At 68.1% G+C, this 54,157-nt stretch carries 59 protein-coding genes and 1 pseudogene (2 of these 60 running past the window's edge); 30 read left to right on the top strand and 30 right to left on the bottom strand.

Going from position 1 to position 54,157, the window contains the following annotated elements:
• Positions 1-56, bottom strand: partial view of an SRPBCC family protein gene (locus ACKY0X_RS13470; RefSeq protein WP_409426432.1) — the start only. It extends 400 nt beyond the left edge of the window; 56 of the gene's 456 nt are visible here — the first part of the coding sequence; it begins with the start codon at positions 54-56; its stop codon lies off the left edge, out of view.
• Between the two features lie 80 nt (positions 57-136).
• Positions 137-1,480 carry a DUF349 domain-containing protein gene (locus ACKY0X_RS13465; RefSeq protein WP_409426431.1) on the bottom strand — a complete coding sequence of 448 codons (1,344 nt, stop codon included), beginning with the start codon at positions 1,478-1,480 and terminating at the stop codon, positions 137-139.
• A gap of 417 nt (positions 1,481-1,897) precedes the next feature.
• Here ACKY0X_RS13465 and ACKY0X_RS13460 point away from each other — a divergent pair, with 417 nt between their 5' ends.
• From ACKY0X_RS13460 to ACKY0X_RS13420, 9 genes are all read left to right on the top strand, one after another.
• Positions 1,898-2,845, top strand: coding sequence for a DMT family transporter (locus ACKY0X_RS13460; RefSeq protein ID WP_409426430.1), 948 nt, complete (start codon positions 1,898-1,900; stop codon positions 2,843-2,845).
• A 10-nt stretch (positions 2,846-2,855) separates the two neighbouring features.
• Positions 2,856-3,773 carry a DMT family transporter gene (locus tag ACKY0X_RS13455; protein ID WP_409426429.1) on the top strand — a complete coding sequence of 306 codons (918 nt, stop codon included), beginning with the start codon at positions 2,856-2,858 and terminating at the stop codon, positions 3,771-3,773.
• 10 nt (positions 3,774-3,783) lie between these two features.
• A complete protein-coding gene (locus tag ACKY0X_RS13450; protein WP_409426428.1) occupies positions 3,784-4,452 on the top strand; it encodes a hypothetical protein in 669 nt (222 codons plus the stop codon).
• A complete protein-coding gene (miaA, locus tag ACKY0X_RS13445; protein WP_409426427.1) occupies positions 4,449-5,354 on the top strand; it encodes a tRNA (adenosine(37)-N6)-dimethylallyltransferase MiaA in 906 nt (301 codons plus the stop codon). The genes ACKY0X_RS13450 and miaA overlap by 4 nt, the downstream gene beginning before the upstream one ends.
• Before the next feature lie 4 nt (positions 5,355-5,358).
• Complete coding sequence (dapF, locus tag ACKY0X_RS13440; protein ID WP_409426426.1) at positions 5,359-6,237, top strand: diaminopimelate epimerase; 879 nt, start codon at positions 5,359-5,361, stop codon at positions 6,235-6,237.
• The gene (hflX, locus tag ACKY0X_RS13435) at positions 6,234-7,667 is read left to right on the top strand and encodes a GTPase HflX (RefSeq protein ID WP_409426425.1); all 1,434 of its coding nucleotides are present in this window, start codon (positions 6,234-6,236) and stop codon (positions 7,665-7,667) included. The genes dapF and hflX overlap by 4 nt, the downstream gene beginning before the upstream one ends.
• A gap of 212 nt (positions 7,668-7,879) precedes the next feature.
• Positions 7,880-9,253 (top strand): DEAD/DEAH box helicase, encoded by a 1,374-nt coding sequence (locus ACKY0X_RS13430; RefSeq protein ID WP_409426424.1) that lies wholly within the window; start codon positions 7,880-7,882, stop codon positions 9,251-9,253.
• A gap of 81 nt (positions 9,254-9,334) precedes the next feature.
• The gene (locus ACKY0X_RS13425; protein WP_409426423.1) at positions 9,335-10,495 is read left to right on the top strand and encodes an acyl-CoA dehydrogenase family protein; all 1,161 of its coding nucleotides are present in this window, start codon (positions 9,335-9,337) and stop codon (positions 10,493-10,495) included.
• A 279-nt stretch (positions 10,496-10,774) separates the two neighbouring features.
• Positions 10,775-12,742, top strand: a complete 1,968-nt coding sequence (locus ACKY0X_RS13420) for an LGFP repeat-containing protein (protein ID WP_409429628.1) — start codon at positions 10,775-10,777, stop codon at positions 12,740-12,742.
• On the opposite strand, the gene ACKY0X_RS13415 is transcribed toward ACKY0X_RS13420, so the two are convergent.
• Both ACKY0X_RS13415 and lexA read right to left on the bottom strand, forming a co-directional pair.
• Positions 12,743-13,195 (bottom strand): nuclear transport factor 2 family protein, encoded by a 453-nt coding sequence (locus ACKY0X_RS13415; RefSeq protein WP_409426422.1) that lies wholly within the window; start codon positions 13,193-13,195, stop codon positions 12,743-12,745.
• Positions 13,196-13,197: 2 nt separating this feature from the next.
• A complete protein-coding gene (gene lexA / locus ACKY0X_RS13410) occupies positions 13,198-13,884 on the bottom strand; it encodes a transcriptional repressor LexA (protein WP_046285678.1) in 687 nt (228 codons plus the stop codon).
• Positions 13,885-14,097: 213 nt separating this feature from the next.
• Between lexA and ACKY0X_RS13405 the strand changes: the two genes are divergently transcribed.
• The 3 genes from ACKY0X_RS13405 to ACKY0X_RS13395 all read left to right on the top strand — a co-directional run bounded on the left by ACKY0X_RS13405 (position 14,098) and on the right by ACKY0X_RS13395 (position 15,729).
• Positions 14,098-14,598 (top strand): LysM peptidoglycan-binding domain-containing protein, encoded by a 501-nt coding sequence (locus tag ACKY0X_RS13405; protein WP_409426421.1) that lies wholly within the window; start codon positions 14,098-14,100, stop codon positions 14,596-14,598.
• A 145-nt stretch (positions 14,599-14,743) separates the two neighbouring features.
• Entirely contained in the window at positions 14,744-15,208 is a 465-nt protein-coding gene (gene nrdR / locus ACKY0X_RS13400; RefSeq protein WP_046285677.1) for a transcriptional regulator NrdR, read from the top strand.
• 35 nt (positions 15,209-15,243) lie between these two features.
• Positions 15,244-15,729 carry a peroxynitrite isomerase gene (locus ACKY0X_RS13395; protein WP_409426420.1) on the top strand — a complete coding sequence of 162 codons (486 nt, stop codon included), beginning with the start codon at positions 15,244-15,246 and terminating at the stop codon, positions 15,727-15,729.
• 8 nt (positions 15,730-15,737) lie between these two features.
• On the opposite strand, the gene ACKY0X_RS13390 is transcribed toward ACKY0X_RS13395, so the two are convergent.
• Both ACKY0X_RS13390 and sthA read right to left on the bottom strand, forming a co-directional pair.
• Complete coding sequence (locus tag ACKY0X_RS13390; RefSeq protein ID WP_409429627.1) at positions 15,738-16,715, bottom strand: proteasome assembly chaperone family protein; 978 nt, start codon at positions 16,713-16,715, stop codon at positions 15,738-15,740.
• A 175-nt stretch (positions 16,716-16,890) separates the two neighbouring features.
• A complete protein-coding gene (sthA, locus tag ACKY0X_RS13385) occupies positions 16,891-18,306 on the bottom strand; it encodes a Si-specific NAD(P)(+) transhydrogenase (protein WP_409426419.1) in 1,416 nt (471 codons plus the stop codon).
• Between the two features lie 141 nt (positions 18,307-18,447).
• Here sthA and ACKY0X_RS13380 point away from each other — a divergent pair, with 141 nt between their 5' ends.
• Positions 18,448-19,503, top strand: coding sequence for a DUF4192 domain-containing protein (locus tag ACKY0X_RS13380; RefSeq protein ID WP_409426418.1), 1,056 nt, complete (start codon positions 18,448-18,450; stop codon positions 19,501-19,503).
• A gap of 249 nt (positions 19,504-19,752) precedes the next feature.
• Here ACKY0X_RS13380 and ACKY0X_RS13375 read toward each other — a convergent pair whose 3' ends face one another.
• The 3 genes from ACKY0X_RS13375 to ACKY0X_RS13365 form a co-directional block, all read right to left on the bottom strand.
• Positions 19,753-20,445, bottom strand: a complete 693-nt coding sequence (locus ACKY0X_RS13375; protein ID WP_409426417.1) for a metal-dependent transcriptional regulator — start codon at positions 20,443-20,445, stop codon at positions 19,753-19,755.
• A gap of 149 nt (positions 20,446-20,594) precedes the next feature.
• Positions 20,595-21,560 carry a sigma-70 family RNA polymerase sigma factor gene (locus tag ACKY0X_RS13370; RefSeq protein WP_036458705.1) on the bottom strand — a complete coding sequence of 322 codons (966 nt, stop codon included), beginning with the start codon at positions 21,558-21,560 and terminating at the stop codon, positions 20,595-20,597.
• Positions 21,561-21,688: 128 nt separating this feature from the next.
• Complete coding sequence (locus ACKY0X_RS13365) at positions 21,689-22,114, bottom strand: DUF3099 domain-containing protein (RefSeq protein ID WP_409426416.1); 426 nt, start codon at positions 22,112-22,114, stop codon at positions 21,689-21,691.
• Positions 22,115-22,179: 65 nt separating this feature from the next.
• Between ACKY0X_RS13365 and ACKY0X_RS13360 the strand changes: the two genes are divergently transcribed.
• Positions 22,180-22,419, top strand: coding sequence for a DUF3039 domain-containing protein (locus tag ACKY0X_RS13360; protein ID WP_409429626.1), 240 nt, complete (start codon positions 22,180-22,182; stop codon positions 22,417-22,419).
• On the opposite strand, the gene ACKY0X_RS13355 is transcribed toward ACKY0X_RS13360, so the two are convergent.
• Positions 22,406-23,362: a YihY/virulence factor BrkB family protein gene (locus ACKY0X_RS13355; RefSeq protein WP_409426415.1), complete on the bottom strand. Its 957-nt coding sequence runs from the start codon at positions 23,360-23,362 to the stop codon at positions 22,406-22,408. The genes ACKY0X_RS13360 and ACKY0X_RS13355 overlap by 14 nt on opposite strands.
• A 74-nt stretch (positions 23,363-23,436) precedes the next feature.
• Positions 23,437-23,631 carry a hypothetical protein gene (locus ACKY0X_RS13350; protein ID WP_065041647.1) on the bottom strand — a complete coding sequence of 65 codons (195 nt, stop codon included), beginning with the start codon at positions 23,629-23,631 and terminating at the stop codon, positions 23,437-23,439.
• Positions 23,632-23,750: 119 nt separating this feature from the next.
• Between ACKY0X_RS13350 and ACKY0X_RS13345 the strand changes: the two genes are divergently transcribed.
• Positions 23,751-24,116 carry a DUF952 domain-containing protein gene (locus ACKY0X_RS13345; protein WP_409426414.1) on the top strand — a complete coding sequence of 122 codons (366 nt, stop codon included), beginning with the start codon at positions 23,751-23,753 and terminating at the stop codon, positions 24,114-24,116.
• Here ACKY0X_RS13345 and ACKY0X_RS13340 read toward each other — a convergent pair.
• The 5 genes from ACKY0X_RS13340 to cei form a co-directional block, all read right to left on the bottom strand.
• The gene (locus ACKY0X_RS13340) at positions 24,067-24,354 is read right to left on the bottom strand and encodes a hypothetical protein (protein ID WP_409426413.1); all 288 of its coding nucleotides are present in this window, start codon (positions 24,352-24,354) and stop codon (positions 24,067-24,069) included. The two genes, ACKY0X_RS13345 and ACKY0X_RS13340, sit on opposite strands and share 50 nt — an antisense overlap.
• A gap of 38 nt (positions 24,355-24,392) precedes the next feature.
• Positions 24,393-25,466 (bottom strand): methyltransferase, encoded by a 1,074-nt coding sequence (locus ACKY0X_RS13335; protein ID WP_409426412.1) that lies wholly within the window; start codon positions 25,464-25,466, stop codon positions 24,393-24,395.
• Positions 25,467-25,476: 10 nt separating this feature from the next.
• Positions 25,477-26,952, bottom strand: coding sequence for an RNA polymerase sigma factor (locus ACKY0X_RS13330; protein WP_409426411.1), 1,476 nt, complete (start codon positions 26,950-26,952; stop codon positions 25,477-25,479).
• Positions 26,953-27,138: 186 nt separating this feature from the next.
• A complete protein-coding gene (ppgK, locus tag ACKY0X_RS13325) occupies positions 27,139-27,951 on the bottom strand; it encodes a polyphosphate--glucose phosphotransferase (RefSeq protein WP_409426410.1) in 813 nt (270 codons plus the stop codon).
• A 26-nt stretch (positions 27,952-27,977) separates the two neighbouring features.
• Positions 27,978-28,628, bottom strand: a complete 651-nt coding sequence (gene cei / locus ACKY0X_RS13320) for an envelope integrity protein Cei (protein WP_046285832.1) — start codon at positions 28,626-28,628, stop codon at positions 27,978-27,980.
• A 170-nt stretch (positions 28,629-28,798) separates the two neighbouring features.
• Between cei and ACKY0X_RS13315 the strand changes: the two genes are divergently transcribed.
• Positions 28,799-29,101 (top strand): DUF4193 domain-containing protein, encoded by a 303-nt coding sequence (locus ACKY0X_RS13315; protein ID WP_013829371.1) that lies wholly within the window; start codon positions 28,799-28,801, stop codon positions 29,099-29,101.
• A 125-nt stretch (positions 29,102-29,226) separates the two neighbouring features.
• Here the strand turns inward: ACKY0X_RS13315 and ACKY0X_RS13310 are convergent, their stop codons facing one another.
• A complete protein-coding gene (locus tag ACKY0X_RS13310) occupies positions 29,227-29,712 on the bottom strand; it encodes a DUF3093 domain-containing protein (RefSeq protein WP_409426409.1) in 486 nt (161 codons plus the stop codon).
• A gap of 25 nt (positions 29,713-29,737) precedes the next feature.
• Here ACKY0X_RS13310 and dut point away from each other — a divergent pair, with 25 nt between their 5' ends.
• Complete coding sequence (dut, locus tag ACKY0X_RS13305) at positions 29,738-30,202, top strand: dUTP diphosphatase (protein WP_409426408.1); 465 nt, start codon at positions 29,738-29,740, stop codon at positions 30,200-30,202.
• Between the two features lie 39 nt (positions 30,203-30,241).
• Positions 30,242-31,054 carry a DUF3710 domain-containing protein gene (locus ACKY0X_RS13300; protein WP_065040825.1) on the top strand — a complete coding sequence of 271 codons (813 nt, stop codon included), beginning with the start codon at positions 30,242-30,244 and terminating at the stop codon, positions 31,052-31,054.
• A 53-nt stretch (positions 31,055-31,107) separates the two neighbouring features.
• On the opposite strand, the gene ACKY0X_RS13295 is transcribed toward ACKY0X_RS13300, so the two are convergent.
• Positions 31,108-31,809, bottom strand: a complete 702-nt coding sequence (locus tag ACKY0X_RS13295) for an alpha/beta hydrolase (RefSeq protein ID WP_409426407.1) — start codon at positions 31,807-31,809, stop codon at positions 31,108-31,110.
• A 110-nt stretch (positions 31,810-31,919) separates the two neighbouring features.
• Between ACKY0X_RS13295 and ACKY0X_RS13290 the strand changes: the two genes are divergently transcribed.
• Positions 31,920-32,291, top strand: a complete 372-nt coding sequence (locus ACKY0X_RS13290; RefSeq protein ID WP_409426406.1) for an OB-fold nucleic acid binding domain-containing protein — start codon at positions 31,920-31,922, stop codon at positions 32,289-32,291.
• A 28-nt stretch (positions 32,292-32,319) separates the two neighbouring features.
• Positions 32,320-32,994 (top strand): DUF3159 domain-containing protein, encoded by a 675-nt coding sequence (locus tag ACKY0X_RS13285; protein ID WP_409426405.1) that lies wholly within the window; start codon positions 32,320-32,322, stop codon positions 32,992-32,994.
• Here ACKY0X_RS13285 and ACKY0X_RS13280 read toward each other — a convergent pair.
• Both ACKY0X_RS13280 and ACKY0X_RS13275 read right to left on the bottom strand, forming a co-directional pair.
• On the bottom strand, positions 32,980-33,642 hold the full coding sequence (locus tag ACKY0X_RS13280) for a potassium channel family protein (protein WP_065040822.1): 663 nt from the start codon (positions 33,640-33,642) through the stop codon (positions 32,980-32,982). The two genes, ACKY0X_RS13285 and ACKY0X_RS13280, sit on opposite strands and share 15 nt — an antisense overlap.
• A 61-nt stretch (positions 33,643-33,703) precedes the next feature.
• Positions 33,704-34,375 (bottom strand): potassium channel family protein, encoded by a 672-nt coding sequence (locus tag ACKY0X_RS13275; protein ID WP_024441570.1) that lies wholly within the window; start codon positions 34,373-34,375, stop codon positions 33,704-33,706.
• A gap of 114 nt (positions 34,376-34,489) precedes the next feature.
• Here ACKY0X_RS13275 and ACKY0X_RS13270 point away from each other — a divergent pair, with 114 nt between their 5' ends.
• Positions 34,490-36,487, top strand: a complete 1,998-nt coding sequence (locus ACKY0X_RS13270; protein WP_409426404.1) for an APC family permease — start codon at positions 34,490-34,492, stop codon at positions 36,485-36,487.
• Positions 36,484-37,659, top strand: coding sequence for a class I SAM-dependent RNA methyltransferase (locus ACKY0X_RS13265; RefSeq protein ID WP_409426403.1), 1,176 nt, complete (start codon positions 36,484-36,486; stop codon positions 37,657-37,659). Before ACKY0X_RS13270 ends, ACKY0X_RS13265 begins: the two co-directional genes overlap by 4 nt.
• Here the strand turns inward: ACKY0X_RS13265 and ACKY0X_RS13260 are convergent.
• On the bottom strand, positions 37,648-38,034 hold the full coding sequence (locus tag ACKY0X_RS13260; RefSeq protein ID WP_409429625.1) for a GbsR/MarR family transcriptional regulator: 387 nt from the start codon (positions 38,032-38,034) through the stop codon (positions 37,648-37,650). The genes ACKY0X_RS13265 and ACKY0X_RS13260 overlap by 12 nt on opposite strands.
• 117 nt (positions 38,035-38,151) lie before the next feature.
• On the opposite strand from ACKY0X_RS13260, the gene ACKY0X_RS13255 reads away from it, so the two are divergent.
• The 3 genes from ACKY0X_RS13255 to ACKY0X_RS13245 are packed head-to-tail and all read left to right on the top strand — an operon-like array spanning position 38,152 to position 40,471.
• Complete coding sequence (locus ACKY0X_RS13255; protein ID WP_409426402.1) at positions 38,152-39,036, top strand: ABC transporter ATP-binding protein; 885 nt, start codon at positions 38,152-38,154, stop codon at positions 39,034-39,036.
• The gene (locus tag ACKY0X_RS13250; RefSeq protein WP_409426401.1) at positions 39,033-39,731 is read left to right on the top strand and encodes a fluoroquinolone transporter permease; all 699 of its coding nucleotides are present in this window, start codon (positions 39,033-39,035) and stop codon (positions 39,729-39,731) included. Before ACKY0X_RS13255 ends, ACKY0X_RS13250 begins: the two co-directional genes overlap by 4 nt.
• Positions 39,731-40,471, top strand: a complete 741-nt coding sequence (locus ACKY0X_RS13245; protein WP_409429624.1) for an ABC transporter permease — start codon at positions 39,731-39,733, stop codon at positions 40,469-40,471. Before ACKY0X_RS13250 ends, ACKY0X_RS13245 begins: the two co-directional genes overlap by 1 nt.
• A gap of 21 nt (positions 40,472-40,492) precedes the next feature.
• Here the strand turns inward: ACKY0X_RS13245 and ACKY0X_RS13240 are convergent, their stop codons facing one another.
• Both ACKY0X_RS13240 and ACKY0X_RS13235 read right to left on the bottom strand, forming a co-directional pair.
• Positions 40,493-41,782: an SLC13 family permease gene (locus tag ACKY0X_RS13240; protein ID WP_409426400.1), complete on the bottom strand. Its 1,290-nt coding sequence runs from the start codon at positions 41,780-41,782 to the stop codon at positions 40,493-40,495.
• 7 nt (positions 41,783-41,789) lie between these two features.
• A complete protein-coding gene (locus ACKY0X_RS13235) occupies positions 41,790-42,233 on the bottom strand; it encodes a CBS domain-containing protein (RefSeq protein ID WP_409426399.1) in 444 nt (147 codons plus the stop codon).
• A 47-nt stretch (positions 42,234-42,280) separates the two neighbouring features.
• On the opposite strand from ACKY0X_RS13235, the gene dxs reads away from it, so the two are divergent.
• A complete protein-coding gene (gene dxs, locus ACKY0X_RS13230) occupies positions 42,281-44,194 on the top strand; it encodes a 1-deoxy-D-xylulose-5-phosphate synthase (protein WP_409426398.1) in 1,914 nt (637 codons plus the stop codon).
• Here dxs and ACKY0X_RS13225 read toward each other — a convergent pair.
• The 3 genes and pseudogenes from ACKY0X_RS13225 to ACKY0X_RS13215 form a co-directional block, all read right to left on the bottom strand.
• Positions 44,191-44,607, bottom strand: a complete 417-nt coding sequence (locus ACKY0X_RS13225) for a PACE efflux transporter (RefSeq protein ID WP_409426397.1) — start codon at positions 44,605-44,607, stop codon at positions 44,191-44,193. The genes dxs and ACKY0X_RS13225 overlap by 4 nt on opposite strands.
• Positions 44,608-44,767: 160 nt before the next feature.
• Complete coding sequence (locus tag ACKY0X_RS13220) at positions 44,768-46,021, bottom strand: HRDC domain-containing protein (protein ID WP_409426396.1); 1,254 nt, start codon at positions 46,019-46,021, stop codon at positions 44,768-44,770.
• A 1-nt stretch (position 46,022) separates the two neighbouring features.
• Positions 46,023-46,657: pseudogene (locus tag ACKY0X_RS13215) on the bottom strand (DUF3000 domain-containing protein).
• A 157-nt stretch (positions 46,658-46,814) separates the two neighbouring features.
• Between ACKY0X_RS13215 and hemE the strand changes: the two are divergent.
• Genes hemE through hemQ form a run of 3 tightly spaced genes read left to right on the top strand, consistent with a single transcriptional unit; the run spans position 46,815 to position 49,959 of the window.
• Positions 46,815-47,864: a uroporphyrinogen decarboxylase gene (hemE, locus tag ACKY0X_RS13210; RefSeq protein ID WP_409426395.1), complete on the top strand. Its 1,050-nt coding sequence runs from the start codon at positions 46,815-46,817 to the stop codon at positions 47,862-47,864.
• Entirely contained in the window at positions 47,858-49,222 is a 1,365-nt protein-coding gene (locus tag ACKY0X_RS13205) for a protoporphyrinogen oxidase (RefSeq protein ID WP_409429623.1), read from the top strand. The genes hemE and ACKY0X_RS13205 overlap by 7 nt, the downstream gene beginning before the upstream one ends.
• A 35-nt stretch (positions 49,223-49,257) precedes the next feature.
• The gene (gene hemQ, locus ACKY0X_RS13200) at positions 49,258-49,959 is read left to right on the top strand and encodes a hydrogen peroxide-dependent heme synthase (protein ID WP_046283635.1); all 702 of its coding nucleotides are present in this window, start codon (positions 49,258-49,260) and stop codon (positions 49,957-49,959) included.
• Positions 49,960-49,966: 7 nt separating this feature from the next.
• Here the strand turns inward: hemQ and msrB are convergent, their stop codons facing one another.
• The 4 genes from msrB to ACKY0X_RS13180 form a co-directional block, all read right to left on the bottom strand.
• Positions 49,967-50,374, bottom strand: coding sequence for a peptide-methionine (R)-S-oxide reductase MsrB (msrB, locus tag ACKY0X_RS13195; protein WP_065040374.1), 408 nt, complete (start codon positions 50,372-50,374; stop codon positions 49,967-49,969).
• On the bottom strand, positions 50,371-51,645 hold the full coding sequence (aftC, locus tag ACKY0X_RS13190; RefSeq protein WP_409429622.1) for an arabinofuranan 3-O-arabinosyltransferase: 1,275 nt from the start codon (positions 51,643-51,645) through the stop codon (positions 50,371-50,373). Before aftC ends, msrB begins: the two co-directional genes overlap by 4 nt.
• A gap of 69 nt (positions 51,646-51,714) precedes the next feature.
• Positions 51,715-53,298: an alpha/beta hydrolase gene (locus ACKY0X_RS13185; RefSeq protein WP_409426394.1), complete on the bottom strand. Its 1,584-nt coding sequence runs from the start codon at positions 53,296-53,298 to the stop codon at positions 51,715-51,717.
• A gap of 10 nt (positions 53,299-53,308) precedes the next feature.
• Positions 53,309-54,091, bottom strand: a complete 783-nt coding sequence (locus ACKY0X_RS13180; protein ID WP_409426393.1) for a pyrimidine reductase family protein — start codon at positions 54,089-54,091, stop codon at positions 53,309-53,311.
• Between ACKY0X_RS13180 and zapE the strand changes: the two genes are divergently transcribed.
• Positions 54,090-54,157 carry the beginning of a cell division protein ZapE gene (gene zapE / locus ACKY0X_RS13175; protein ID WP_409426392.1) on the top strand. Its footprint extends 1,012 nt past the window's final position, so the window shows 68 of its 1,080 coding nt (coding positions 1-68); the start codon lies at positions 54,090-54,092; its stop codon lies beyond the right edge, outside the window. The two genes, ACKY0X_RS13180 and zapE, sit on opposite strands and share 2 nt — an antisense overlap.

Below are 54,157 nucleotides of genomic sequence, written 5' to 3'. Positions count from 1 at the left end.
TTGTAGACCATCCGGATCGGGCGCTTGACGTCGAGTGCCGCGGTGATATTGCTCATGTGTCACCTCCAGTGAGTTGGTTGTTGCCTCACGGGGGGTGGTAGCCCGGCGGTGCCGATGCTCAAACATCGGCCGGTCGTCAGCGCCGGTTGAGCGCCTGTTCGGCGGCCTGGGCCCATTGCCGCCACTGCTCGGCGTTGGCGGTGGCCTCGGCGGCCTCCTTGTCGCGGCCCGCGGCCTGGGCCTTGAGTGCCTGACGTTCGAACTGTTCGGCGCGAGTGCGGAATTGGGCTGCCCGGGCTTCAGCTTCGGGATCCACCACGGCCGCCTCGGCGGCGGCACCGGCGTCGCGCACCTTCTTCTCCACCGCCCGCAGTCGCCGTTCCAACTCCGCCGAACGCTCTCGGGGCGCCTTGCCCAGGGCATCCCACTTGTTGACGATCGAGCGCAGCGCGGCGCGCGCGGCGTTCTGGTTGGTCGGGTCGATCCGCTCCGCCTCGACCAGCAAGGCCTCCTTGGCGGTGGCATTGGCCTCCAGTTCGGCGTCGCGTTCGGCGTTCGCGGCATTCCGGGCGGAGAAGAACGTGTCCTGGGCGGCCTTGAACCGCTGCCACAACGCCTCATCGACATCCTTGGAGGCCCGCCCGGTCGTCTTCCAGGTGGCCAACAGCTGGCGGAACGCGGCACTGGTGGAGGCCCAGTCGGTGGACCCCGACAGCTCCTCGGCCCGCTTGCACAGCCGTTCCTTCTCCTCGCGCGCCCCGGCTCGCCCGCGGTCGAGGTCGGCGAAGTGCGAGCCGCGCCGCCGGTTGAAGCCGTCGCGGGCCGCGGCGTAGCGCTTCCACAACGCGTCGTCGACCTTGCGGTCCAGGCCGGTGATGGTGCGCCATTCGTCGAGAATGGCGCGCAGCCGGTCGCCGGTGGCCTTCCACTGCGTCGACGTCGCGGCCAACTCCTCGGCTTCGGCGGCCAGCGCCTCCTTGCGTGCGGTCGCGGCCGCCCGCTGCTCATCGCGCTGAGCACGGCCGGCTGCGGCGACGCTGTCGGCGTGCTCGGTGACCGCCGCGATCCTCGCTGCCAGCGCCTCGATGTCCCCGAGGACGCTGGCCGTCGGCAACTGCTCGGCCAGCGCCGCCGCGGATGCCTTGATTTTGCGGGCGTCGCCGCTGCCGGACGACAACCGCTCCTCGAGCAGGGTCACCTCGGTGCTCAGGTCGTCATAGCGGCGGCCGAAGTGGGCGAACGCGGCTTCGCGGTCACCGGCCTGCCAGGAGCCGATCTGTCGCTCGCCGGCCGGCGTGACCAGCCACACCGTGCCGTCGTCGTCGACCCGCCCGAATCGGTGCGGGTCACCGGTGGGCGGCCCGATAACGGCCGGGGCAGGCCGGGCACCCGGCTTGGGCCCCACGTGGGCACCAGGCCTGGGACCGGGACGGGGCCCCGGCCGTGGGGTGGGGGCGGACGAACCGCTGTCAGTGGTCATCGCTGTCGTCACCTAACCCTTCGCGGGATAACCCGCGCATCTGCCGCGCACCGCGGCGCCTTCGATCTGCCTAGAAGCATTCAAGAGTATTCAAGCAGTTACCCGCCACGCTGTGCCGTCAACTCGGCGGTTCAGCGAGGTTCGACGCAGGAGAGCCGAAGCTGGGACTGCCGCATAAGCCCGGCGGTTCAGCGAGGTTCGACGCAGGAGAGCCGAAGCTGGGACTGCCGCATAAGCCCGGCGGTTCAGCGAGGTTCGACGCAGGAGAGCCGAAGCTGGGACTGCCGCATAGGCACGGCGGTTCAGCGAGGTTCGACGCAGGAGAGCCGAAGCTGGGGCCGGTTCGAGACCCGGGCGGTAGCCTGTCCGATCGCCACCGGAGTTACCGCGGCACCGCAGACCTGTAGGAGGCCGGCATTGGCGAAAGAGACCATCGCCGTGCTGTTTGCGCTCGGTGCGGCGCTGTTCAGCGCGATCAGCGACGTGATTCAGCAGCGCAGTGCCCACCGGTTCGGTGACCAGGGGATCGGGGCCGCCGCACTGTTCGCCCGGCTGTTGACCGATCGGCAGTGGTGGGTGGGCACGGCGTCGGGCCTGGTGGCGCTGAGCCTGCAGGCCGTGGCTCTCGGCCTCGGGTCGGTGCTGCTGGTGGAGTCGTTACTGGTCACGTCACTGCTGTTCGCCTTGCCGCTGGGAGCCCGCCAATCCGGTCACCGCCTGCGGCGTTCGGTGTGGTTATGGTCGGCGTTGCTGGTCGCCGCCGAGACCATCATCATCACCGTCGGCCATCCCACCGCCGGGCAGGCGAGGGCCTCGCTGGAGGCCTGGGTCTGGGTGGTCGCGGTGCTGGCGCCGACGGTGTTGCTGTGCCTGATCGGGGCGCGGGCCTACGCGGGCCGGCCGGCGGCGGCCGTATTGCTGGCGGCGGTGTCCGCCATTTCGTGGGGCATTTTCGCGGTGTTGACCAAGGGCGTGGTCGATCTGATCGGCCACGGTCCGCGCGCAATGTTCACCGCACCGGAGCTGTATGCGTGGGCAGCGGTCGCGCTCACCGGCGCGGTGTATCAGCAGTCGTCATTTAGGGCCGGCGCCCTGACGGCCTCGCTGCCCACGATCACGGTGCTCGAACCCATCGTGGCCGCGACGCTGGGCATGGTCCTGCTCGGCGAGGTCCTCAACCCTGGCCGCGACGCGGCGTTCACCCTGGTGCTGGCGGTGGCGACGCTGGTCGCCGCGGTCGCGGCGCTCTCGCGGGATCAGGCGGCCACCGCAGGCGAGCGGGCCGCCGCCATCCAGCTCAGCAGCGGCGCCGATGGCCTCGCTCCCGGGCCGGAAGGTGAACAACGGGTATCGTTGCCCGATTGAGGAGGGGGCCATGTCGACAGGGAATTTCCTAGCGGCGTTGCTCGCGCTGTGCGCCGCACTGGCGTCCGCGATCGGCGACGTGATCCGACAGCGGTCGGCCCAGGAGATCACAGACCAGCAGGTAGGCCACCTGGAGCTGTTCTGGCTGTCGCTGCGCGACCCGCGGTGGTGGGGCGGCGGTGCAGCGGCGGTGGCCAACTACGCCTTGCAGGCGGTGGCGCTGGCGGTCGGCTCGGTGATGCTGGTGACCGGCTTGCAGGTGACCGCGCTGCTGTTCGCGCTGCCGATGTATGCCTGGCTGACGCACCGCCGGGTGAGCAACTGGGAGTGGATGTGGGCGATCCTGCTGGCCGCGGCGCTGGCGGTGGTGGTCGTGGTGGGGGATCCGACCGAAGGTAAACAACACGCGCCGGCGGCCACCTGGATCATCGTGTCGACGGTGCTGGCGGCGGTGCTGGTGGGCTGCGTGCTGGCCGCGCGGATCTACAAGGGTCGGCCCGCGGCCGCGGTACTGCTGGCGGTGGTGGCCGGTACCTCGCTGGCGGTGTTCGCCTTGCTGACGAAGGTTCTGGTCGAGGTGCTCAAAGCCGACGGCATCGGCGCGGTGCTGCGGGCACCCGCCCTGGTGCCGTGGCTGGTGGCGACGCTGGCCGGGATGATCTTTCAGCAGTCGGCGTTTCGCGCGGGTGCGCTGACTGCGTCCATGCCGACGATGACCGTGGCCAAACCGCTGGTGGCCAGTGCGCTGGGCGTACTGCTGCTCAACGAGACCATTCAGGCCGGCGGGACAGAGGATGTCGCGGTGATCATCGGGGTGGTGCTGATCGTGATCGCCACCGCGGCGCTGGCCCGCGGCGAGGCCGCCACCATCGTCGCCGATGCCGGCGCCGACCTGGCCGAGCCGGTGGCGGCGCCAACCACCAGCTAGCTTGGGTGCCGTGCTGGGACCGATAGCAATCATGCCGTCGGCGCCGGTGTTGGTGCCCGAGCTGGCCGGCACCGCCGCCGAAGCCGCCGAATTGCGGGCCGCCGTGCTGACCGCGACCCGGGCGCTGCCGGCGCGCTGGGTGGTCCTCGGGGCCGGGCCGAATGCGGTGTACGGGGCTGAGAGCACCGGCACTTTCGCCGGATTCGGCGCCGATGTCGCGGTGCGGCTGTCACCGGCGGCCCAGCAACCCGTCGATCTGCCGTTGACCGCGTTGGTCGCCGGCTGGGTGCGCGGTCAGGCCGCACCGGGTGCCGAGGTGGTGGTGCACTGCTGCGCCGACCCGGAAGCGGCGTTGGCCGCCGGCAGGCAGGTGCGCGCCGCGATCGACGAAGGCGGCGAGCTCACCGGGGTGTTGCTGGTTGCCGACGGCGCCAACACCTTGAGCCCGACCGCCCCGGGCGGACACCAGCCGGACGACGTCGAGTGCCAGCGCGCCCTCGACGATGCGCTGGCCGGCGGCGACGTCGCCGCACTGACCGGCCTGCCCCCGCAGGTCGTCGGCCGGGCGGGGTTCGCGGCCCTGGCCGGGCTAATCGGGACCGGACCGCGCGGCGTCACACAGCTCTACCGCGACGCCCCGTACGGAGTCGGTTACTTCGTGGGGGTCTGGCGGCCGTGAGGCCGATCGCGGTTGTCGGGCCCACCGGGACGGGCAAATCACAACTGGCGCTGGACCTGGCCGCGCGGTTGGGCGGCGAGATCGTGAACGCCGATGCCATGCAGCTCTACCGTGGCATGGACATCGGCACCGCCAAGCTGCCGCCGGGCGAGCGTGGCGGCATTCCGCATCACCAACTCGACGTGCTCGATGTCGTACAGACCGCGACGGTGGCGCGCTATCAGCAGGCCGCGGCGGCGGACGTCGAGGCGATCATGGGTCGCGGCGCGGTGCCGATCATCGTGGGCGGGTCGATGCTCTACCTGCAGGCGCTGCTCGACGACTGGGCGTTTCCGGCCACCGACCCGGTGGTGCGGGCCCGCTACGAACAGCGGTTGGCCGAGGTCGGGGTTGCCGCCATGCACGCCGAACTGGCCGGCGCCGACCCTGCTGCAGCCGCGGCGATCCTGCCCACCGACGGCAGGCGGATTGTGCGGGCCCTGGAAGTGGTGGAACTGACCGGGCAACCGTTCGCCGCCTCTGCGCCCACCATCGGAGCGCCGCGCTGGGATACCGTGATCCTCGGATTGGACTGCGACACAGCAATTCTCGATGAGCGACTGGCTGTCCGCACCAACACGATGTTTGCCCAGGGGCTGGTCGCCGAAGTTCAGGGACTGCTGCAATCGGGGTTGCGGGACGGGGTCACCGCCGCCCGAGCGCTGGGCTACGCCCAGGTGATCGCCGACCTCGATGCCGGAGGCGACGGTGCCGGCGCACAGGAACCGACGTTCATCGGCACCCGCCGCTACGTGCGCCGGCAGCGATCCTGGTTCCGCCGCGACCATCGCACCCAATGGCTCGATGCCGCCGGCGACGGTCTGCTCGACGCGGCACTGGCCGCGGTGCGGCACGTATCCTGAGCACATGCTTTTCGCCAAGGGGCACGGCACCCAGAACGACTTCGTGCTGCTGCCGGACCTGGACGCGGCACTGGAGCTGACCCCGGCCGCGGTAGCCGCGCTGTGCGACCGCCGCCGCGGCCTGGGCGCCGACGGTCTGTTGCGGGTGACCACCGCCGGGGCGGCGGCGAGCGCCGGGGTGCTCGAGCAGCTGCCCGAGGGAGTCGCGCCCGGCGACTGGTTCATGGACTACCGCAACGCCGACGGCTCGGTGGCCGAGATGTGCGGCAACGGAGTCCGGGTGTTCGCGCACTATCTGCGCGCCGCGGGCCTGGAATCGGCCGACGAGTTCGTCGTCGGCTCACTGGCCGGGCCGCGACCGGTGATCGTGCACCACGCCGACGACGTGCACGCCGAGGTCACCGTCGACATGGGCAAGCCGAACCTGCTCGGGAGCTCCGGACCGGGATTCGAGGCCCTGGTCGGGGGGCAGCGCTTCGCGGGCCTGGGCGTCGACGTCGGCAACCCGCACCTGGCCTGTGTGGATCCGGGATTGTCTGAGGCCGATCTGGCCGCCCTTGATGTCGGTGCGCCGGTGACGTTCGACACCGCCCAGTTCCCGAACGGGGTGAACGTGGAGATTCTGACCGCTCCGCGGGACGGGGCGGTAGCGATGCGGGTGCATGAGCGCGGTGTCGGCGAGACCCGCTCGTGCGGCACCGGCACGGTGGCCGCCGTCGTGGCGGCCTTGGCGCACACCGGCGCCTCGACCGGCACGCTGCGGGTCGACATCCCCGGCGGACAGGTCAGCGTCACCGTCACCGAGGCCGGCAGCTACTTGCGCGGCCCGTCGGAACTGGTGGCCCGTGGCGACATCGCACCCCGGTGGTGGGCGGCGCAGTGAGCTATCCCGACTCGAGGCCGCAGCCGAGCACCGGTGAGCTGAACCTCGATGACCGCGCAGCGCTGCGCCGTGTTGCCGGCCTGTCCACCGAACTCGCCGACATCTCCGAGGTCGAATACCGCCAACTGCGCCTGGAACGGGTGGTGCTGGTCGGGGTGTGGACCGAGGGCACTTCTGCCGAGGCCGACGCCAGCATGGTGGAGCTTGCGGCACTGGCCGAAACCGCCGGCTCGGAAGTGCTCGAGGGTCTGATCCAGCGTCGTGACCGGCCCGATCCGTCCACCTACATCGGTTCGGGCAAGGCCCAAGAGTTGCGGGAGATGGTGCTGGCGACCGGCGCCGACACCGTCATCTGCGATGGCGAGCTGTCCCCGGCGCAGTTGAACGCGCTGGAAAAAGCGGTCAAGGTCAAGGTGATTGACCGCACCGCGCTGATCCTCGACATCTTCGCCCAGCACGCCACCAGCGCCGAGGGCAAGGCGCAGGTGGCGCTCGCGCAGATGCAGTACATGCTGCCGCGGCTGCGCGGCTGGGGTGAGTCGATGTCACGGCAGGCCGGTGGGCGGGCCGGCGGCGCCGGCGGTGGGGTGGGAACCCGCGGTCCCGGTGAGACCAAGATCGAGACCGACCGGCGGCGGATCCGGGAACGGATGTCCAAGCTGCGCCGCGAAATCAAGGCGATGAAGCAGGTGCGCGACACCCAGCGCAGCCGCCGCCGGCACAGCGACGTCCCTTCGGTGGCGATCGTCGGCTACACCAACGCCGGCAAGTCCAGCCTGCTCAACGCCCTGACTGGCGCCGGGGTGTTGGTCCAGGATGCGTTGTTCGCCACGTTGGAACCCACCACGCGCCGTGGTGAGTTCGACCCTGGAACAAGAATGGCCCGACCCTTTGTGTTGACCGACACAGTCGGTTTCGTGCGGCATCTGCCCACCCAGTTGGTGGAGGCGTTCCGTTCTACGCTGGAGGAAGTCGCCGACGCCGATCTGCTGGTGCATGTGGTCGACGGCTCCGATCCGGCGCCACTGGCGCAGATCACCGCGGTGCGCGAGGTGATCTCGGAAGTCATTGCCGAACACGATTCCGGGCCGAGTGGTCAGCGCGCTCCGGAATTATTGGTGGTCAACAAGATTGACGCTGCCGGCGATCTCGCCTTGGCCCAGTTGCGACGCGCCTTACCTGAAGCGGTTTTCGTCTCGGCGCACACCGGAGAAGGCATTGACGCGTTGCGCCAACGGATGGCGCAGTTGGTGGCTCCGGTCGACACCGCAGTCGATGTCGTCATCCCTTATGGTCGTGGCGATTTGGTGGCACGAGTGCATGAGCACGGTCGGGTGCAGCAGGCCGAGCACGGCGAGGGCGGCACCCGCATCCGCGCGCGGGTTCCCGCGGCATTGGCAGCCAGTCTGCGGGAATTCGCCGCCTTTTAGGCATTGCCGCACCGGTGCTATAGGCTGGTGCTCACGCGTCGTGGAACGCTTACTCACCGCCGTCCGGCCCCTGATGCCGATTCAGCTGGCGTGTGAAGCTCTTCTCGCGGCGATCGCTATTGCCAACAGGCAATCTCGCCAACTCTGTGTTGCAGACAGATCGGTCCGCCTTGACGGCCGCTGCGGCACAGCCGATGCCGGAAAGGCATGTCATGACCACCAATTCATTCGCCGACCTCGGCGTGCCCGCCGTACTTGTCGGTGTGCTCGCCGATCGCGGTATTGCTGCTCCCTTCCCCATTCAGGTCGCGACCCTGCCGGACAGTCTGGCCGGCCGTGATGTGCTGGGCCGCGGCAAGACCGGCAGTGGCAAGACGCTGGCCTTCTCGCTGCCGCTGGTAGCTCGGTTGGCCGGTGAGAAGCGCCGCCCCGCCCGGCCGACCGGGCTGGTGCTGGCACCCACCCGGGAGCTGGCCACCCAGATCGCCGCGACGCTGGAACCGTTGGCGGCCGCCAGTGGGCTGAAGGTCACCACCATCTTCGGTGGTGTCTCGCAGAACCGTCAGGTGGCCGCGCTCAACGCGGGCGCCGACATCGTGGTGGCCTGCCCGGGCCGGCTCGAGGACCTGATGAAGCAGCGGCTGATCACGCTGGACGCCGTACGTGTCAGCGTGCTGGACGAAGCCGACCACATGGCCGACCTCGGCTTCCTGCCCGGAGTCACCCGCATTCTGACCGCGACCGCCGAAACCGGTCAGCGACTGCTGTTTTCGGCGACGCTGGACAACGGGGTCGACAAGTTGGTTCGGCGTTTCCTGCGGAACCCGGTGTCGCACTCCGTCGATGAACTCGACGCGCCTCCTCCGGCGATGACCCATCACGTGTTCCACGTGTCCGGCCTGCAGGACAAGAAGGACCTCGTCCAGCTGCTGGCGTCGGGCACCGGGCGGCGAATCCTGTTCCTGCGGACCAAGCATCAGGCCCGGAAACTGGCCCGCCAGCTCACCGAGTCCGGCGTGCCGTCGGTCGACCTGCACGGCAACCTGTCGCAACCGGCCCGCGAACGCAATCTCGCGGCGTTCGCCGATGGGGACGTTCGGGTTCTGGTGGCCACCGATATCGCCGCCCGCGGTGTGCACGTCGACGAGGTCGAATTGGTGGTCCATGTGGACCCGCCCGCCGAGCACAAGGCTTACCTGCACCGTTCCGGGCGCACGGCACGGGCCGGCAGCGCCGGCGACGTCGTCACCGTCGTTCTGCCCGAGCAGCGCAGAGAGACCCAGGTGCTGCTGCGCCGCGCGGGAATCAGCGTCGCCCCGCAGCAGGTGGCAGCCGATTCCGCTTCGGTGCTCGAGTTGGTGGGGGAGGTGGCGCCGTTGCGGGCGCCCGTTCCGGTGGCCCCCAAGGTCGCCCCGCCGGCACGCGCCAAGGCGTCGCCGGGCCAGACTTCGCCGGGCCAGTCCGGTCGCCCGCGGCGCCGTCGTGGCGGCAGCGGCGGCGCCGCGCAGCCGGCTGCGCAGGCCGACGGCCGGCGTCGGCAGCGCGGAGGCGCCGCATCGCGTCGGCAAGGTGGGGTAGCGCGCTAGCGCTGACACCCACCACCGCGTCGCCCAACCATCCGGTTGGTCTATTCTCGTCGGAAAGATCAGTCGACCGGAGGTCAGGCAATGAGTGCCGCAATCAAGTACCAGCGAACCCTGTTCGAGGCCGAACACGACCTGTTCCGGGAGTCGTTCCGCGCCTTCCTGGACCGCCACGCCGCGCCCTACCAGGAGGAGTGGGAGAAGGCCAAGATCGTCGACCGCTCGGTGTGGCTCGAGGCCGGCAAACAGGGTTTCTTGGGCATGGCAGTGCCCGAGGAGTACGGCGGCGGCGGCAACCCGGACTTCCGCTACAACACGATCATCACCGAGGAAGTCACCGCGGGCCGCTACAGCGGGTTGGGTTTCAGCCTGCACAACGACGTCTGCGCGCCGTATCTGCTGGAGCTGTGCAACGAGGAGCAGAAGCAGCGCTGGCTGCCGAAGTTCTGCACCGGTGAGCTGATCACCGCGATCGCCATGACCGAGCCGGGCACCGGCAGCGACCTGCAGGGCATCAAGACCCGCGCGGTCAAGCACGGTGACCACTATGTGCTCAACGGCTCCAAGACGTTCATCACCAACGGCATCCACTCCGACCTGGTGATCGTCGTCGCCCAGACCGACCCCGACAAGGGCGCGCAGGGCTTCTCGCTGCTGGTCGTGGAGCGCGGCATGGAGGGCTTCGAGCGCGGCCGCCACCTGGACAAGATCGGTTTGGATGCCCAGGACACCGCCGAGCTGTCCTTCACCGACGTGCACGTCCCGGTGGAGAACCTGCTCGGCGAGGAGGGCAAGGGCTTCATCTACCTGATGCAGAACCTGCCGCAGGAGCGGATCTCGATCGCGATCATGGCGGCCGGGGCGATGGAGGCGGTACTGGAGCAGACGATCCAGTACACCAAGGAGCGCAAGGCGTTCGGCAAGCCGATCGGCAGTTTCCAGAACAGCCGGTTCCTGCTGGCCGAGCTGGCCACCGAGGCCACCGTGGTGCGGATGATGGTCGACGAGTTCGTGAAGCTGCACCTGGACAAGAAGCTGACCGTCGAGCAGGCCGCGATGGCCAAGTGGTATTCGACCGAGAAGCAGGTGCACCTGATCGACCGCTGCCTGCAGCTGCACGGTGGATACGGCTACATGCGCGAATACCCGGTCGCGCGGGCTTATCTGGATGCCCGTGTTCAGACCATTTACGGCGGCACGACCGAGATCATGAAAGAGATCATCGGCCGCAGCCTCGGCGTCTAGCCGAGGCAATCGGGAACGAGTTGGCGCCCAACCGGGCGCTGCCAGGGGCGCTACCTGCATGTTTGGTAGCGCCCCTCGTTCCGTTCAGGGCAGCGGCTTTTGCATCGTTTCAGCATCGGCTGGGTATCTGTTTCCGCAATATCGATGACTTGGCTTCGAAACTCGGGCCGATTGCGGGAAAGTCTATGCCGGAAACATTTGCGTCGATAACGTCGATAAAGATGCCTGGGAGGGCTGGTGACTAGTCGGAAAGATCGGTTCGGCAAGACGGCGGTGCGCATGGCGCTCGGCCTGGCGGCGACGGTCACCGTGCTCTTGTCGGTGCAGACCGCTGCGGCGACGCCCGACAGCGATGCCCACGACGCCATCACGGCGGCATGGCAAGCGGCTGGTGGCGACGGGTCGCCGCTGGGTGCCCCCAAGGGGGACGTGCATCCGGCCGGTGTCGGATTCGCCCAGGACTTCGCCGGTGGCACCATCTTCTTCACCCCGGAGACCGGAGCCAAGGCGCTCTACGGCGCGATCCTGGACAAGTACGAGGCACTGGGCGGTGCGGCCGACAACGGCCTCGGCTTCCCCAGCAGCGATGAGGTGCCCGGCCTGGTTCCCGACAGCCGGGTGGCCATCCTGTCCGGCGCCGACAACCCGGTGATTTTCTGGACGCCCGAGCACGGCGCGCACGTGGTGCGCGGACCCATCAACGCCGGCTGGGACAAGCTGGGCAGCTCGACCGGGGCGCTCGGGGTCCCGGTCGAGGACGAGAGCTACGATGGCGCCGTCGTCACCCAGAAGTTCAGCGCCGGAACACTGTCCTTCGACAGCGCGACCAGGACGTTCACCACGGTTCCGCCGGAGCTGGCGGCGCAGCTGGCGGATGTGCAGGCCCAGGTCGACGCGACCGCGGCCATCGATCAGGCCTGGCGCAGCGCCGGCGGGCCCGCCGGCGCACTTGGGGCCAAGCAGGGCGATCAGTACCCCGTCGGTGACAACGGCGGCGTGGGTCAGGACTTCGCCCACGGCAAGGTCTATTTCAGCCCGGTCACCGGAGCCAATGCCGTCCTAGGCGACGTGCTGGCCAAGTACGAGTCGCTGGGCGGTCCGGCCGGTAGCGACCTGGGTTTCCCGATCACCGGCACGGTTGACGGAGCGATCTCGGGCAGCAAGTTCAATTCGTTCGCCGCCGACGACGAGCCGGTGATCTTCTTCAGCCCCGACAACGGCGCCTTCGTGGTGCGCGGCGCGATGAAGTCTGCCTGGGACAAGCTCGACGGAGCTTCCGGAAAGCTGGGCGCCCCGGTGGGGGACCAGACCGTCGAAGGTGACGTGGTGTCGCAGAAGTTCACCGGCGGATCGATCGCCTGGAACCAGGCGAACAACACCTACAGCAGCGAACCGGCCGAGCTGGCGCAAGCGCTGTCGGGCCTGCAGATTCCCGGGACGAACCTGCCCGACGGGAGCAAGTCGACAGCGACTGGCGCAGCCAAGGAAACGCACTGGAACTGGATGTGGGTGCTGATCCCGGTTGTAGTGCTGGCAGTGTTGGGCGCCCTCGCCGGGGCTGCGATGTGGTGGCAGCGGCGTCGGCCGGCCGCTGTGCTGCCGGGCTCGCCGGTTGCAGTGCCGGCCCCGGTCGCCGACGACTACGACGACGATGACGAGCAGTGGGCCCACCAAGACCGGCGCGACGACCACCGCGACGATCACCGCGAGCACGAGGGCACCGTCCGGCTTCCGAGTCGCTACGGCGCCTCCGCCGCGCCGTACGCGTCCGAGCCCGAACTGCCCGTCTCCTCGATTCCGGATGCGCCGTGGCTGCACTACGGCGAGCACGAAAGCGAGGCGGAGGTCGACGACGATGACGACACCGACACCGCCCCCACCCGGGTGGTGACCGAAGAAGATTTCGGCACCGGTCGGCATGCCGTGGGGCACGGCGGTGGCGGGGCGGACCCACGGGGGTTCGGCGCTGTCGCAGAGCCCCGTAGGTTCGGCGGTGGCACGGACACCCGCACCTTCGGCGGTGGTGGCGAACCGCGCAACTTCGGTATCGACGAATCGGTACACCCGGTGATGCACCTGCCGCTGGACGACCCGTATCAGCAGCCGAACGGCTACCCGATCAAGGCGAACATCGGCTCGGGGCTCTACTACACCCCGCAGAACGCGCTGTATGACGACACCCTCGCCGAGATCTGGTTCGCCACCGAGGATGCCGCGCGGCTCAACGGCTTCACCAGGGCCGGCTGATCACCGCAGCGGCAGCGGCAGGTCGCGTTCGCGCTGCGGGCGCGGGCCGAAGAGGCGCCGCTGCGCCGCGGTGATCGGGATGTCGTTGATGCTGGATTCGCGGCGGCTCATTCGGCCGTCGGCGGCGAACTCCCACAGCTCGTTGCCGTAGCTGCGCCACCACTGGCCGTCGGCGTCGCAGCATTCGTACTGATAGCGCACCGCGATCCGGTTGTCCTGGTAGCACCACAGCTCTTTGCGTAGTGCGTAGTCACGTTCGGCGGCCCACTTGCGCCGCAAAAATGCTTCGATCTCCGCGCGCCCGGTGAGGAACTCGTCCCGGTTGCGCCACACCGAGTCTTCTGTGTAGGCCAGCACCACACGTGCGGGATCCCGGGTGTTCCAGGCGTCCTCGGCGGCTTGGACCTTCTGTCGCGCCGACTCCGCATCGAACGGTGGGCACGGCGCGAACATGATCAGACCTTGCGGATGACGGTGACGACTTTGCCCAGCACCACCGCATCGTTGCCGGGTATGGGATCGAAAATGGGGTTGTGCGGCATCAGCCAGACCTGACCGCCGGTGCGTTTGAACGTCTTGACGGTTGCCTCGCCATCGATCATTGCGGCCACGATGTCGCCGTTGTCGGCGACGTTCTGCTGGCGCACCACAACCCAGTCGCCGTCGCAGATCGCGGCGTCCACCATCGATTCGCCGACCACCTTGAGCAAGAACAGCTCACCTTCACCGACCAGCTCGCGGGGGAGCGGGAAGACATCCTCGACGGCTTCCTCGGCCAGGATCGGCCCGCCGGCCGCGATCCGGCCCAGAACTGGAATGAAAGCGGGCTCGGGCAGCGCATCCGAACCGGCGAACTCGGTGCGTTGCGCGGCCTCGACGGCGCCGGTGATGTCGTCCTGGCCGCGGACGTCGACCGCGCGGGGCCGGTTGGGGTCACGGCGCAGATAGCCCTTGCGTTCGAGCGTGCGCAGCTGATGAGCAACCGAGGAGGTCGAGGTCAGCCCGACGGCATCGCCGATCTCGCGGATGCTCGGCGGGTAACCCCGCTCGTTCACCGAAGCGCGGATGACGTTCAGGATCGTGCGCTGCCGCGCGGTCAGCGCTGAGTCCGGGCCCGCCGGGTTACTGCTGCTGTCACTCATGGGGGCGAATCTAGTCGCATAGCTGCGATTAATCAAACATGTGTTCGAGGTGTGTCGCGCGGGCGTTCGAAAGCGTCGACGACTTGTCGGACCCCTTCGCTAATGTTTTCGACAACGATTCGATCACGTGTTCGGACATCGAACATACAATCGATTAGTATTCGAACAGTCGAGCGAACAGGGTCGCCGACGCCGAGTGAGGGAGAACCGCACATGATGCTCATCGAGACGATCGCCCCGACGTTCGAGCAGACCCGCAACGAGCGGGCCCAGCTGCATCGCGGTCCTCGGACCTCGGGCCGCGCATACCCGATCCGCACCCAGCCGGCGCGGCTGGTCCGGCCGCGGCCCGGCGGCGCCCCGCTACGGCACCGCGGTTCCGGGGTGCTGATGTCCCGTGCGCCGCACCGGCCGCAGCCCGTCAAGGCCATCACCCCGGCGACCACCGTCGTGCTGGCTCTGGTCGCCGCCGGTATCACTGTGTGGCTCGGGCTGATCGCCCAGTTCGGCGCGGCAGCAGCCGGCGGTGCCTCCGCGGTGCCCGACCAGCTCGGCGTGGTGCGCGTCCAGAGCGGCGAGAGCCTGGCGCACCTGGCGGCCCGCGTCGCACCGGACGCGCCGGCCGGACAGGTCATCGAGCGCATCCGCGAGCTCAACAGCCTGGAGTCGGTGGCCCTGGACGCCGGCCAGACGCTGATCGCTCCGCTGGGCTGAGGTCGCCGTGTCGCTTCGGTCGCCGCTCGCGGCGACTGCGCAGCGCCGCCGGGAACCCGCGCAGGTACGCTCGCAGTTGTCCCAATGGCCCACGGTGCCCCAGCTGTCTGAGGGTGCGGGTTCCCGGCACGGCGAAGGAGCGGCAATGCACTGCCCGTTTTGTCGCCATCCAGACTCCCGGGTGGTGGATTCCCGCGAAGCCGATGAAGGCCAGGCCATTCGGCGCCGTCGGTCCTGTCCGGAATGCGGTCGCCGATTCTCCACGGTGGAAACCGCGGTGTTGGCCGTGGTCAAACGCAGTGGCGTCACCGAGCCGTTCAGCCGGGAGAAGGTCATGCGCGGCGTGCGCCGGGCCTGCCAGGGCCGCCAGGTCGATGACGATGCGCTGAATCTGCTGGCTCAGCAGGTGGAAGACGCTGTGCGAGCGGCAGGTTCGCCGGAGATTCCCAGCCACGAGGTGGGCCTGGCAATCCTGGGTCCGCTGCGTGAACTCGACGAAGTCGCCTACCTGCGATTCGCCTCGGTGTACCGATCCTTTTCCTCGGCCGCCGACTTCGAGCGGGAGATCGAGGCCCTGCGCGAACACCGCGAGATGCCCAGCACCAGTTGAGCCGTGCGGGCGTCACCGCGCACTACGCTGGCGCCATGGCACCCGAGTTGCATCCGAACCTTGTGGAGTTGGCCCCGCTGTTGGGCACCTGGTCGGGCCAGGGATCCGGGGTGTATCCCACGATCGCGTCATTCGACTACCTCGAAGAGGTGGTGTTCTCACACGTCGGCAAGCCGTTCCTGGTGTACAGCCAGAAGACCAAGTCGCCCGCCGATGGCCTGCCCCTGCATGCCGAGACCGGCTACCTGCGGGTGCCGCAACCCGGTCAGATCGAGTGGGTGCTGGCGCATCCCAGCGGTATCACCGAGATCGAGGTAGGCAGCTACACGGTCACAGCCAACGGCGTGGACCTACAGATGTCCGCGCCGACGATCGGGCTGGCGCCGACGGCCAAAGAAGTGACCGTCCTGGGCCGCCACTATCGCCTCGACGGCGATGAGTTGTCGTACACGCTGGACATGGGCGCAGTCGGCCAGCCCGCGCAGAACCACCTCACCGCCACGCTTCGTCGGACCGAGTAGCCCGGACCTCAGTCGTCGCCGTCGAGGTTCTTCTTCGCCTCCTGCGCCAGGAAACGCTCGAACTCGGCACCGAGCTCGTCGGCGCTGGGCAGCTCTTCGTCGCGGGACAGCAACGAGCGATTCTCCTGGGCGGTGACGAATGCGTCGTACTGGCGTTCCAGGGCCGTGACCACTTGGGCCACTTCGGCGCTCGCTTCGACCTGCTGGTCGATCTTGGAACGGATCTCGGCCGCGGCGTCACGGAGGTCGCTCAGCGGCAGTTCCAGCGCGCCGGTCTGCGCGGCCTGCTTGAGCAGCGCCTCGGCTGCCTCGGGGTAGTCGGTCTGGGCCACGTAGTGCGGCACATGCACCGTGAAGCCGACGACCTCATGGCCGTGCTGAGCCATCCGGTACTCCAGCAGGTTGGATGCGCTGCCGGGAACCTGAACCTCGGTGATCCACGGGGTGAATTCGCTGATCAGGTCGCGATTGTTGGAATGTGCGGTCAGCGTCACCGGCCGTGTGTGGGGGACGGCCATCGGGATGGTGCCCAAGCCGATGGTCCGGCGCACCCCGAGCTGCTCGGCCAACAGTCGCACCGCGGTGATGAACCGCTCCCACTTCAGGTCGGGCTCCATGCCCGCCAACAGCAGAAACGGCGTGCCCGCACTGTCCCGCAGCGCGTGCAGGCTCAGCTCGGGTTCGGTGTAGTGGGTGAAGTGGTCGGCCTTGAACGTCATCAGCGGCCGCCGCGAGCGGTAGTCGAGCAGGTCATCGATCGCGAACGACGCCACCAACTCACTGTCCAGGTTGCTCTTGAGGTGCTTGGCGGCCAGCCGGATCGCGTGGCCGGCGTCGGAGAAGCCCTCGAGCGCGTGGATCAGGACCGGTCCCTCGCCGTCCGCCGACATCAGCTGCGGCGCCGGCACCTCCAGCTCGTACATGCCGCTCTGCTCGACCTGATAGTGCCGGTCCCGGTCGGGACCGTTGTCCGGGTAGTCGGCCATCGCCTTCGCCTCCTCGTTGTGCAGATCGCAATGGATCGCACCGTCCATTTTCCCCCACCGGGGGCCGCGCGCCGAAAACGGTGCGCGCGTCTGCTGCACAACGTACGGGGGCACCGTCGGAATTCCGCGGCGCCGTGGGCGTTCGCTGAGCGAGGAAAATGTTTCCGGCGGCGCCTCAGCTGCGGAATTGCTGTAGGGCCCGCATTTTATTCATCACGTCCAATGCGGCGTTCTTGTATGCCTCGGAGAACGTCGGGTAGTTGAACACCGCGTCCACTAGGTATTCCACCGTGCCGCCGCAGCCCATGACGGCCTGGCCGATGTGCACCATCTCGGTCGCGTTGGTGCCGAAGATGTGCACGCCGAGCAGCCTCAGGTCGGTGGTGGACACCAGCAGCTTCAGCATGCCGTAGGAGTCTCCGGCGATCTGGCCGCGGGCCAGCTCCCGATACCGGGCCACGCCTACCTCGTAGGGGATCGCGCTGCGGGTCAGTTCCAATTCAGTCGCCCCCACATAGGAGACCTCCGGGATCGAATAGATCCCGATCGGCTGCAGGTCGGTGATCCCATCGGTCGGCTCGCCGAACGCGTGGTAAGCGGCCAGTCGGCCCTGTTCCATCGACGTCGCCGCCAGCGCCGGGAAACCGATCACATCACCGACGGCGTAGATGTGCTCGACCGCGGTCTGGAACATATCGTCGACGACGATGCGGCCCCGCTCGTCGGTGGCCAGGCCGGCGTTGGCCAAGTCGAGGTGGGCGGTGTGGCCTTGGCGGCCGGCCGAGTACATCACCGTCTCGGCGGGAATCTGCTTGCCGCTGGCCAACGTGGTGACGGTGCCGCTGGAGCTGACGTCGACGGCGGTCACCTCTTCGCCGAACCGGAAGGTGACGGCCAGGTCGCGCAAGTGAAAACGCAGCGCTTCGACGACCTCCGGGTCGCAGAACTCGAGCATCGAATCTCGTTTCTCCACCACCGTTACCCGGGTGCCCAGCGCGGCGAACATCGAGGCGTATTCGATGCCGATCACACCGGCGCCGACGACCACCATCGAGGCCGGAATGAACTTCAGATCGAGGATCCCGTCGGAGTCGAGGACGCGCTTCTCATCGAATGTGACTCCCGGCGGCCGAACGGGTTCTGTCCCGGTGGCGATGACGACGTACTCGGCTGTGACGGTTGTCGTCTCGTTGCCGTTCTGTCCTTCGATGAGGATTGTGTGGGGATCGATGAAACGGCCGTGGCCGACCAACAGGTCGACTCGGTTGCGCATCAGTTGATTACGCACCACCTCCACTTCTCTGCCGATCACATGCTGGGTGCGTGCGAGCAGATCGGTGGGGGTGATCTTGTCCTTCACCCGGTAGCTGGCGCCGTACAGGTCGCGCTGATTCATCCCGGTCAGATAGATCACGGCCTCGCGCAGGGTCTTCGACGGAATGGTGCCGGTGTTGACACAGACCCCACCGATCATGCGACCGCGTTCGACCAGGGCAACAGATTTGCCGAGTTTGGCCGACGCAATGGCGGCCTTCTGTCCGCCTGGGCCCGAACCGATCACGATGACGTCGTATTCCCTCTTTGAATCCATGACACAGACACTTACGCGCTTTCGGCTCGTCCTGCATCTCGAAGGCGCATCGATGCACAGTTGCGGGTCTATCCACAAAGCGAGGGCCTGCGCGGAGCCGGTGCGCCCTCGATGACGGTGACGGTCGTCACCGTTGCTCCCATGACAACCAAGCAACCGGAATTCACGCTGAATCGGCCCGGAGCCCTCATCGCTGCGCTGCCGGCCATCCTCGGCTTCGTGCCCGAGAAATCCCTGATCCTGGTGGCGCTCGACGGGGGCGAACTGGGCTCGGTGCTGCGGGTCGATCTGTCCGACACACTCGTGGACACGGTGGGCCGGCTCGCCGACGTCGCCGCGGCCGCTGCCCCGGCCGCGGTCATCGCGGTGATCGTCGACGCTGCGGGAGCGCGCTGCCCGGTCTGCAACGACCAGCACCGCCGGCTGATCACCGTGTTGGACGAGGAGTTGTCGGGCCACCACATCGTGCTGCTCGGCGCGCACGTCGTGGACCAGGTGGCCCACGGTGGGCGGTGGCACTGCGTCGACGGGTGCGGCGTCGGAGGCCCGGTCGACGACCCGGAGGCGTCGCCGCTGGCAGCCGCCGCGGTGCTGGAGGGCAGGCGGCTGTACGCGCGGCGAGCAGATCTGCAGGCGGTCATCACCCCCGATGACGCAGGCCGCTGTGCCGAAGTGGCCGCGGCGATCGACGACTGTGCGGCGCAGTGGACGGCGGGGGAGGGCGATGCCCGGGATCGGGCCCGCCGCGACGTCGAACAGGTGCTGGGCGCCGTCGTCGCGCTGGCGGGCGGCCAAGAACCCACCGCTGCGGAGCTGGCCCGGCTCGGCTGCCCGCTCACCGACGTGCTTGTCCGGGACACCCTGTGCGCGTTGGCAATCGGCGAGCGCGCAGATGAAGCCGAGCGGCTCTGGTCGGCGTTGGCCCGGGCCTTGCCCGAGCCGTGGCGGGTCGAGGCATTGGTCCTGCTGGCGTTCAGCGCCTACGCACGTGGCGATGGCCCGCTGGCCGGGGTATCACTGGAAGCCGCCCTGCGTGGCAAGCCAGGGCATCGGATGGCGGGCCTGCTCGACACCGCTTTGCAGTCGGGGCTGCGGCCCGAACGCATCCGCGGATTGGCGGACACCGGTTATCGGCTGGCCCAGCAGATCGGGGTGCAGCTGCCGCAGCGGCAGGGGTTCGGTCAGCAAGCCGGCTGAGGCCGGCGGTTCTGCGAGGTTCGACGGGGGAGAGGCGAAGCTGGGACCGCCGCATGAGCCCGGCGGTTCAGCGAGGTTCGACGGGGGAGAGGCGAAGCTGGGACCGCCGCATGAGCCCGGCGGTTCAGCGAGGTTCGACGGAGGAGAGGCGAAGCTGGGACCGCCGCATGAGCCCGGCGGTTCTGCGAGGTTCGACGGAGGAGAGGCGAAGCTGGGACCGCCGTATGAGCCCAGCTGACTCGCGGGCGCTCAGACCTTCTGGACCTTCACGGCATGTGCCATCTCGTAAGGCAGGCCGACATCGGTGTGGCCGGGGATCACGATAGTCACGCCGTCGTCGCCATCGGCCTGCACGGTCACCCGTGCGTTGGGCACCACACCGGCCTCCTTGAGCCGGGTGATCAGGTCGATGTCGCCCTGGACGTGCTCGGTGAGCTGACGCACCACCACCGCCACCGGGGAACCGGCCGGCAACTCGGTCAGCCGCACCAGGTCGGAATCCCAACCGACGGAGTCCGCGCCGAAGCCGAGGTCCGGAAGGCCGGGGATGGGGTTGCCGAACGGCGACGTGGTCGGGTTGTCGAGTACCTGAACCAGGCGTCGCTCGACGTCCTCGCTCATCACGTGTTCCCAGCGGCAGGCCTCGGCGTGCACCTCTTCGAGCGGCAACCCGATGATGTCGACGAGCAGGCGTTCAGCCAGCCGGTGCTTGCGCATCACCGACACGGCCAGGGTGCGGCCTTTCTCGGTCAGTTCGAGGTGGCGGTCGCCGGCCACTCTGAGCAAGCCGTCGCGCTCCATCCGGGACACCGTCTGGCTGACGGTGGGACCACTTTGCTCCAGTCGCTCGGCTATCCGCGCACGCAGCGGGGTGACACCCTCTTCCTCAAGGTCGTAGATCGTCCTGAGGTACATCTCGGTGGTATCAACCAGGTCATTCATTCGGCACCTTCCGTCGCAGCCGAGTCTACTTCGGCAGCCAAGGAGACGGTTAGCGAGCGACGTCCGGCGCTTCGGTGACAAACCACGTCCGGCGGGCCACCGAGATCGGCGGCCCGCCGGAGCGGGGGACAGGCGGCCCGAGGCCGGTGTCAGCTGGCGTACGAGCGCAGGCGGTCGGCGCGCTCGCCGTGGCGCAGCTTGGCCATCACCTCGCGCTCGATCTGGCGGACCCGCTCGCGCGACAGCCCGAACAGCTTGCCGATCTGGTCCAGCGTGCGGGGCTGGCCGTCGTCGAGGCCGAACCGCAGCCGGATCACCTGGTGCTCGCGTTCGTCGAGGGTGGCCAGCACACTGCGGATGTCGGTGTGCAGCAGCTCGGAGATCACCGCGTTCTCCGCCGACATCGCCTCGGAGTCCTCGATGAAGTCGCCCAGTGGAGCCTCCTCGTCGGAGCCGACCGGCATGTCGAGGCTGACCGGGTCGCGGCTGTGCTCGAGTAGGTCGTTGATCTTCTCCGCTGGAATGCCCGACTCGGCGGCGAGCTCCTCATCGGTGGCCTCGCGGCCCAGCTGCTGGTGCATTTCCCGCTTGATCCGGGCCAGCTTGTTGACCTGCTCCACCAAGTGGACCGGCAGCCGGATGGTGCGGCTCTGATCCGCCATCCCGCGGGTGATGGCCTGGCGGATCCACCAGGTCGCGTAAGTGGAGAACTTGAAACCCTTTGCGTAGTCGAACTTCTCCATGGCGCGGATCAACCCCAGGTTGCCTTCCTGGATCAGGTCCAGAAGTGGCATGCCCCGGCCGGTGTAGCGCTTGGCCAGTGAGACCACCAGGCGCAGGTTGGCTTCCAGCAGGTGCCGGCGGGCGGCTTCGCCGTCTCGTACCACCGCGGCGAGCTCGCGCTTGCGCTTCTCGCCAAAACGCTTGCGGGTGTCGAGCAGGTGCTGGGCGTACAGTCCGGCCTCGATCCGTTTGGCGAGCTCGACCTCATCGGCGGCATTGAGCAATGCTGTCTTGCCGATCCCGTTGAGGTACACCCGCACCAGGTCTGCGGCTGGGCTCTGCGCGTCCAGATCGCCGTCGATCCGACTGGTGGTGGCATCTGCCTTTGCCATTGCGGCCTCCCGTTCATCGGCTTCTGCTGTCACACGTGTCAACGCCCGACACGCGTGCAGAGTTCCCGGCCGATCGCTTTTCCACACCACTTGACGTGCGGAAATACGGCAATGACTTTGAGAATGTGCTAAGAACCGGTACCGTACGGCGCTTCGCCGGCGGTGCTGCCGCCCGATTCCGGGCGCCTCGGCCGCTCCAGGGCCGGACGAGTGCCGGTGGGGAACAGCGGAGTGTGAGTGGGTGCCGCTTCATAGCGGCGCGGCTCCTCGGCGCTGCGGGGAGGCCGGTCGTTGGCAATGAGTACAGCCATCCACGGCAGCGGGATCGACGCCACCAGGATCAGCACGGAGATCAGGCCGTTGTGCCATATTCCGTAGGCGATCGCGGCCAGGATCAAGGCAGGCACCCGGAACGCCATCAAGGTCAGGTACTTGCGTACCCGTTCGCGGTGCTGCTGCTCGAAGGACGGGGCAGCCGCAGTGATCAGGACCGGCCGGCCGTCGTCGTCGAAACCCAGCTCGGGGCCGTGCTTCATTACTCCACTGTCCCACACGAGCGATTCGGTGGCACGAGGGGTTTTGGATCAACTCCAGTTCTGGGCACAATGGGGAGATGGGCATACAGACCGACACCCTCGAGCGCACCGATTCCGAGGAACGCGTCGATGACGGGACCGACGGCGACACCCCGAAGTACTTCCACTACGTCAAGAAGGACAAGATCGCCGAGAGCGCGGTCATGGGCACCCACGTGGTGGCGCTGTGCGGCGAGGTCTTTCCGGTGACCAAGTCGGCCAAGCCCGGCTCACCGGTCTGCCCGGACTGCAAGAAGATCTACGCCACCCTCAAGCAGGGTTAACCGGCTCGGTGTCATTGCGGGTCTGTGCCGGCTGGCCGGCCCGTGACACCACCCACCTACGCAGCTGGTGCAGGTGAGTGGCCTGCGCAGGCCACTCCTCTTGGACCGCGGCGTTCAGTTCCGCGCCCAGCATGATGGCGAAGCCGAGCAGGAACGCGAACAGCAGGAAGGCGATCGGCGTCGCCAACGCCCCATAGGTGTAGCCGGTGCTGGTGATGTAGCGCAGGTAGATCCGCAGCCCCATCGTCGCCACGACGAACACCGTGGTGGCCAGCAGTGCGCCGAACACCAGCCGATGTGAGGGCAGGGGCTTGGGCAGCGATACCCGGTAGAGCACGGTCACCGCCAGCAGTAGGCCCAACACCAAGGCCGGGTAGTAGCCGAACCGCAGCACGTCGGTCCACTGGGCCGGGAGGTGCTCGGCGACCGCGTGCGGCCCCAGTGCGGCCAACGGTGCGGTAGCCACGGCGATCACCAACATCGCGACGTAGAGACCCAACGCAAAGAAGCGTTGTCGCACCGGATGCCGCAGCGGAGTCTGATCGTGCGCCTCGACCACCGAGTCGACGAACGCCGAGATCGCCGAGGAGCCGGCCCACAACGAGATCACGAATCCCAGCGAGACCACCTCGCCGCGGGCATTGGCCACGATGTCCCGCACGGTCGGCTCGATGATCTCCACCACGACGTTCTTCGAGAAGAAGCTGCTGGCCATGCCGATCAGCCGGTCCTGGATGGTGGCCAGCGTGTCCGGTCCGAACAGCGGCGCCACATAGGACAGGCTTCCCAGCATTCCCAGCAGCAGCGGTGGCAGTGACAACACCGACCAGAAACCCGCCTGCGCCGATTCGGCGAAGATCGAATCGTCCCAGCTCTTGACCAAAGTGCGACGTGCAATACGGAGCAGGTGATGACGGGAAGGTTTGGCGATCTGGTCAGTCATGACCAGCCCAGCATTCCTGACGGGTGCTGCTATTGCACAATCGCGCAGACGGGCGTGTTGCGTGCCGGCTCCGGTTACGCCTCAGTCGTCGCGCTGACCTGAATCACGGCGGCCAGCTCGATCAGCTTGGCTTCGTGCTCGTTGGCGTGGTGCTGGCAGAAAAGAAGTTCGGCGCCGGAGGGCAGCGTGGCTCGTACCCGTGCGGCGGCTCCGCACCGGTCGCATCGATCAGCCCGAGTGAGTTCAGGACTGGTCAGAGTCGCGTTCATGGGCTCCTCCGTTCTCGCGGTTGTTCTCAAGTGTGTCAGACGCTTGCGCGTTCGGCGTTGTTCCCCCGTTCGGCTGTGTCGTGTCTCACCCCGGGAGACGGTGCGGCAGGATCGGTGCCATGACACGAATCGGGATCCCGTCCGACGCGCTGGTGCATCTGTGTAGTGCCGGAGACTGGGCGCGGGCGCAGGCGTCCGGGGCGCTGCGTCCGGCGTCGTTGGACAGCGTGGGATTCGTGCACATGTCAACCCCGCAACAGGTGCACCTGCCCGCGAACCGGCTGTATCGGGGCTGCACGAATCTGGTGTTGCTGCAGGTGGATCCGGCCAAAGTCGGCGCACCGGTGCGCTGGGAGCCGGGCGTACCGAGCGATCCGGCGGCCATGCTGTTCCCGCACCTGTACGGGCCGTTGCCCACCTCGGCGGTGATCGGTGTCAGTGATTATCGGCCCGGCCCGGACGGCGTGTTCGCTCCGGCCGGTTGAGGTTGAACGGGGTCGTCGGCTTGGCTGCCGACGCCCGGGTGAGTTCGCTACGAGCGAACGTGGTTTGCGCCTTGTTGATCAAAATCGCGGGCACTCGCGGCCAGGCGGCGGCGACCGCGTTGATCGCGTCGCACACAGCGGGATTCAGATCGGCCTCGGGTGGCACCCGATGGCCGTGGGTGGCGGCACGCTTCAACAACGCGGCGAAAGTCACCTGCGACGCGTCATCGGCCGGCATGGTGGGCGATCCTACGCCGCGGCGAAGGCGTCGGCGTCCTAGACCGCTCGGGCCTCGATGATCGCCAGGGGACTAGTGGTGGGAATCATGCGTTGCAACTCGAATCCCGCTTGGGACAGCAGCTCGCCGTACTCGCGTCGGGTGCGTTCCTGACCGCCCCCGGCAACCAGCATCTCCAGGTCGAGGACCAGCCCGAGGTGGGCGGGCGCCCCCTCGGGCAGCACCATCTCGAACAGCAGCACCTTGCCGTCGGGTGAGATCGCGGCCCGGACATTGCGCAGAATCGCCAACGACTGCTCGTCGTCCCAGTCGTGGATCACGGTCTTGAGCAGATAGGTGTCGCCGCCGGCGGGGACCGACTCAAAGAACGATCCACCCTGGATATCGCAGCGGGACGCCACTTCAGCGGTCGCGGGGCCTGCGCCGGCGACCACCTGCGGCAAGTCGAACAGCACACCGCGCGCATCCGGCGCCTGACGCAACACCGCGGCCAGCAGCGCGCCGTGGCCGCCACCCACATCCACGATCAGCTTGCTGGCGCTGAAATCGTATGCGGGAACCGCGCTTTCGATCGCGATGGCGGACGCGCCGGTCATGGCGTCGTTGAAGACCTGTGCCAGTTCGGGGTCGGTCTCGGTGTATTCGAAGAAGGACATTCCGCGAACCTTGCTGACGGCGGTTTCACCCGTGCGCACCGAGTGCTCGAGGTTCGACCAGTGTTCCCGGTGCTTCGGGTGGCCCATGAACGCGATCATCGGGCCCACACTGTTCGGATTGTCGGAGACCAGTGCCCGCCCGGTGCGGGTCAACGCGAACCGGCCATCGCGGCGCAGTTTGAGCAGCGACTGGCTGGCCAGCGCGCGCATCAGCCGGTAGGTGGCGCGGGGGTCGGTGCCGGCTCGCCGGGCGACCTCGTCGGCGGTCAGCGGACCATCGGCGAGCGCATCGGCGATCCCGAGCCGCACCGTGGCAACCAACGCCTGTGCCAGCCATGCGCCGAACCCGAGCTCCATGACGGCGACCGAGGCGGGGACGGTGGCCTGCCGCAGGCGCTGCAGGCCACCACGCAATGCGTTGAGGGCGCTGAGCAGTGGCGCGGGCGGTTTCGCCATCCGTGTGACGCTAGTCGAGATAGTCGCGCAGGACCTGGGATCGGCTGGGGTGCCGCAGTTTCGACATCGTCTTCGACTCGATCTGACGAATGCGCTCGCGGGTGACGCCGTAGACCTGGCCGATCTCGTCGAGGGTGCGCGGCTGGCCGTCGGTGAGGCCGAACCGCAGCCGCACCACGCCGGCCTCACGCTCGGAGAGCGTCTCGAGCACCGACTGCAGCTGGTCCTGGAGCAGCGTGAACGACACGGCATCGACGGCTACTACAGCCTCGGAGTCCTCGATGAAGTCACCGAGCTGCGAGTCGCCCTCGTCGCCGATGGTCTGGTCCAGCGAGATGGGCTCGCGGGCGTACTGCTGGATCTCCAGCACCTTCTCCGGGGTGATGTCCATCTCCCGGGCCAGTTCCTCGGGGGTGGGCTCGCGGCCCAGGTCCTGCAGCAGCTCACGCTGGATGCGGCCGAGCTTGTTGATCACCTCGACCATGTGCACCGGGATACGGATGGTGCGTGCCTGGTCGGCCATGGCACGGGTGATGGCCTGGCGGATCCACCAGGTGGCGTAGGTGGAGAACTTGTAGCCCTTGGTGTAGTCGAACTTCTCCACGGCGCGGATCAGACCGAGGTTGCCCTCCTGGATCAGGTCCAGGAACGCCATCCCGCGTCCGGTGTAACGCTTGGCCAGCGACACCACCAGTCGCAGGTTGGCCTCGAGCAGGTGGTTCTTGGCGCGGTCGCCGTCGCGACAGATCCACGCCATGTCACGCCGGTAGGCGACCGCGAGTTTCTCGCCCTTTTCGGTGTGCTCGGCCATCTTCTGGGTGGCGAACAAGCCGGCCTCGATCCGCTTGGCCAGCTCGACTTCCTCTTCGGCGTTGAGCAGCGCCACCTTGCCGATCTGCTTGAGGTAGGCGCGCACCGAGTCGGCCGAGGCGGTGAGCTCGGCGTCCTTGCGGGCCTGGCGCAGCGCCTCGGATTCCTCTTCGTCCCAGACGAAGTCGCCGGACGCCTTGTCCTTCTCGCTGGGCTCGGCGATCTCGTCGTCTTCTTCGTCGCCCGCACTACCGGCGGCCACGGCGGCCGGACCCGGTGCGGCGTCGTCGCCGTCGCCATCCTCGAGATCGTCGATGGCCACGTCGGCGTCGTCGATGTCCTCGTCACCGGGCTCGCCGTCCAGCTCTACATCGGTGTCGAGATCCTCGGGCGCCAAGTCGGCGTCGGTGTTCTTCGCGCCGGCCTTGGTGGCCTTGGCGGCCTTCTTCGCCGGGCCCCGGGTCGACCGGGTCGCGGGCTTGGCTGCGCCGTCAGCGGCGGCGCCACGCGCCGTGGACTTGGTGGCCTTCTTGGCGGGCGCCGCCTTGGTGGCCTTGGCCGCGGTCCGCTTGGCGGGAGCCTTCGCAGGCGACTTCACGGCGGCTTTGGCGGGTGCCTTGGCGGCACTGCCCTTCTTGGGCTCCTCAGTCGCCGGCTGTGCCTTGCTCGCTGCCACGTCCACCCCTTCGGTCGGACTGACTTTCGGGTTGCAGCGTCGTGCGCAACCGAAAGTGTCGGGTATGTCGAATGTCGGCTCTATTTCAGTTGGTGATCAACTGGGATAGTCGCCGCTATCGGTTAGGCGGCCGCCGTCGACCATTGTAACGACAGGGTGAGGCGGTAATCGCCGAGCGGGCGTTATTCAGCGGGTCACGTCGGCCGATGACGCCATCGCGGCCCCGACAATCCCCGCGGTGTTCTGCAGTGTCGCGGCGACCACCGGGGTCCGGTTGCCCAGCAGTGGTACCCACCGATCGGCTTTACGGCTGATACCGCCCCCGACGATGATCAGGTCCGGGCAGAGCGCGTCCTCGATCGCCATCAGCACCATGGTCACCTGCTTGGCCCATTTCTCCATGGACCAGTTCTTGCGCTCCTTGACCGACGCGGCGGCCCGGTGTTCGGCTTCTTTGCCGCCCACCTCGATATGCCCGAGTTCGGTGTTGGGCAGCAGCTTTCCGTTGTGGATCACCGCCGAGCCGATCCCGGTCCCGAAGGTGAGCAGCACGACCACGCCGCTGTTGTTCTTGCCTGCGCCGAACCGCTCCTCGGCCAGCCCGGCGGCGTCGGCGTCGTTGAGGATGACGATCTCCTGGCCGTCGAGCTCGGCGGCGATCGTCTCCTGCGCGTTCAGCCCGATCCAGGATTTGTCGACGTTGGCGGCGGTCTGCACGACACCGTTGACCACCACGCCCGGATAGGTGACCCCCAGTGGGCCGGTCCACCCGAAGTCCCGGACCACCGCGGCGACGGTCTGGGCGACCAAGACCGGTGTGGCGGGGCTGGGCGTGGGCAGCTTGAAGCGTTCACCGATCAGCGCGCCGGTGTCCAGATCGACGACGCCGCCCTTGATGCCGCTGCCGCCCACGTCGACGCCGAAGCCCCGTCGCTGCCGCCGTGCACCGGCGATCGGACGGTCCTCGATCGGGGAGGGGGCGGGGTCGGTGCCGGTCATCGGATCTCCTCTTCGGCGATCGGTCGTCAGCAGGTGCCGGAATGAATCTTGGTCAGCAGTGCAGGGTCGGGCAACCCGGTGGCGTCCGGACGCAGACCGGCCAGCGCGGCCTCGATGTCGTCGCTGTGGGACAGGCTGACGAAGTCGCTACCGACCGCCAGATCCACCGAATCGTCGGGGCGGTCGTCGCGGAACAGTTCCGTGCACGGCGCCACCAACCACAGTGCTGCCGCGGCGGCCTGGCCCGCCGGGCCGAAGCGGATCTGGCCCTGGCAGTCCAGCCGGTCCTCGGCGTAGATGGGGTCGTTGGCGGCCGTCGGCTGCGCGAAGCCGTCGTCGCGCAGCGCGTCGGCGACATCGGCGGCCTGTCCGGCGCGGCCGCTGGCGTTGAGGACGCGGGCTTTGATGTCGGCCAGTTTCGCCGGGGTGGTGCTGATCATCGCGGCGCGCGGCACCTGAGTGCCCAGCCGCGGCTGGTCGGGCTCGGTCGGCGCCGGCGGGGCATTGCACACCGCGACTTCATGGACGTCGGCCGGCCGGGTGAGTGCTACGCCCCATGCCACGGCGGTCAGCAACGCCAGAGCGGCCAAGGCGTAGGCGGCCGGTCGGTTGTTGCGTCGCCGGAACGGCCGACCGTGCTTGTCGAACTCGGAACCGGTAGTGATTTGCGCGACCACGTACGCACTCTAGAGGGCGCTCGCAAGGACGATCACCGTGGTCAGGAATGTAATGTGACGTAAATCACAGTTGATCTGGCCGCGTTACGGGCACGAATCATTTGGTGGATGCGTTCGACGCTGGTACAAAGCTCGCGCAGGGTTTCGAGGGGACTTGAGGGGAGAAGACCATGGCTACCGATTACGACGCCCCGCGGCGCACCGAGACCGACGACGTTTCCGAGGATTCGTTGGAGGAGCTCAAGGCGCGGCGTAACGAGGCGCAGTCCGCTGTGGTCGACGTCGACGAGTCCGAATCGGCCGAGTCGTTCGAACTGCCGGGCGCCGACCTGTCCGGTGAAGAGCTGTCGGTGCGTGTGGTGCCGAAGCAGGCCGACGAGTTCACCTGCTCGAGCTGTTTCCTGGTTCAGCACCGCAGCCGTCTGGCCAGCGAGAAGAACGGTGTGATGATCTGCACCGACTGCGCGGCCTGACCGGGCCCGTCCCGCTCAATCCTGCTTAGTCCGATGGTGACGACCCGTTCCCCGGGAATGGGTGGGCCCACACCGTAGGTAGGGGCCTGCCCCCAGCGCCCGACTCGGTCGCTGGGGGATCGTCGCTAGGCCTGCAGCGCCGCCAGCACCCGCTGCGGATTGCGGCAGCTGACCAGCCAGTACGGCGTCGGGTCGTCGGGATCGTCGAGCACGACCAAGACCATGGGCCCCACCCAGCCACGGTGGACGACGTATGCCGCCGGATCGAGCTGACGGCCCAGCGCCGCAGACTTAGCCGACCGCGGGACCTCGGCGCTGCGTGCGATCGCCGTTGCGGGCAGGTGCGCGTCACCGGCCCATAGCTGCGTTTCCCCGCCGCTTTCGACGACTCGCACCTTGATGCGTCCCAGCCACAGCAGGGCGCCGACAGTGATCGCGAAGAACACCGCGAACGGCAGCCAGCCGGGCAGAGTGCGCAGGCCCAAGCGGACTTCGTAGGCCATCAGGCCGTTACCCAAGAACCCCAGTGGCCACCACCACCACGGCACCCACAGCTGTTCGCTGTAGCGCACTGTTTGCGATGCCCGATGGTTCAGGCGCGATCCCGACATCCGGCTAAGAGTAGTCTTGCGCCTCGTGTCACCCAGTCTTGCGGTTGTTCGCCTGGATCCGGATCTTCCACTGCCGAGCCGTGCTCACGCCGGCGATGCCGGCGTCGACCTCTACAGCGCGGTCGATGTCGAGTTGGGCCCAGGTCAACGTGCCCTGGTGCCTACCGGGATCGCGGTGGCAATTCCCTTCGGCATGGTCGGTCTCATCCACCCCCGGTCGGGTTTGGCTGCGCGGGTAGGTCTTTCGATCGTCAACAGTCCCGGCACCGTCGACGCGGGCTATCGTGGTGAGATAAAGGTCTCGTTGATCAACCTGGATCCGGCGACGCCGATCGAGATCCACCGCGGCGACCGGATCGCCCAGCTGCTGGTGCAGCGGGTCGAGCTTCCGGAGCTGATCGAGGTGACCTCGTTCGACGAGGCCGGGCTGGAACCGACGACCCGTGGTTCCGGTGGACACGGGTCCTCCGGTGGGCACGCGAGCCTGTGATGGCTTGTGACGACGAAGCGATGAAGATGGGCGGCTGTGATGGCATTCGGTAGGGGTAAAGGCAAGGGCGAGGCGGACGAGCCGACGAGCGCCGGGCCGGAAGCCTCCGGAGCAGCGGACGAGTTCGTATCCGATGCGGAGGAGCTGGAGGGCCCCTTCGACATCGAAGATTTCGACGACCCCGCAGCGGCGACGACGGCCCGACTCGACCTGGGTTCGGTGTTGGTGCCGATGCCCGCCGGCGCTCAGGTCCAGGTCGAACTGAGCGAGGCCGGTGTCCCCAGTGCGGTATGGCTGGTGACGCCCAACGGCCGGTTCAACATCGCCGCCTATGCGGCGCCCAAGTCGCCGGGTCTGTGGCGCGAGGTGGCCGGTGAGCTGGCCGAGGCGCTGCGCAGGGACAACGCGATGGTCAGCATTGTCGATGGGCCGTGGGGCCGGGAGGTGCTGGGTTCGGCGACCGGCGCAGTCCGGTTCATCGGTGTCGACGGTTACCGCTGGATGGTGCGCTGCGTGATCAACGGCCGACCCGAGACCATGGACGTGCTCGCCCAGCAGGCGCGAGAGGCGCTGGCGGACACGGTAGTCCGGCGCGGCGACACTCCGCTGCCGGTGCGCACCCCGCTGCCGGTGCGGCTGCCCGAGCCGATGGCCGAGCAGTTGCGCGCCGCCGCGGCGCAGCAGGCCGCGGCGCAGCAGGCCGCGGCCGAGCAGGCCGCTGCCCAGCAGGCGGCCGCACTGCAGCAGGCCGCCATGTTCGGCGGAGGCGGCGATGTACCGCCCGCGCCGGCCGCACGCCGCAGCGTGGAGGGATCCGCGATGCAGCAGCTGCGCACTATCACCGGCGGTTAGCGAGCCTCGACGCAGGAGAGGTGAAGCTGGGCCGCCGAATCAGGCCCCGGCGACTAGCCCGCAGCGATCGTCAGCGCGTTCACGCAGGCGGTGCCCAAGGCGGTCGGGTCGGCGCCGATCTGGTCCAGCGTGACGGTGCACAACGTCGCGCGCGGGGCGGCGGCGGCCCATTCGGCGGCCGTCTGCAGCGGATGAACCGCGTCGTCGACGGCCGCCGTCACGCCCATCGGCACGGTCAGAGTCGCCAGCTCGGCGTCTGTCGGCGCGACATAGCCCGCAGCCTCTTCCAGAGCGTCGGGCAGCTGCGGCCACTGCGCGGTCCACGAGCGGGTCAGCTCGTCGCCGAGCCAGGTTGGGCTCGACGCCCGCATCTGGGCCACCACCGCTGCCAGCCCGTCGCTGCGCAACTGCCCGGCGCTGTAGCGCGCGGCCTGGGCTGCCGGCGCGTCATCGGGGGAGCCGGTCCAGGCGGGCAGCGCGGCCAGCACCCCGACCACCCGCTCGGGATGGTGCAGGGCCCACGCGGTGGCCACCGCCGCGCCGATCGAGACCCCGCCGGCGAGGATCGGGCCGGATCGGGCGGCGGCCGCATCCAGCGCCTCCAGATAGCCCTCGATGAGGCGCCCGGGCTGCGGGCGATGAGTGACCAATTCGGCACCCACCTGCTGCAACGGAGCGCAGAACGCCCGGCGAATGTAGTCGTCGTCGGATCCGGTCCCCGGCAGCAGGACGGCCGTCACGCCGGGCAGAAACATGCCACCTCTTGATCTTTTGGGTGTTGTCAGCCACCCCGTAGGCAGGTCATGTGGCATTAGGTATTCAACAGGTCTACCGTAGCGTGCGCATACGATTGAGGGAGAGGGCAATGGCTGCTCCGAAAGGGTACCTGCGCCGGCTGACTCGGCGATTGACGGAAGATCCCGAGCTGCGTGACGTCGAAGTGTTGTCCGATGAGGCGCTCAACACCGGCGCGCAGCGCGCGATCGACTGCCAACGCGGCCAAGAGGTCACCATGGTCGGGGTACTGCGCAGCGTCGAAGCCAACGCCAAGGGCTGCGTGGGCGGTGTCCGCGCCGAGCTCTTCGACGGCACCGACACGGTGACGCTGGTGTGGCTGGGGCAGCGACGCATCCCCGGCATCGACTCCGGACGCACCCTGCGGGTGCACGGCCGGCTGGGCAAACTCGAAAGTGGCTGCAAGGCCATCTACAACCCCCACTACGAAATCCAGCAGTGATCGCGCCTCCCTTCGGGCCGGTGCAGCGATGAGTGAGGAATACAGCGCCGAAGGCGCCCAGGGGCCGCAGCGGCTCCTGGAGCAGATCGGCGGGTTGGCCGGGGTGATCTACTCCTCGCTGCCGATCGTGGTGTTCGTGCCGGCGTCCAATCTCTTCGGACTGCGCGTCGCGGTCCTATCGGCGTTGGGCGTGGCCGCGGCGGTGCTGGTGTGGCGCCTGATCCGCAAGCAGTCCAGTCAACCGGCCATCTCCGGTTTCTTCGGGGTCGCCGTCTGTGCCTTGATCGCCTATCTGATGGGTGACTCCAAGGGCTATTTCCTGCTCGGAATCTGGACGTCGCTGATGTGGGCGGTGGTCTTCGCCGCATCGATAGTGATCCGCCGCCCGGTGGTCGGCTATGTCTGGTCCTGGGCCAGCGGCCAGCCCCAGACCTGGCGTGAGCTGCGGTCGGCGGTCTACGCCTACGATCTCGCCACGCTGACCTGGGCGCTGGTGTTCGGCTCCCGCTTCGTGGTCCAGCGACTGCTCTACAACGCCGATCAGACCGGATGGCTGGGAGTGACGCGCATTGCCATGGGCTGGCCGTTGACCGCGGTGGCGGCGGTGGTCACCTACTTGGCGGTCAAATACGTGCAGCGCGCGCTGGATGCGCGGCCCGCCGCGGACGAGGCCGAGCCCGAACCGCGCTCAGTGGGCCGGTAGCAGCAGCGCGCGCAGCTCGGTCTCGACGCCGCTGGATGCGACGAACAGCAGCTCGTCGCCGCCCTCGAGCGGTTCGTCGTCCTGCGGCACGATCACCCGTGTCCCGCGCAGGATCGTCACCAGCGCGGCGTCCCGGGGCAGTGCCAGCTTGCGCACCGGCTTGCCGCCCCAGGGGGTGTCGTCGGGCAGCGTGATCTCCAGCAGGTTGGCCTGACCCTTGCGGAACTCCATGAGCCGCACCAGGTCTCCGACCGCCACCGCCTCCTCGACCAGCGAGGCCAGCATGCGCGGCGTGGACACGGCGACGTCCACGCCCCAGGCGTCGGTGAACAGCCACTCGTTGCGGGGATCGTTGACCCGGGCCACCACCCGCGGTACCGCGAATTCGGTCTTGGCGAGCAAGGACAGCACCACGTTGGCTTTGTCGTCGCCGGTCGCGGCGATCACCACATCGAAGGACTCCAGGTGCACCGACTCCAGCAGACTCAGCTCGCAGGCGTCGCCGAGATGCCACTGCGCGTCGGCGATGTCCTCGGTGTCGACATGATCGGGGTTGCGCTCGATCAATGTCACCTGGTGATCGCTGTCGAGAAGCTCGCGCGCAATCGATCGTCCGACCGCGCCGGCGCCGGCTACCGCTACCTTCATTTGCGCCGCTCCTCAACCCTGGCTACGCAGGCTCCGCCAGCGCCTTCGTCGACGGCGCGCTTCATTTGTCCAGATCCTCGCTCGGCGGCAACGCGGCGATCGCGATCGCTTCGGCGACCCGGCCGGACACCGCCACGATGTACACCTGGTCGCTGGCCTGAATCACCGTCTTGGGCTCGGGCAGGATGCCGGTGCCGAATCGGATCAAGAACGCCACCCGGGCGTTGGTGGCGGCCTCCAGGTCGGTGACGGGGCGACCGATCCAGTCTTCGTGCAGGACGACCTCGGCGACGGCGACCGTGCCGGTGGGGTCACGCCACTTGGTGGTCTCGCTTTCCCGGGTCAGCGCGTCGAGCAGCCGATCGGTGGTCCACGGCACCGTGGCGATGGTCGGGATGCCCAGGCGCTCGTAGACCGCGGCCCGCTTGGCGTCATAGATACGGGCGACCACCCGCGAGACGCCGAAGGTCTCCCGGGCCAGCCGCGCCGCGATGATGTTGGAGTTGTCACCGGAGGACACCGCGGCGAACGCGGCGGCTTCCTCGATGCCCGCTCGCAGCAGTACATCGCGGTCGAAGCCCATACCGAGCACCCGCTCGCCGTTGAACTCCGGGCTGAGCCGGTTGAACGCGGTGCTGTCGCGGTCGATGATGGCGACCTCATGGCCGATCCGGGACAGCCCGTCGGCGAGCGAGGCCCCCACCCGGCCGCAACCCATCACAACTACCCGCACGTGCTGTGTCCTTTCAGGTCCCCTGGGCCGACTTTCGGCTGGTTATCGACCGCAATAGTGCCCGTATTCGGTGAACGCTACCGCCAGTGCCCGCCTGGCTTACCCTTGGCTCTCGTGTCGAAGATTTCCACCGCTGCGCGGCGCCTGGTTCTGGGTCAGCCCTTTCGCAGCGATCGGCTAAGCCACACGCTGCTGCCCAAGCGCATCGCCCTGCCGGTATTCGCCTCCGACGCGTTGTCCTCGGTGGCTTATGGACCGGAAGAAATCTTTCTGGTGTTGTCGGTGGCGGGTCTGGCCGCGTATCGGATGACGCCGTGGGTAGGCCTGGCCGTCGCATTCGTGTTCATCACCGTGGTCGCCTCGTACCGCCAGAACGTGCACGCCTACCCCTCCGGCGGCGGCGACTACGAGGTGGTCACCACCAACTTGGGTGCCACCGCGGGCCTGACCGTGGCCAGCGCGTTGATGGTGGATTACGTTCTGACGGTTGCGGTCTCGATCTCATCGGGGATTGCCAACATCGGCTCGGCGATACCGTTCATCGCCGAGCACAAGGTCGTGTTCGCGGTCGGGACCGTGATCGTGGTGGCGGCGGCCAATCTGCGGGGCATCCGAGAATCGGGCACCGCGTTCGCCATCCCGACATATGCGTTCATGATCGGGGTCTTCGCCATGCTGGGGTGGGGGATGTTCCAGATCTTCGTGATGGGCAACCCTTTGCAGGCCGAATCGGCCGAGTTCAAAATCCACTCCACCCAGGGCGAGATGGTAGGGGTGGCCCTGGTGTTCCTGGTGGCGAAATCGTTCTCATCGGGATGTGCCGCACTGACCGGGGTGGAGGCGATCAGCAACGGAGTGCCGGCCTTCCGCAAACCGAAGTCGCGCAACGCCGCCACCACGCTGCTGATGCTGGGTGTGATCGCGGTGACACTGATGATGGGCATCATCGTGTTGGCCCGCGAGACCGGGGTGAAGATCGCCGCTCGCCCGCACGAACAGCTAATCGGCGCGCCGGTGGACTACGAGCAGAAGACTCTGCTGGCTCAGCTGGCCGAGGCGGTGTTCCGGGGCTTTCCACCCGGTCTGTGGATCATCGCCGGCGTCACGGCGCTGATTCTGGCGCTCGCCGCCAACACCGCGTTCAACGGTTTCCCGGTGCTGGGTTCGATCTTGGCGCAAGACCGCTACCTGCCGCGCCAGCTGCACACCCGCGGCGACCGGCTGGCGTTCTCCAACGGCATCGTGTTCCTCGCCGTGGTGGCCATCGCCTTCATCGTGGCGTTCGGCGCGGAGGTGACCGCACTGATCCAGCTCTACATCGTCGGGGTGTTCGTCTCCTTCACGCTGAGTCAGATCGGGATGGTCCGGCACTGGAACCGGTTGCTGCGTAACGAAACCGACCGTGCGGCCCGGGTCAAGATGATGCGATCCCGAGTGGTCAACACCATCGGATTCGTGGCTACCGGGTTGGTGTTGATCGTGGTGATCGCCACCAAGTTCGTCGCCGGCGCGTGGATTGCGATCGTGGCGATGTCGGTGCTGTTCCTATTGATGAAAATGATCCGCCGGCATTACGACACCGTCAGCCAGGAGTTGGCCGAGCAGTCGGCCGCGCTGGACGACCAGGCGGTGCTGCCCAGCCGCAACCACGCCCTGGTGCTGGTGTCCAAGCTGCACCTGCCGACCCGCCGCGCGCTGGCTTACGCGCGGGCAACGCGCCCCGACGCGTTGGAGGCGATCACTGTCAACGTCGACGACACCGAAACCCGCGCCCTGGTGCGCGAGTGGGAGGATAGCGATATCACCGTCCCGCTCAAGGTGATTGCATCGCCGTACCGCGAGGTCACCCGACCGGTGCTCGATTACGTCAAACGCATCAGCAAGGAGTCGCCACGCACCGTGGTGACCGTTTACATCCCCGAATACGTGGTGGGCCACTGGTGGGAGCAGTTGCTCCACAACCAGAGCGCGCTGCGGCTCAAGACCCGGCTGTTGTTCATGCCGCAGGTCATGGTCACCTCGGTGCCCTGGCAGCTGAACTCCTCGGAGCGGCGCAAAGTCTTGGAGCCGCATCACGCGCCCGGCGACACCCGGAGAGGCTTCTTAGAGTGATCGACCAGGAATTGGTCTTGACGACCGGGGCGCCGGCGAACGGCGGCAGCTGCGTGGCGCGCCACGACGGCAGGGTCGTTTTCGTGCGCTATGCGCTGCCCGGGGAGCAGGTACGAGTGCGGATCACCGCCGAGCGGGGCTCGTATTGGCACGGTGAATGTGTGGAGGTGCTCGAACCCGCGGCGGGCCGGGTGCCATCGCTGTGTTCGATCGCCGGGGTCGACGGCGCCGGTTGCTGCGACCTGGCGTTCGCCGATCCGGCTGTGGCACGCGAGCTCAAGGGTGCGGTGGTGTCCAATCAGCTGGCGAGGCTCGGCGGCCACGAGTGGGAGGGTGCTGCCGAACCGGTTGGCGACGACGGACCGACCGGTTGGCGCACCCGGGTCCGCTTGGACGTCGGCGCCGACGGACGGGCGGGATTCCACCGATATCACAGTGATGAGCTGGTGACCGACCTGCAGTGCGGGCAGCTGCCGGCCGGAATGATCAAGGGACTGGCCGAACAGTCCTGGCGGCCAGGCGATCACCTGCACGTAGTGGCCGACGACGACGGTGTCCGACATGTGGTGAGCACCGGGCGCGACCACCGTCCGCAGGTCATGGAGGGCGACTATCACGCCACCCAGTGGGTGGGCCGCCGGCGTTGGCAGATTCCGGTGACGTCGTTCTGGCAGGCGCATCGCCGGGCCGCCGCGCTCTACAGCGCGTTGGTCGGCCAGTGGGCGCAGGCCGACACCGGGATGACCGCCTGGGATCTTTACGGCGGGGCCGGGATCTTCGCCGCGGCGCTGGCCGAGGCGGTGGGGGAGTCGGGCCGGGTGATCAGTGCCGACACGTCACGGGCCGCGACCGGGGCCGCGCGGGCCGCGCTGGCCGACCTGCCGCAGGTATCGGTGCGCACCGATTCGGTGCGCAGGGTGTTGAGCGATGCGCACTCCGGCGCCGACGTCGCGGTGCTGGACCCGCCGCGCGCCGGTGCCGGGCGGGAGGTGATCGAGGCGCTGGCCGCCGCGGGTGTACCGCGTATTGTGCACATCGGTTGCGAGGCAGCGTCTTTCGCTCGAGACATCGGTCTGTACCGTGCCCAGGGGTATGCCGTGGAGCAGATCCGCGTGTTCGACGCGTTCCCGCTGACCCACCACGTGGAGTGCGTCGCGCTGCTAACGCGCTGACTGCTCGCGCCAGCGGTCCAGCAGCGCAGGTATCTCGGCGAGCAGAAACGTGTAGAAGTCCCGCATCTGGGTGAGCCGATGGTGGGCCGGATGGTCGGCGCCGACGGCCGTGATCCCGGCTGCCGCGGCGTCTTGCATCGCTGAGATCGCCACGTTCTGGTTGGTGAACAGCACCGCCCACGCGTCGTCACGCAGCCGATAGTGCTCACGGCGGCTGGCCGGAACCGGAACGCGCTCGGCCAGCCCGACCGCGGTCAGCATCTTCATCGCCCCGGAGATCGCGCCCGCGCTGGCCTGCAGCTTCTCGGCCAGCTCGCCCATCGTCATCGTGGACTGTTCGGTGAACAGCAGGGTGGCCAGAACCCGGGCGGTCATGCGCTGCAGCCCGAGACCGGTCAACGTCAGCGCGAGTTGTTCGGCGATATCCGCGTCATCTGCCACCGGAAACTCCTAATGTTCACTAATTTCTGAAATATCAGTATATTCGAGCGGGTGTTGAACGACGGCGGGACCACCGACGTGATCCGGGTGCGCGGACTCACCTACAGCTACCCGAAAGCCCCGCAGCCGGCGGTTCGCGGCATGGACTTCTCGGTCGACCGCGGTGAGATTTTCGGCTTCCTGGGCCCCAGCGGTGCAGGCAAGTCCACGACGCAGAAACTGCTCATCGGCCTGTTGCGCGGCCACGGCGGCCAGGCCCAGGTCTGGGGCCGCGACCCGGTGGCATGGGGACCCGACTACTACCAGCGCATCGGGGTGTCCTTCGAACTGCCCAATCACTATCAAAAGCTCACCGGACGCGAGAATCTGCAGTTCTTCGCCTCGCTGTACGCCGGCGAGACCGCCGACCCGATGGCCCTGCTGGACGCCGTCGGCCTGACCGAATACGCCAACACCCGGGTGGGCGATTACTCCAAAGGCATGCAAATGCGCCTGACCTTCGTTCGGGCACTGATCCACCACCCCGAACTGATCTTTCTCGACGAACCCACGTCCGGTCTGGACCCGGTCAACGCCAACAAGGTCAAAGACATGGTGCGCGATCTCAAGGCACGCGGCCGGACGGTCTTCCTGACCACCCATGACATGGCCACCGCCGACGAACTGTGCGACCGGGCGGCATTCGTCGTCGACGGCAGGATCGTCGCCCTGGACGCGCCGGCCGAGTTGAAGATCGCCCGCAGTCAACGAATGGTGCGAGTGACCTACCGGTCCGAGCAGGGCGGCCTGGCGAACGCGGACTTCGCCATGGACACCCTGGCTGACGATCCGGCGTTTCACGCGGTGTTGCGCGAACGACAGATCGAGACGATCCACAGCCGCGAAGCCAGCCTCGATGACGTGTTCGTCGAGGTCACCGGCAGGCAGCTCACATGAGCCGGCTGGCTGCCGCGCTACGTCTGGAGCTGATGCTGCAGGTCCGGCAGAAGTTCCTGCACGCCGCGGTGTTCTCTGGTCTGATCTGGCTCGCGGTGCTGCTGCCGATGCCGGCGCGGCTGCGCACGGCCGCCGAACCGTATGTGCTGATGGGCGATACGGCCATCATCGGATTCTTCTTCATCGCCGGGACGGTGTTCTTCGACAAGCAGGATCGGACCCTGTCGGCGATCGTCGCCACACCGCTGCGATTCGGCGAGTACCTGACCGCGAAACTCACTCCGCTGGCCGGGATCTCACTGGCGGTGGCCGTGGTGGTGGCCGGCGTGGATCGCGTTGGCTACCACCCGATTCCACTGCTGACGGGGGTGCTGCTGGCGACCCTGGTAATGCTACTGGTCGGATTCACCACGTCACTGCCGTTCGCGTCGATCAGCGACTGGTTCCTGACGGCGACGATCCCACTGGCGGTGATGTCACTGCCGATGCTGCACTACTCGGGGGTGTGGCCGTCACCGCTCTGCTACCTGATTCCGAGTCAGGGGCCGTTGCTGCTGTTCGGCGCCGCCTTCGATCAGCTCGCCCTGGCGCCCTGGCAGATCGCGTACGCGCTGATCTATCCCACACTGTGTATCGGCGGGTTGTACTTGGCGGGCCGGAAACTGTTCGCCCACTACATCATCGAGCGATCGTGATGGCGGGCTGGCGCGCGGCGACCGCGTTCGGTCGCAATGATCTGCGGGGCACCTATCGTGACCCGCTATTGGTGATGATCGTGCTGGCGCCGGTGATCTGGACCACCGGGGTAGCGGTGCTGACGCCGCGGGTCACCACCATGCTCGCCGAGCGCTACGCGTTCGACCTGGTGCCCTACTACCCGTTGGTACTCACCGCATTTCTGTTGCTGACGTCGATCATCATCACCGGTGGCCTGGCCGCGTTCCTGGTGCTCGACGAAGTCGACGCCGGCACGCTGACCGCGCTGCGCGTCACTCCGGTTCGGCTGTCGGTGTTCTTCGGCTACCGGGTGGCCACCGTGATGGTGGTGACGACTGCCTACGTGATCACCACCCTGTCGTTCAGCGGGATACTTCAACCGGGCCTGCTGCCATCGCTGATTCCGATCGGTCTGCTGGCGGGCCTGTCCGCGGTGGTGACTCTGCTGTTGATCCTGGCCATGGCCAGCAACAAGATTCAGGGACTGGCCGCGTTGCGTGGCCTGGGCATGCTGATCGCCGGGCTGCCGTGCCTGCCGTGGTTCATCGACTCGGGCTGGAACCTGGCGTTCGGGGTGTTGCCGCCGTACTGGGCGGTCAAGGCATTCTGGGTGGCCGGCGACCACGGTGTGTGGTGGCCATATCTGGTCGGTGGGGTCGTCTACAACCTGGCGGTCGCGATACCGCTGTATCGCCGCTTCGTCGCCAAGAACACGTGAGGGCGCTGCGATGGTTGAACGTCAGCCAAACACGAAGTAGCGCAACCACAGATACACCGCCGTCAGCGCGACCGAGACGGCGGTGACCACAATGCCCTTGCGGGTGAACTCCCAGAATGAGATGGGATTGTCTGACCGGCGGGCGATTCCGAGCATCACCACGTTGGCGCTGGCTCCGACGGCGGTCAGGTTGCCGCCGAAGTCTGCGCCCAGTGCCAGCGCCCACCACAGCGCGTCGGGATGCACGTTGGTGGGCAGGGTGGTGCTCAGCTCGGCCACGATCGGCGTCATGGTTGCCACGTAGGGGATGTTGTCGATGATCCCGGACACCGGCGCCGACACCCCCAAGATGCCCATCGTGGTCAACAGTGCATTGCCGTCGGTAACCGCGGTGGCAGCTTTGGCGAGGGCGGCGATCACGCCGGTATCCACCAGGGCGCCAACCATTACGAACAGCCCGGCGAAGAACAACAGCGTCTCCCACTCGACCCCGGACAGATACTCCGAGCGCTCCAGACCGGAGGTCAGGATCAAGATCCCCGCACCGAGCAGGGCGACCACCGATTGCTCGAGGTGTAGCGCCGAATGCCCGATGAATGCGGCGAACACCGCGGCGAGCACCAGCCCGCACTTGATCAGCAGGCCGCGATCACGGATTGCTTCACCCTCCTCCAGTGCCATCACGTCGGCGACCCGCTCGGGGTCGACGGCGAACGACCCGGGAAACAGACGGGGCAACATGAGGATGAACGCGGCGATGACGATCGCGACGATAGGCGCCAGGTTCAGCAGGAAGGAATTGAACGACAATCCTCCTCGGCTGGCGATGATGATGTTGGGTGGATCACCGACCAGGGTTGCGGCGCCGCCGATGTTGGATGCGAACACCTCGGCCATCAGAAACGGTGCGGCGCTGATGTCCAGCCGGTCACAGACCAGCAGTGTGACCGGGGCGATAAGCAGCACGGTGGTGACGTTGTCCAGCAACGCTGAGGCCACCGCGGTCACCAGCACCAGCAGGATCATGATCCGCAGCGGGGAACCCTTGGCGCGCTTGGCGGCCCAGATGGCGATGTACTCGAAGACGCCGGTCTGGCGCAGCACGCTGACGATGATCATCATGCCCAGCAGCAGGAAGATGACGTCCCAGTCGATACCGGTCGCGCGGGAATAGAAGATGTCATCGGACGATATGACCGGCAGGATGACGACAGCCGCCGCGCCGGCCAGCGCTACCACGGTCTTGTTGACGCGATCGGCGGCGATGAACGCGTAGGCGGTCAGAAACACCGCGACCGCAATGAAGGCCATCAGCGGATCAGACTCTCAGCGCCGCGGCAAGCAACCGCGACGCGGTGATGACCCCGTGCAGCTCACCATCCTTGACGACGGCAATCAAAGGGCTGTGCAGTCGGGCCATCATGGCGGCCACTTCGATCACGGTGGCGTCGGCGTCGGCGGCCGGCACGTCTCGTAGGTGTTCGGGCAGCACGTCGCGCACCGTCTTGCCGCGCAGCTTCTCCGCCGAGCGGTCCGCCGCTGTCTCGCTCAGTACGCCCGCCAGTGATGGGTCGTCCTGGACGTAGCCCGGGACGATGAAGCGCACCACCTGGGAGGCCGGCAGCACCGCGTACGGTTTGCCGGCCGCGTCGGTCACAACGATGCCGGGCAACCGGTGCTCGGCCAATAACCTCGCAGCGGCCAGCGCGTCGGAGTCGATAGTTACCACCGGGAATTCTTCGGCGATCTGTTCGGCCTGCACACGACGACGATACGGTGGGTGCCCGCGGCCATGCGTAGACTGACCGGATGCTTGAAGGGATCCGCGGCCCCGCCGATCTGCAGCACCTCTCGCAGGCTCAGCTGACCGATCTGGCGGCGGAAATCCGTGAGTTCCTGATCCACAAGGTCGCCGCGACCGGCGGGCATCTGGGTCCCAACCTGGGTGTGGTGGAGCTGACGTTGGCGCTGCACCGGGTGTTCGACTCTCCGCACGACCCGATCATCTTCGACACCGGGCATCAGGCCTACGTGCACAAGATGCTGACCGGGCGCAGCCGCGACTTCGACACCCTGCGCAAGAAGGGTGGGCTGTCGGGCTACCCGTCGCGCGCCGAGAGCGAGCACGACTGGGTGGAGTCCAGCCACGCCAGTTCGGCGCTGTCCTACGCCGACGGCCTGGCCAAAGCCTTCGAGCTGACCGGGCACCGCAACCGGCATGTGGTGGCCGTCGTCGGTGACGGCGCCCTGACCGGCGGCATGTGCTGGGAGGCGCTCAACAACATCGCCGCAGGCAACCGCCCGGTGGTGGTCGTAGTCAATGACAACGGCCGCAGTTACGCGCCCACCATCGGTGGCTTCGCCGACCACCTGGCCGCACTGCGGCTGCAGCCCGCCTACGAGCGCCTGCTGGAGCGGGGCCGCACCGCGATCCGCGGGGTGCCGGTCGTGGGGGAACTCGGCTACCAGGTGATCCACAGCTTCAAGGCGGGGCTCAAGGATGCGCTGGCACCGCAGGCGCTCTTCACCGACCTCGGCCTGAAATACCTGGGCCCGATCGACGGTCATGACGAGGCCGCGGTGGAATCCGCGCTGCGCCGCGCACGGGGCTTCGGCGGGCCGGTGATCGTGCACGTGGTCACCCAAAAGGGCAAGGGCTACGGCCCGGCCGAGAACGACGAGGCCGAGCAGATGCACGCCTGCGGGGTGATCGATCCGCTGACCGGCAACGCAACCGAGACCGCCGGGCGCGGTTGGACGGCGGTGTTCTCCGACGCGCTCATCGAGTACGGCACCAAGCGCCGTGATGTCGTCGCCATCACCGCCGCCATGCCGGGCCCCACGGGGCTCGCGCCGTTCGGACAGCGTTTTCCGGATCGGATGTTCGACGTCGGGATCGCCGAGCAACACGCTATGACATCCGCGGCGGGCTTGGCGATGGGCGGTCTGCACCCGGTGGTGGCGGTGTATTCGACGTTCCTCAACCGCGCCTTCGACCAGCTCGTGATGGATGTCGCGCTGCACAAGCTGCCGGTGACGCTGGTGTTGGACCGGTCCGGGATCACCGGGCCCGACGGCGCCAGTCACAACGGCATGTGGGATCTATCGGTGCTGGGGATCGTGCCCGGAATCCGGGTAGCCGCACCTCGCGACGGCATCCGGCTGCGCGAAGAGCTCGGCGAAGCGCTCGACATCCATGACGGGCCCACCGCGTTGCGATTCCCCAAAGGGGATGTGGGCGAAGATATTCCCGCCATCGAGCGGCGCGCTGGGGTGGACGTGCTGGCGGTCCCGGCCGACGGTTTGCCCCAAGACGTCCTGCTGGTCGCGGTCGGCGCGTTCGCGCCGATGGCATTGGCCGTGGCCGACCGACTGCACAACCAGGGCATCGGGGTGACGGTGATCGACCCGCGTTGGGTGCTTCCGGTGCCGGAGGTGCTCATCGAGATGGCCCGCGCGCACAAGCTGGTGGTCACCTGCGAGGACAACGGCGTCGCCGGCGGTATCGGCTGGGCGGTCTCGGCGGCGCTGCGGAGTGCCGAGATCGACCAGCCCTGCCGCGACGTCGCTCTGCCGCAGCGTTTCTACGACCACGCCTCGCGCGGCGAGCTGCTGGCCGAGGTCGGCCTGACCGCCCAGGACGTGGCCCGCCAGATCACCGGCTGGGTGGCGGCGATGGGCGCCTCCAACTGCGTCGACGAGGTCAGCGAGCGGCTGGACTAGCTCACGCCGGAGATCGGCGGCCACACCGCGTCGAACACCCACGCGAACACGAACGTGTAGACCAGGAAGAACGCTAGCAGGCCGATCTCGAGACCGAAGGCCTGTACCAGCGACACCTTCAACAGCGCGGCCACGATCGGTAACAGCAGCACCACCAGGCCACCTTCGAAGCCGATGGCGTGCACGATCCGTCGGCTCACCGTGCGGGTCGCGGAGTCCTGACGGCGTTCCCATGCCTCGAACGCGGTGGTCCAGACGTAGTTCCAGATCACCGCGACTGTTGATGCCGCTACTGCCACGGCACCTGAACTGCCGCCGCCGAATCCCAGCACGGTCAGTCCGGCAGTGGTCAGCGCAACGGCGACCAGTTCGTAGCTGATGACGTAGACGATGCGACGAAAAGCCGGTGACACGAGGTCCTCCCAGAAGAATCAACCATGGGAAGTCCTTGACGGTTCGCGTCCACGGTTAGCGTGACGTGAGAAGCGCTGGCCGAACACTGAATACGGCCCGCTCCCTAGCCAGTCTAGCAACAGCCATGCCGAGCACCCTGCTGTCGAGAACCTGGCCCGGCTAGGCGCGGCCGAGAGCCTGCGTCAGCACCGGCACCGTCAGCTCACGCTGCCACGGGCGCGCGCCGCCGGTGACCAGGAACTCCTCGATCACCACCGCTGCGTCCGATGCCGTAGGTTTCCAGTCCCAGCACAGCCGGCGCACCAGTTCCGGGCTGATCAGGTTCTCGGTCGGCACGTGCACCTGCTCGGATACGGCACCCAGCGCGGCGCGGGCGGCCTCCAGTCGCGCGGCCGCCTCGGGCTTGCGCCGCGACCAGCGCGAGGGCGGCGGTGGGCCGCTGGCGGATTCGCCGGCTTCCAGCGGCTCGGGGTTGTCGCGTGCAGCGGCCAGCGCTGCCAGCCAGGTCGCCGCGCTGCGCCGTTGTTTGGGTCCGCCGAACACCGGCAGGGCGAGCAGCTCTGCGACGGTGGTGGGGTTGGCGACGGCCGCAGCGATGATCGCCGAGTCGGGCAGGATGCGTCCGGGCGCGATGTCACGGCGCGCAGCGATCTGGTCGCGGACCGTCCAGAGCTCTCGGACGGCGGCCAGGCCGCGCCGATCGCGCACCTTGTGAATGCCCGACGTGCGCCGCCAGCGGTCCCGGCGTGTCGTGGTGGTGAAGTCGGTCACCCGGACGTGATTGAACTCCTGTGCCGCCCAATCGGTTTTGCCCTGCTCGGCCAGCACTTCAGCGACCGCCTGGCGCAGTTCGATGAGCACCTCGACGTCGAGTGCCGCATAGTTGAGCCAATCGGCGGGCAGCGGTCGCTTCGACCAGTCGGCGGCACCGTGGCCCTTGGCCAGGCCCAGTCCCAACAGCCGCTGCACCATTGCGGCCAGATTGACCCGGTCGAAGCCGGCCAGCCGCCCGGCCAGTTCCGTGTCGTACAGCGCCTTGGGCCACATACCGACCTCGGCCAGGCAGGCCAGGTCCTGGTCGGCGGCGTGCAGAATCCACTCGTCGTCGTCGAGCACTTCGGCGACTGGGCGCAGCAGGGCAGCCGGATCCTCGCCGGCGCCGACCGGGTCGATCAGCACCGTCCCGGCGCCGGCTCGACGGATCTGGATGAGGTAGGCCCGGTTGGAGTAGCGGAAGCCCGACGCCCGCTCGGCATCCACGGCGAACGGGCCGTGGCCGCCTGCCAGCAGGTCGGCGGCGGCACCGATCTGCCTGCGGGTGACCGACACCTCCGGCACCCCATCGGCAGGATGCGGCAGCGGTGTCGGCTCGGGCTCTTCGGTGACGGCCGGTTCGGTGGTCTGCTCGGACATCTCAGACGCGGGTTCGCGAGCTCAGATCGGTGATCCCGACCGGCGGTAGGCCCGCGGCGTGTTCCAGCACCTCACAGAAGGCCTGGACATGTGTGCCCAGCTCCGGGGTGGTTGCGGTCCACGACGCGCGCAGCTCCAACTGGTGACCCCGCGGTGGGCCGGAGATGTCGCCGTACCGAACCGACGTGGTGGCCGTGACGGTCCCACCCAACGCGGTGACGTGTTCGGTGCGGGCACCCAGCGCCTCGACCAGCCAACTCCAGGCGACCTCGGGCAGCAGCGGGTCGATCGCCTCGTGCGGGTCCAGGTCCGCCTGAATGAAGGCCACCATCCGCATGGTGCCGTCCCAGGCGTCGGTGCCGTCGGGGTCGTACAACAGGATCAACCGGCCGAAGGCATCGCCGTCGGAGTCTTCCGGGATGAAGTCGGTCTCGGGGTGCTTGACCTCGGCGCCCAGCGCGTAGCTGTACGGCGCCAGGCGCTGCGGCGGCCGGATCGGGCCCAACTCGATTTCCGACCGCACGGTTGCGGCGTGCATCGTTGCCACCGCTTCCCGAAAGGGGGCAGGCTCGGCTGATGTCACTGGTGCCGCTCCTTAACTGATTTGCTGTGCGCCACGTCGCCAGCGGCCGGCACACAAGGTTCTGTTGCGCACCGCCGCGACGCGGGTCACCGATTCTCACGCTAACCCCCGGCGCCGGTCGACGCAGACAGGCGCGCCGAATAGGCGGGACCGCCGCGCGAAACGGCACGGTTCGGCCTGCGGCGACCCGGCGTGGCAGCATTGAGCTCGATGAGTGCCCGTCGTGAACTGCCTGATTCCCCGTACCTGGCCGCCGCTACCGGCCGCCAACCCAACCGGATGCCGGTCTGGTTCATGCGCCAGGCCGGTCGATCCCTGCCGGAATACCGTGAGCTGCGCGCCCAGCACAGCATGCTGGCGGCCTGTTTTGACCCCGAACTGGTCTGCGAGATCACGCTGCAGCCGGTGCGCCGCCATGACGTCGACGCGGCGATCCTGTTCTCCGACATCGTGGTGCCGCTGCGTGGCGCCGGGGTGGATCTGGACATCGTCCCCGATGTCGGGCCGGTGATCGCCGACCCGGTGCGCAGCGCGGGTGACGTCGCCGCCCTGCGGCCGTTGGACCCGCAGCAGGTGACGGCTGTGGCCGCGGCGGTATCGCTGCTGGTGGACGCGCTCGGAACGGTGCCGCTGATCGGCTTCGCCGGCGCGCCGTTCACCATGGCCTCCTACCTGGTCGAGGGCGGGCCCAGCCGGACGCATGCCCGCACCAAGGCGATGATGCTGGCCGATCCGGACACCTGGCATGAGTTGATGACGCGGCTTACCGACCTGACCATCGCGTTTCTGACGGTGCAGCTCGACCACGGTGTGGACGCCATTCAGTTGTTCGACTCCTGGGCCGGAACGCTGTGCCTGGCCGACTACCGGCGCTACGTGGCACCGCACAGTGCCCGGGTGTTCGCCGCGCTCGCCGACCGGGAGGTGCCGATGACGCACTTCGGCGTGCAGACCGGCGAGCTGTTGGGGGAGATGGCGGCCACCGGCGCCACCGTCGTCGGGGTGGACTGGCGTACCTCGCTGGCCGACGCCGCCGCGCGGGTGGGCGCCGGTCGGGCCTTGCAGGGCAACCTGGACCCGGCGGTGCTGCTGGCGGGCTGGCCGGCCGTGGAGCGTGCCGCCAAGGCCGTCGTCGCCGACGGCCGTGCCGCCGTTGCCGCCGGAGCGTCGGGGCACGTGTTCAACCTCGGACACGGCGTGCTGCCGGAGACCGACCCCGGGGTGCTGACCGACCTGGTATCGCTGGTTCATTCATTGTGACCACGTCGTACTGCGTCGTCGGGGGCGGAATCTCCGGTCTAGCCGCCGCCCACCGCCTGCGGGCGACACTCGGCGACGCAGTCGACATCACCATCTTCGATCCGGCCGATCGGCTCGGTGGGCTGCTGCGCACCGAGACCCTGGGCGGGATCGGGGTGGACGTAGGTGCCGAGGCGTTCGTCGCCCGGCGGCCCGAGGTCCCGGCCCTGTTGGCCGAGCTGGGTCTGGCCGATCGGCAGCGCGGTACCACCGGAGTGCGGCCGTTGCTCTACAGCCGCCGGCTGCTGCATCGGCTGCCGCCGGACACCCTCAGCGGGATTCCTTCCTCACCGGAGTCGATGGCCGGGCTGGTCGACACCGAAACCCTCGCCCGGATCGCCGGCGAACCCAGCCGCCCATTGGCGTTCGAACCGGGCAGCGATCCGGCGCTGGGGGCACTTGTGGCCGACCGGTTCGGGGCACAGGTGGTCGCCTGCTCGGTGGATCCGCTGATCGGCGGGGTGTATGCGGGTTCGGCGGCAACCGTCGGGCTGCGCTCGGCGGTCCCGGGCCTGGCCACGCTGCTCGATGAGGGCGCGTCCAGCCTGACCGAAGCGGTGCGGCGGGCACTGCCCGCGACCACCGGTGTGCCGGTGTTCGGCGCGATCACCGGCGGGTATCAGGTGCTGGTCAACGCACTGGTGCGTAGCGCCAGGCTGCGCTGGGTGCAGTCGGCGGTGACCCAGATCGACCCGGCCGGCGACGGATGGCTGTTACGAGACGCCAGTGGCGGCCATCATCGCGCCGATCGGGTGGTGGTCGCGGTGCCCGCCCCCGTGCTGGCCCGGCTGGCCACCGGGTTCGCGCCGCGTGCCGCGGCAGCGGCCAGCCGGATCGGCAACGCATCCTCGGTGGTGGTGGCAATGGCGGTACCTGCCGGCGCGGCGTTCCCGAACAACTCCGGGGTACTGGTTGCTACCGGGGAGCGGCTGCACGCCAAGGCGATCACCCTGACGTCGCGCAAGTGGGGCGACCGGGGGTACGGCGGCCGGGTCGAGGTGTTGCGGTTGTCGTTCGGTCGGTTCGGCGACCCCCGCACCAGCGCGTCGGACGCGGAGCTGGTGGCGTGGTCGGTGCAGGACTTGGAGGCCGTCTTCGGTCTCACGATGGACCCCATCGACGTGCGCGTGCAGCGCTGGCCTGCGGCTATGCCGCAGTATCGCCCCGGCCACGCCGCCCTGGTGACAGGGCTGCGCGCGGCGCTGCCACCGACCGTGGCGGTCGCCGGCAACTATCTCGACGGCATCGGCGTGCCGGCCTGCATCGCCGCGGCCGACCGGGCCGTGGCGGCCGTGATCAGCGCCACCCCGGCGCCCTAGCGAACTTCACAGCGCATCGTGGCAGCATATGGGCCATGGCGCACCTCGACTACGACAAGTTGAACTCCACTCTCCGCTACGTGATGTTCTCGGTGTTCTCGGTGAATCCGGGTGGACTCGACGCGGGTTCGCAGACCCGAGAGGAGATCGCCGACCAGGTCGCCACCTTCTTGAAGCAGCAGGAGGAGCGGGGCGTGGTGGTCCGCGGGGTGTACGACGTCGCCGGCCTGCGCGCCGACGCCGATTTCATGATCTGGACCCACGCCGAGCGCATCGAAGATCTGCAGGCCACCTACGCCGGTTTCCGTCGCACCGCACTGGGCCGGGCCTGCGAGCCGGTGTGGAGCAGCGTGGCGTTGCACCGGCCGGCCGAGTTCAACCGCAGTCATGTCCCGGCGTTCATCGCCGGTGAACCGGCAGGCGCCTACGTCTGCGTGTACCCCTTCGTGCGGTCGCTCGAGTGGTACGTGCTGCCCGAAGAGGACCGCCGCAGGATGCTGGCCGAACACGGCATGGCGGCCCGCGAGTACAAGGATGTGCGGGCCAACACCGTGCCCGCGTTCGCGCTCGGCGACTACGAGTGGATTCTGGCGTTCGAGGCGCCCGAACTCGACCGGATCGTCGACCTGATGCGCGACCTGCGTAACACCGAGGCCCGGTTGCACGCCCGGGAGGAAACCCCGTTCTTCACCGGCCCCCGGGTCGAGGTCGAGCAGTTGGTGGCGTCGCTGCCGTAGCGGCCCGCTACGAGCTCGGCACCAACCGCAGACAAATGCTGTTTATGCAGTAGCGCTGGTCGGTGGGGGTGGGGTAGCCCTCGCCGGTGAACACGTGGCCCAAATGGCTGTGGCAGGACGCGCACAGTACCTCGGTGCGCCGCATCCCCAGCGAGTCATCCGAGCGCAGTATCACCGCGTCCGAGTCGGCCGGGTCGAAGAACGACGGCCAACCGCAGTGCGAGTGGAATTTCTCTGTGCTGCGGAACAATTCGGCACCGCACGCCCGGCACTCGTAGACACCTTCGGTGGTGGTGTCGGTGTATTCGCCGGTGTTCGGCGGCTCGGTACCGGCGCGGCGCAGTACCGCGAACTCTTCGGGGGTCAGTTTCGCGCGCCACTCGTCGTCGGTGAGCGACACCTTGGGAGAGGTCATGCCTCCACGGTAGCTTTCGGCTGTTCGGCCGTCAGCCAGGCCGGATCGATCCCGTCGTCCAGGCGGCCCTGCTCCTTGGCGTCCAGGTAGCGATAGCACAGCACCGTGCAGATCACGATCAGCAGCAGCGACCAGCCGTAGGTGATCTTGAGGTAGTCCAGGGGCCGCCCGATGTTCATCCACCGGAAGATCAGCCACTTGTCCAGGGTCATGAACCCGTAGACCCCCAGCCAAGCCGGCCAGTTGCGCAGCACCGAGTTCGGCAGCACCACGGTCATCAGGAACGGGAACAGCACGATCGAGTAGTAGCCCTGGCCCAGCGAGAGCACCAAAAACGACGTCGTCAGCAGCACACCCGAGGAGGTCAGCATCCAGAACCGGGGGTCGCGGGTGCGGTAGTAGCGGTACAACAGCCACAGGCTGACAGCGGCCAACACGGTGAACAGCACCCGCATGAACAGGATCAGACCCGACGGCAGCCCGAAGAACACGCCGTTGCCCAGGATCGAGGAGTTGAAGTAGTCGCGGGTGCCCATGATGTAGGGCACCGTCTGGGTGAAGTAGCTGTTCGGATCGCTGGCCAGCGGGAACGCCACCACGTTGAACAGCACCGGCACCGCGATCGCCCCGACGAACGGCCGCCACTGCCGGCTCAGCAGCGGCAGCAGCAGCAGCGGTATCAGCACTGGCTTGACCACAATGGTCAAACCGATCGCGACACCGGCCCACCACTGGCGGCTCGCCCGACCGTCGAGCAGCCAGCGCAAGAACAACACCTCGGCCAGCAGGATCACGCCATTGATGTTGGTGAATACCAGTGTGCTGCTCACGCTTTCGGTGAGGAACATCGCCGCTAGCAGGGCCGGCGCCGCGACCGAGCTCAGCCCGAATCCGAGCATCCGCAGCAGCAGGTAGGCGGCCAGCACGATCGCGATCGTGTTGGTCGCGATGAAGGTGTAGCGCGACAGGGTCTCCGGCAGGTACCCGAACGGTGACATCAGCAGGGTGCCGCCGGGGGAGTACAGGTAGTGCGGATCGACGTAGTCGAAGTGCTCGTTGTAGATGTCCAGGCCGTGTCGGAAGTTCAGCACCGCCCGGTACACCGGTTTGAAGTCATCGGTGATGTTGCCGTTGAGCGGCAGCACGATGGCGCGATGGATCAACGACATGATGGCCACCGGCCACAGCACCGAACGCAGTACGGTCGCGGTGCTCGGCGGGGACGTGGGGGGCCGGAACGCGGCCTGTAGGGCGGTGCCCGCCCGGTGCATCAAGGAGTCGGCTGCCGTCACCAGCGAACCGTACCCCGGACCGGTCCCAGGAGTCCGGATCAGGCTGGGTCAGGCCGGGCAGTAGACGTCGGTGTCGGGCAACTTGCCACTGTCGAGGTAGCCGATCAGCGGCGGCAGCGTGCACGACGAGTACACCGCGGCGCCATGCCCGATGCCCTGCCACATCACCCGCTTGCTGGCCGACCCGGCGTTGATGACGGCCGCGGCGGTGGCCGCCACGCCCTCCTCCCCGACAATCGGATCGTTTTGCACCCCCAGCAGCAGGACATCGATCTTGAGTTCCTTCGGCAGGTCCGGGGTGCTGCTGCTGGGCCAGCTCAGGCACTGCGCCATGTCCAGCGCGCCGACCGTGCCGAACTGCGGATATTCCTTGCCCCAGGCGACCACCAGCTCCCGGACCCGGTCTGGCGTCGGCCGATTGAGCGCGTCGGCGCAGGAGTTGACGAAGCGGCCGTCACTGCCGGTGGTGCCTTGGGCCCGGTTGATCAAGTTGTTCAACAGGTTGGGGTCGCCGGAGTTGGCCGACGCCAGGGCCCTGGCCAACTCGTTGGTGGTGTTGACGCGGTCGCCGGTGGGATAACCCAGGGCCGTGACGATCGCGTTGGTCACCGCGGCCACCGAGGCGCCGCCCGGACCATGACCGGAGCGGGCGGCGTCCAGCACCGCGTTGACAGCGCCCTTCGGGTCCGGGCCCAGCGCACAGCTCACCGCGACGCACTGCGCGGCGAACGCCTCAAAGGCCGCCTGCTGGCCCTTCACTCGTTCCTCGGCGGCGGATTCGGCGGCGGCTCCGAGCGGGATGGGGGAGTCCAGTGCCAACCGGGCCACCTTCCCCGGGTGAGAGCCGGCGTAGGCCAGGGCGATCTGAGCGCCATTGCCGATACCGATCAGCGACAGCGCGGGGATGTCCCAGATGCTGCGCAGCCGTTCGAGATCGGTGGCGGCATGGGTGTTGTCGTAGGAGGACTCGCCCGGCGAAATGGAGTCGGTGCAGTCGGTGGTGGCCTCCTGCGTGACCGTGCCCAGACTGGCCACTGGGTCGTCGCCGGGGGCGAACTGCGCCTGGTTCCACATTTCGTCGCGCTGGCTGCGGTCGCGGCAGTCCACCGGACTCGACATCCCGGTGCCGCGCCGGTCCACCGCGACGATCGGGTGGCTCTTGAGCACGTCCGCGCCGGCCCGTGCCAGCCAGATCGGCAGCTGCATCGACGACGGCAGATCCCAGCCGGTGGTGAACACCACGGGGCCGGCGTCGCCGGGGGTCTGCACCGACCGGGCCCGCACCACCCCGATGCTGATCGCCCCGGAGCCGCCGCCGAGTGGGTCGACGTCGGCGTCGTAGCTGGCGCAGTCCAGCCGCACCCCTGGCGTGGCGGGCAGCGCCGCGTCGCCGAAGACCCGGGCGGTGCAGTCATGCCACGGAAGGTCGTTCTTGGGCACCTCCACCGGGGGCGGTCCAGCTTTGTCCGAGGTGGACTCGGGTTGCCCCTGGGGGCCCGCGCCGGAGTTGGTTGCGAAACGCGGGTCGGCGGCCAGCCCGGGCGCGCAACCGGCCAGCAGGGGCGCGGACCCGGCCAGTACGGCGGCAGCCGTCACCACCGCGACCCGGGCGAACCTCGAATAGCTGGTCATGCCTGTCACCTTATAGGCGCGCGCTTTTGACGTAGCGGCCGTAGAGGTAGCCGGATTCGTCGGCGAGCAGATGCGCACAGCGCATCGGCGTCGTCAGCTCGCCCGGACCGGTGGCGATACGGCGGGCCAGGCCACCGACCAGATAGGGGGCCATGGTCAGGCAGAGCTCGTCGAGCAGCTCGCGCTCGATGAACGATCCCAGCAAGGTCGGTCCGCCTTCGGTGAGGACCCGGAACTGTTCGCGCTCCGCCAACGCGGCCAGCACCACGGCCTCGTCGACCCGCCCGGGGTCATCGCCCGAGCAGTCCAGCACTTCGGCGTACCCGGTCAGTCGCCGCCGGGTGTCGTCGGCGACCGCGGAGCAGGTCAACACCAGCGGAGCCAGCTCCGTGTCGTTGAAGACCCGCAGGTCTCGGTCCAGTTGCCCGGACTGGGTCACGATCGCCAGCCGGGGTAGTTCGGACTGTCCGCGGTCGCGGCGGCCCTGGCGCTGGGCAACACCGAGCCGCGCCCCGCCGTAATTCTCGACCCGGACCGTGCCCGCACCCACCAGCACGATGTCGGCCAGCGCCCGCAGCAGCATGAACAGGGAACGATCGCCGGACCCGGCCAGCCCGCCGGAGGTGCCGGCCACCGTGGCTCCACCGTCAAGGCTGCCGATGAAATTGGCCCGCACCCACACGCGTGGAGCATCGGTTTCGGGATAGGCGTACAACCGGCCCAGTTCGCCGTCGTCGATGGGCGCCGTGGAGCCCAGCAGGGTGAATCCCGGGTCTGCGCTGAGGTCGGACATGGCCTCGATTGCACCATGTGACTACAGTTCGTGCGTGCCCAATCCAGCCGCTGAGTCGATCGACCA

This window comes from Mycobacterium sp. SMC-11, assembly GCF_046250095.1.
Lineage (GTDB): Bacteria > Actinomycetota > Actinomycetes > Mycobacteriales > Mycobacteriaceae > Mycobacterium > Mycobacterium heraklionense_A.
Note: the sequence above shows the minus strand (reverse complement) of the source record. Positions and strands in the feature narration are given on the sequence as shown.

Excerpts from the sequence above, each read along its gene's own strand:
- ACKY0X_RS13335 (WP_409426412.1), bottom strand. The coding sequence starts at position 25,466 with ATGGCGAAACCGCCCGCGCCACTGCTCAGCGCCCTCAACGCATTGCGT.
- ACKY0X_RS13290 (WP_409426406.1), top strand. The coding sequence starts at position 31,920 with ATGGCTGCTCCGAAAGGGTACCTGCGCCGGCTGACTCGGCGATTGACG.
- ACKY0X_RS13420 (WP_409429628.1), top strand. The coding sequence starts at position 10,775 with ATGGCGCTCGGCCTGGCGGCGACGGTCACCGTGCTCTTGTCGGTGCAG.
- ACKY0X_RS13315 (WP_013829371.1), top strand. The coding sequence starts at position 28,799 with ATGGCTACCGATTACGACGCCCCGCGGCGCACCGAGACCGACGACGTT.
- ACKY0X_RS13250 (WP_409426401.1), top strand. The coding sequence starts at position 39,033 with ATGAGCCGGCTGGCTGCCGCGCTACGTCTGGAGCTGATGCTGCAGGTC.
- dapF (WP_409426426.1), top strand. The coding sequence starts at position 5,359 with ATGCTTTTCGCCAAGGGGCACGGCACCCAGAACGACTTCGTGCTGCTG.
- ACKY0X_RS13455 (WP_409426429.1), top strand. The coding sequence starts at position 2,856 with ATGTCGACAGGGAATTTCCTAGCGGCGTTGCTCGCGCTGTGCGCCGCA.
- ACKY0X_RS13370 (WP_036458705.1), bottom strand. The coding sequence starts at position 21,560 with ATGGCAAAGGCAGATGCCACCACCAGTCGGATCGACGGCGATCTGGAC.
- aftC (WP_409429622.1), bottom strand. The coding sequence starts at position 51,645 with ATGCACCGGGCGGGCACCGCCCTACAGGCCGCGTTCCGGCCCCCCACG.
- ACKY0X_RS13280 (WP_065040822.1), bottom strand. The coding sequence starts at position 33,642 with ATGAAGGTAGCGGTAGCCGGCGCCGGCGCGGTCGGACGATCGATTGCG.
- ACKY0X_RS13405 (WP_409426421.1), top strand. The coding sequence starts at position 14,098 with ATGATGCTCATCGAGACGATCGCCCCGACGTTCGAGCAGACCCGCAAC.
- hemQ (WP_046283635.1), top strand. The coding sequence starts at position 49,258 with ATGGCGCACCTCGACTACGACAAGTTGAACTCCACTCTCCGCTACGTG.
- ACKY0X_RS13375 (WP_409426417.1), bottom strand. The coding sequence starts at position 20,445 with ATGAATGACCTGGTTGATACCACCGAGATGTACCTCAGGACGATCTAC.
- ACKY0X_RS13380 (WP_409426418.1), top strand. The coding sequence starts at position 18,448 with ATGACAACCAAGCAACCGGAATTCACGCTGAATCGGCCCGGAGCCCTC.
- ACKY0X_RS13295 (WP_409426407.1), bottom strand. The coding sequence starts at position 31,809 with ATGTTTCTGCCCGGCGTGACGGCCGTCCTGCTGCCGGGGACCGGATCC.
- ppgK (WP_409426410.1), bottom strand. The coding sequence starts at position 27,951 with ATGACCGGCACCGACCCCGCCCCCTCCCCGATCGAGGACCGTCCGATC.
- ACKY0X_RS13465 (WP_409426431.1), bottom strand. The coding sequence starts at position 1,480 with ATGACCACTGACAGCGGTTCGTCCGCCCCCACCCCACGGCCGGGGCCC.
- ACKY0X_RS13395 (WP_409426420.1), top strand. The coding sequence starts at position 15,244 with ATGGCACCCGAGTTGCATCCGAACCTTGTGGAGTTGGCCCCGCTGTTG.
- ACKY0X_RS13245 (WP_409429624.1), top strand. The coding sequence starts at position 39,731 with ATGGCGGGCTGGCGCGCGGCGACCGCGTTCGGTCGCAATGATCTGCGG.
- dxs (WP_409426398.1), top strand. The coding sequence starts at position 42,281 with ATGCTTGAAGGGATCCGCGGCCCCGCCGATCTGCAGCACCTCTCGCAG.
- ACKY0X_RS13220 (WP_409426396.1), bottom strand. The coding sequence starts at position 46,021 with ATGTCCGAGCAGACCACCGAACCGGCCGTCACCGAAGAGCCCGAGCCG.
- ACKY0X_RS13425 (WP_409426423.1), top strand. The coding sequence starts at position 9,335 with ATGAGTGCCGCAATCAAGTACCAGCGAACCCTGTTCGAGGCCGAACAC.
- hemE (WP_409426395.1), top strand. The coding sequence starts at position 46,815 with ATGAGTGCCCGTCGTGAACTGCCTGATTCCCCGTACCTGGCCGCCGCT.
- ACKY0X_RS13240 (WP_409426400.1), bottom strand. The coding sequence starts at position 41,782 with ATGGCCTTCATTGCGGTCGCGGTGTTTCTGACCGCCTACGCGTTCATC.
- ACKY0X_RS13300 (WP_065040825.1), top strand. The coding sequence starts at position 30,242 with ATGGCATTCGGTAGGGGTAAAGGCAAGGGCGAGGCGGACGAGCCGACG.
- ACKY0X_RS13430 (WP_409426424.1), top strand. The coding sequence starts at position 7,880 with ATGACCACCAATTCATTCGCCGACCTCGGCGTGCCCGCCGTACTTGTC.
- nrdR (WP_046285677.1), top strand. The coding sequence starts at position 14,744 with ATGCACTGCCCGTTTTGTCGCCATCCAGACTCCCGGGTGGTGGATTCC.
- ACKY0X_RS13390 (WP_409429627.1), bottom strand. The coding sequence starts at position 16,715 with ATGGCCGACTACCCGGACAACGGTCCCGACCGGGACCGGCACTATCAG.
- ACKY0X_RS13345 (WP_409426414.1), top strand. The coding sequence starts at position 23,751 with ATGACACGAATCGGGATCCCGTCCGACGCGCTGGTGCATCTGTGTAGT.
- sthA (WP_409426419.1), bottom strand. The coding sequence starts at position 18,306 with ATGGATTCAAAGAGGGAATACGACGTCATCGTGATCGGTTCGGGCCCA.
- ACKY0X_RS13180 (WP_409426393.1), bottom strand. The coding sequence starts at position 54,091 with ATGTCCGACCTCAGCGCAGACCCGGGATTCACCCTGCTGGGCTCCACG.
- ACKY0X_RS13415 (WP_409426422.1), bottom strand. The coding sequence starts at position 13,195 with ATGTTCGCGCCGTGCCCACCGTTCGATGCGGAGTCGGCGCGACAGAAG.
- ACKY0X_RS13350 (WP_065041647.1), bottom strand. The coding sequence starts at position 23,631 with ATGAACGCGACTCTGACCAGTCCTGAACTCACTCGGGCTGATCGATGC.
- ACKY0X_RS13310 (WP_409426409.1), bottom strand. The coding sequence starts at position 29,712 with ATGTCGGGATCGCGCCTGAACCATCGGGCATCGCAAACAGTGCGCTAC.
- ACKY0X_RS13185 (WP_409426394.1), bottom strand. The coding sequence starts at position 53,298 with ATGACCAGCTATTCGAGGTTCGCCCGGGTCGCGGTGGTGACGGCTGCC.
- ACKY0X_RS13285 (WP_409426405.1), top strand. The coding sequence starts at position 32,320 with ATGAGTGAGGAATACAGCGCCGAAGGCGCCCAGGGGCCGCAGCGGCTC.
- ACKY0X_RS13340 (WP_409426413.1), bottom strand. The coding sequence starts at position 24,354 with ATGCCGGCCGATGACGCGTCGCAGGTGACTTTCGCCGCGTTGTTGAAG.
- ACKY0X_RS13260 (WP_409429625.1), bottom strand. The coding sequence starts at position 38,034 with ATGACCGCCCGGGTTCTGGCCACCCTGCTGTTCACCGAACAGTCCACG.
- ACKY0X_RS13355 (WP_409426415.1), bottom strand. The coding sequence starts at position 23,362 with ATGACTGACCAGATCGCCAAACCTTCCCGTCATCACCTGCTCCGTATT.
- lexA (WP_046285678.1), bottom strand. The coding sequence starts at position 13,884 with ATGAGTGACAGCAGCAGTAACCCGGCGGGCCCGGACTCAGCGCTGACC.
- msrB (WP_065040374.1), bottom strand. The coding sequence starts at position 50,374 with ATGACCTCTCCCAAGGTGTCGCTCACCGACGACGAGTGGCGCGCGAAA.